At 36.1% G+C, this 57,671-nt stretch carries 45 protein-coding genes, 1 other RNA gene and 1 pseudogene (1 of these 47 running past the window's edge); 21 read left to right on the forward strand and 26 right to left on the reverse strand.

The window, feature by feature from the left end; genetic code table 11:
• Positions 1-184, forward strand: a pseudogene (locus I5M32_RS17025) (transposase); the annotation flags it as partial.
• Between the two features lie 257 nt (positions 185-441).
• Here I5M32_RS17025 and I5M32_RS12660 read toward each other — a convergent pair.
• The 13 genes from I5M32_RS12660 to I5M32_RS12725 all read right to left on the reverse strand — a co-directional run bounded on the left by I5M32_RS12660 (position 442) and on the right by I5M32_RS12725 (position 21,747).
• A complete protein-coding gene (locus I5M32_RS12660) occupies positions 442-1,323 on the reverse strand; it encodes a hypothetical protein (RefSeq protein ID WP_200586926.1) in 882 nt (293 codons plus the stop codon).
• 314 nt (positions 1,324-1,637) lie between these two features.
• A complete protein-coding gene (locus I5M32_RS12665; RefSeq protein ID WP_200586954.1) occupies positions 1,638-3,086 on the reverse strand; it encodes a sulfatase family protein in 1,449 nt (482 codons plus the stop codon).
• Complete coding sequence (locus I5M32_RS12670; protein WP_200586956.1) at positions 3,087-4,091, reverse strand: glycoside hydrolase family 88/105 protein; 1,005 nt, start codon at positions 4,089-4,091, stop codon at positions 3,087-3,089. It abuts the gene before it with no gap.
• 108 nt (positions 4,092-4,199) lie between these two features.
• Positions 4,200-6,818 carry a hypothetical protein gene (locus I5M32_RS12675; protein WP_200586958.1) on the reverse strand — a complete coding sequence of 873 codons (2,619 nt, stop codon included), beginning with the start codon at positions 6,816-6,818 and terminating at the stop codon, positions 4,200-4,202.
• 1,286 nt (positions 6,819-8,104) lie between these two features.
• Positions 8,105-8,501: a transfer-messenger RNA gene (gene ssrA / locus I5M32_RS12685) on the reverse strand.
• 225 nt (positions 8,502-8,726) lie between these two features.
• Positions 8,727-9,929 (reverse strand): pyridoxal phosphate-dependent aminotransferase, encoded by a 1,203-nt coding sequence (locus I5M32_RS12690; protein ID WP_200586962.1) that lies wholly within the window; start codon positions 9,927-9,929, stop codon positions 8,727-8,729.
• Between the two features lie 262 nt (positions 9,930-10,191).
• The gene (locus I5M32_RS12695) at positions 10,192-11,238 is read right to left on the reverse strand and encodes an acyltransferase family protein (RefSeq protein WP_200586965.1); all 1,047 of its coding nucleotides are present in this window, start codon (positions 11,236-11,238) and stop codon (positions 10,192-10,194) included.
• A 5-nt stretch (positions 11,239-11,243) separates the two neighbouring features.
• Complete coding sequence (locus I5M32_RS12700) at positions 11,244-12,422, reverse strand: AIR synthase related protein (protein ID WP_200586967.1); 1,179 nt, start codon at positions 12,420-12,422, stop codon at positions 11,244-11,246.
• Between the two features lie 186 nt (positions 12,423-12,608).
• The gene (locus I5M32_RS12705; protein WP_234461951.1) at positions 12,609-14,792 is read right to left on the reverse strand and encodes a glycoside hydrolase family 3 N-terminal domain-containing protein; all 2,184 of its coding nucleotides are present in this window, start codon (positions 14,790-14,792) and stop codon (positions 12,609-12,611) included.
• Between the two features lie 223 nt (positions 14,793-15,015).
• Entirely contained in the window at positions 15,016-15,807 is a 792-nt protein-coding gene (locus I5M32_RS12710; protein WP_200586971.1) for a glycoside hydrolase family 16 protein, read from the reverse strand.
• 20 nt (positions 15,808-15,827) lie between these two features.
• Complete coding sequence (locus tag I5M32_RS16885; RefSeq protein ID WP_200586973.1) at positions 15,828-17,096, reverse strand: PKD domain-containing protein; 1,269 nt, start codon at positions 17,094-17,096, stop codon at positions 15,828-15,830.
• A 19-nt stretch (positions 17,097-17,115) separates the two neighbouring features.
• Positions 17,116-18,642: a RagB/SusD family nutrient uptake outer membrane protein gene (locus I5M32_RS12720; RefSeq protein ID WP_200586975.1), complete on the reverse strand. Its 1,527-nt coding sequence runs from the start codon at positions 18,640-18,642 to the stop codon at positions 17,116-17,118.
• Positions 18,643-18,660: 18 nt separating this feature from the next.
• Complete coding sequence (locus I5M32_RS12725) at positions 18,661-21,747, reverse strand: SusC/RagA family TonB-linked outer membrane protein (protein WP_200586977.1); 3,087 nt, start codon at positions 21,745-21,747, stop codon at positions 18,661-18,663.
• 330 nt (positions 21,748-22,077) lie between these two features.
• Between I5M32_RS12725 and I5M32_RS12730 the strand changes: the two genes are divergently transcribed.
• Both I5M32_RS12730 and I5M32_RS12735 read left to right on the forward strand, forming a co-directional pair.
• Positions 22,078-24,978 (forward strand): helix-turn-helix and ligand-binding sensor domain-containing protein, encoded by a 2,901-nt coding sequence (locus I5M32_RS12730; protein ID WP_200586979.1) that lies wholly within the window; start codon positions 22,078-22,080, stop codon positions 24,976-24,978.
• Between the two features lie 99 nt (positions 24,979-25,077).
• Positions 25,078-25,491 (forward strand): Crp/Fnr family transcriptional regulator, encoded by a 414-nt coding sequence (locus I5M32_RS12735; protein WP_200586981.1) that lies wholly within the window; start codon positions 25,078-25,080, stop codon positions 25,489-25,491.
• 31 nt (positions 25,492-25,522) lie between these two features.
• Here I5M32_RS12735 and I5M32_RS12740 read toward each other — a convergent pair whose 3' ends face one another.
• From I5M32_RS12740 to I5M32_RS12795, 12 genes are all read right to left on the reverse strand, one after another.
• A complete protein-coding gene (locus tag I5M32_RS12740) occupies positions 25,523-25,738 on the reverse strand; it encodes a hypothetical protein (protein ID WP_200586983.1) in 216 nt (71 codons plus the stop codon).
• Between the two features lie 92 nt (positions 25,739-25,830).
• Positions 25,831-26,019, reverse strand: coding sequence for a hypothetical protein (locus tag I5M32_RS12745; protein ID WP_200586985.1), 189 nt, complete (start codon positions 26,017-26,019; stop codon positions 25,831-25,833).
• 247 nt (positions 26,020-26,266) lie between these two features.
• On the reverse strand, positions 26,267-29,122 hold the full coding sequence (gene uvrA, locus I5M32_RS12750; RefSeq protein WP_200586987.1) for an excinuclease ABC subunit UvrA: 2,856 nt from the start codon (positions 29,120-29,122) through the stop codon (positions 26,267-26,269).
• Positions 29,123-29,529: 407 nt separating this feature from the next.
• Positions 29,530-29,724, reverse strand: coding sequence for a hypothetical protein (locus tag I5M32_RS12755; RefSeq protein WP_200586989.1), 195 nt, complete (start codon positions 29,722-29,724; stop codon positions 29,530-29,532).
• Complete coding sequence (locus I5M32_RS12760) at positions 29,702-29,956, reverse strand: hypothetical protein (RefSeq protein ID WP_200586991.1); 255 nt, start codon at positions 29,954-29,956, stop codon at positions 29,702-29,704. The genes I5M32_RS12755 and I5M32_RS12760 overlap by 23 nt, the downstream gene beginning before the upstream one ends.
• An 81-nt stretch (positions 29,957-30,037) precedes the next feature.
• Positions 30,038-30,229 (reverse strand): hypothetical protein, encoded by a 192-nt coding sequence (locus I5M32_RS12765; RefSeq protein WP_200586993.1) that lies wholly within the window; start codon positions 30,227-30,229, stop codon positions 30,038-30,040.
• Between the two features lie 265 nt (positions 30,230-30,494).
• The gene (locus I5M32_RS12770; protein WP_200586995.1) at positions 30,495-30,986 is read right to left on the reverse strand and encodes a DUF6691 family protein; all 492 of its coding nucleotides are present in this window, start codon (positions 30,984-30,986) and stop codon (positions 30,495-30,497) included.
• Positions 30,986-31,555: a YeeE/YedE family protein gene (locus I5M32_RS12775; protein ID WP_200586997.1), complete on the reverse strand. Its 570-nt coding sequence runs from the start codon at positions 31,553-31,555 to the stop codon at positions 30,986-30,988. Before I5M32_RS12775 ends, I5M32_RS12770 begins: the two co-directional genes overlap by 1 nt.
• A 279-nt stretch (positions 31,556-31,834) precedes the next feature.
• Complete coding sequence (locus I5M32_RS12780) at positions 31,835-33,250, reverse strand: MBL fold metallo-hydrolase (RefSeq protein WP_200586998.1); 1,416 nt, start codon at positions 33,248-33,250, stop codon at positions 31,835-31,837.
• A 228-nt stretch (positions 33,251-33,478) separates the two neighbouring features.
• On the reverse strand, positions 33,479-34,087 hold the full coding sequence (locus I5M32_RS12785; RefSeq protein ID WP_200587000.1) for a class I SAM-dependent methyltransferase: 609 nt from the start codon (positions 34,085-34,087) through the stop codon (positions 33,479-33,481).
• A gap of 30 nt (positions 34,088-34,117) precedes the next feature.
• Positions 34,118-34,912 carry a sulfite exporter TauE/SafE family protein gene (locus I5M32_RS12790; RefSeq protein ID WP_200587002.1) on the reverse strand — a complete coding sequence of 265 codons (795 nt, stop codon included), beginning with the start codon at positions 34,910-34,912 and terminating at the stop codon, positions 34,118-34,120.
• Entirely contained in the window at positions 34,912-35,223 is a 312-nt protein-coding gene (locus I5M32_RS12795; protein ID WP_234461952.1) for an ArsR/SmtB family transcription factor, read from the reverse strand. The genes I5M32_RS12790 and I5M32_RS12795 overlap by 1 nt, the downstream gene beginning before the upstream one ends.
• Before the next feature lie 187 nt (positions 35,224-35,410).
• Between I5M32_RS12795 and I5M32_RS12800 the strand changes: the two genes are divergently transcribed.
• The 12 genes from I5M32_RS12800 to I5M32_RS12855 all read left to right on the forward strand — a co-directional run bounded on the left by I5M32_RS12800 (position 35,411) and on the right by I5M32_RS12855 (position 51,278).
• Positions 35,411-36,082, forward strand: a complete 672-nt coding sequence (locus I5M32_RS12800) for a TIGR04282 family arsenosugar biosynthesis glycosyltransferase (protein WP_200587006.1) — start codon at positions 35,411-35,413, stop codon at positions 36,080-36,082.
• Between the two features lie 85 nt (positions 36,083-36,167).
• Positions 36,168-36,500: an arsenosugar biosynthesis-associated peroxidase-like protein gene (locus tag I5M32_RS12805; RefSeq protein WP_200587008.1), complete on the forward strand. Its 333-nt coding sequence runs from the start codon at positions 36,168-36,170 to the stop codon at positions 36,498-36,500.
• Between the two features lie 2 nt (positions 36,501-36,502).
• On the forward strand, positions 36,503-37,570 hold the full coding sequence (arsS, locus tag I5M32_RS12810) for an arsenosugar biosynthesis radical SAM (seleno)protein ArsS (RefSeq protein WP_200587010.1): 1,068 nt from the start codon (positions 36,503-36,505) through the stop codon (positions 37,568-37,570).
• A 133-nt stretch (positions 37,571-37,703) separates the two neighbouring features.
• The gene (locus I5M32_RS12815; protein ID WP_200587012.1) at positions 37,704-38,387 is read left to right on the forward strand and encodes a TIGR04282 family arsenosugar biosynthesis glycosyltransferase; all 684 of its coding nucleotides are present in this window, start codon (positions 37,704-37,706) and stop codon (positions 38,385-38,387) included.
• A 213-nt stretch (positions 38,388-38,600) separates the two neighbouring features.
• Positions 38,601-41,825, forward strand: a complete 3,225-nt coding sequence (locus I5M32_RS12820) for a SusC/RagA family TonB-linked outer membrane protein (protein ID WP_200587014.1) — start codon at positions 38,601-38,603, stop codon at positions 41,823-41,825.
• A gap of 11 nt (positions 41,826-41,836) precedes the next feature.
• Positions 41,837-43,273 carry a SusD/RagB family nutrient-binding outer membrane lipoprotein gene (locus tag I5M32_RS12825; RefSeq protein ID WP_200587016.1) on the forward strand — a complete coding sequence of 479 codons (1,437 nt, stop codon included), beginning with the start codon at positions 41,837-41,839 and terminating at the stop codon, positions 43,271-43,273.
• Between the two features lie 2 nt (positions 43,274-43,275).
• Complete coding sequence (locus tag I5M32_RS12830) at positions 43,276-44,637, forward strand: SLC5/6 family protein (protein ID WP_200587017.1); 1,362 nt, start codon at positions 43,276-43,278, stop codon at positions 44,635-44,637.
• Positions 44,622-45,470, forward strand: coding sequence for a metallophosphoesterase family protein (locus I5M32_RS12835; protein ID WP_200587019.1), 849 nt, complete (start codon positions 44,622-44,624; stop codon positions 45,468-45,470). Before I5M32_RS12830 ends, I5M32_RS12835 begins: the two co-directional genes overlap by 16 nt.
• Positions 45,471-45,489: 19 nt before the next feature.
• Positions 45,490-46,182: a TIGR04282 family arsenosugar biosynthesis glycosyltransferase gene (locus I5M32_RS12840; protein WP_200587021.1), complete on the forward strand. Its 693-nt coding sequence runs from the start codon at positions 45,490-45,492 to the stop codon at positions 46,180-46,182.
• A 39-nt stretch (positions 46,183-46,221) separates the two neighbouring features.
• Positions 46,222-49,224 (forward strand): TonB-dependent receptor, encoded by a 3,003-nt coding sequence (locus I5M32_RS12845; protein ID WP_200587023.1) that lies wholly within the window; start codon positions 46,222-46,224, stop codon positions 49,222-49,224.
• Positions 49,225-49,233: 9 nt separating this feature from the next.
• Positions 49,234-50,220, forward strand: a complete 987-nt coding sequence (locus I5M32_RS12850; RefSeq protein WP_200587025.1) for a phosphotransferase — start codon at positions 49,234-49,236, stop codon at positions 50,218-50,220.
• 131 nt (positions 50,221-50,351) lie between these two features.
• Positions 50,352-51,278 carry a nucleoside hydrolase gene (locus tag I5M32_RS12855; protein ID WP_200587027.1) on the forward strand — a complete coding sequence of 309 codons (927 nt, stop codon included), beginning with the start codon at positions 50,352-50,354 and terminating at the stop codon, positions 51,276-51,278.
• 85 nt (positions 51,279-51,363) lie between these two features.
• Here I5M32_RS12855 and I5M32_RS12860 read toward each other — a convergent pair whose 3' ends face one another.
• The gene (locus I5M32_RS12860; protein ID WP_200587029.1) at positions 51,364-52,065 is read right to left on the reverse strand and encodes a DUF547 domain-containing protein; all 702 of its coding nucleotides are present in this window, start codon (positions 52,063-52,065) and stop codon (positions 51,364-51,366) included.
• Between the two features lie 56 nt (positions 52,066-52,121).
• Here I5M32_RS12860 and I5M32_RS12865 point away from each other — a divergent pair, with 56 nt between their 5' ends.
• From I5M32_RS12865 to cfa, 6 genes are all read left to right on the forward strand, one after another.
• A complete protein-coding gene (locus I5M32_RS12865) occupies positions 52,122-53,366 on the forward strand; it encodes an ABC transporter substrate-binding protein (RefSeq protein WP_200587031.1) in 1,245 nt (414 codons plus the stop codon).
• A 110-nt stretch (positions 53,367-53,476) separates the two neighbouring features.
• Positions 53,477-54,331, forward strand: a complete 855-nt coding sequence (locus tag I5M32_RS12870) for an ABC transporter permease (protein ID WP_200587033.1) — start codon at positions 53,477-53,479, stop codon at positions 54,329-54,331.
• A complete protein-coding gene (locus tag I5M32_RS12875) occupies positions 54,315-55,094 on the forward strand; it encodes an ABC transporter permease (protein ID WP_200587035.1) in 780 nt (259 codons plus the stop codon). The genes I5M32_RS12870 and I5M32_RS12875 overlap by 17 nt, the downstream gene beginning before the upstream one ends.
• Positions 55,094-55,810, forward strand: coding sequence for an ABC transporter ATP-binding protein (locus I5M32_RS12880; protein WP_200587037.1), 717 nt, complete (start codon positions 55,094-55,096; stop codon positions 55,808-55,810). The genes I5M32_RS12875 and I5M32_RS12880 overlap by 1 nt, the downstream gene beginning before the upstream one ends.
• 4 nt (positions 55,811-55,814) lie before the next feature.
• A complete protein-coding gene (locus I5M32_RS12885; RefSeq protein WP_200587039.1) occupies positions 55,815-56,822 on the forward strand; it encodes a radical SAM protein in 1,008 nt (335 codons plus the stop codon).
• A gap of 202 nt (positions 56,823-57,024) precedes the next feature.
• Positions 57,025-57,671: the 5' portion of a cyclopropane fatty acyl phospholipid synthase gene (cfa, locus tag I5M32_RS12890; protein WP_200587041.1), read on the forward strand. The gene runs 469 nt beyond the window's last position; the window shows 647 of its 1,116 coding nt (coding positions 1-647); its start codon is at positions 57,025-57,027; its stop codon lies beyond the right edge, outside the window.

Raw genomic sequence — 57,671 nt, forward strand, 5'->3', positions numbered from 1 at the left:
ATAGAAATCATTACCAATCAGATGTCTTGGACAGCAAACACCATCAGTGAGCTTTATAAAAGCAGATGGCAGATCGAAATCTTTTTTAGGGAGATAAAACAGAACCTGCATATCAAATCCTTTATCGGGACTACAGAAAATGCCGTGATGATACAGATATGGACAGCCTTGATCACCATCCTCATCCTTAAGGCACTTAAGGCAATGGCCAAGTATGGCTGGCAACTATCGAACCTCATCGCCTTTATCAGGCTTAACATATTTGTGAAGATAAACCTGCAGAACTGGCTCGATCGGCCTTTTGAAGAACCCGACGAGCTGAAAGACAAACAGGTTGTTCAGGGGGTTCTTTTCTGAAATGTCATAATTGCACCCATATAATCATCAACAACACGTATTCTTACTCTATTCCTAAACGTTTAGGACAGTATTGATTAAATATTAGTCAAAACGGGCTCCAGAAACAAATATCATAGAATTTACCACTTGTGTATGGGAAGCGTACATACCCCATCTAAATTTATTATTACCGGTCGGTCTGTTGAATGAGCCAGTCGCTACAAGAGCATCATTTATATAACATTCCCAGTCTTTACCATTATCTCTAACCTTACAATCAAAAGATTTTCCGACCATATTTCTTAATACGATTATAGTTTCGGAGGCTGGCAAAGTTCTATCATCAAGGGCAACATTCCCAGTTGAAGAAGTTGTTAGCTGAAAAGCCCAGTCATTATCAGAGTTTTTATCTTGGAAAATAACAACACCCTTAGGATCTGTTTTTACTAGCGTGTAATGAGCATAAAATGTATGCCATACGTTTGGGTTGTAAGTCCAACTTATACCACTAAAAGCTTCAATTCTTGGGTGTTCTCCACGTTTATCTATAATGGAATTTTCGCCTTCAAAAAGTCTAAAAATTTGCGTATTACCATCTACCTGCCACCATCTTTTGAATTTTGGAGCGTCGGTGGCCGAGATATAGGTATCTGTTAATGTATGTATATTAATATTTTGAGACATAGGTGTTGCACCATAACCAACTTCCACAAGCGCATTATTAACATTAATGGTAGAGCCGTCAACGGAAGCTGTTTTTGGGGTTAGTTTTAAAGTTGAATATGGTGGATTTGTTCCGGTTTCTGTATATAATGTTGTACTAGAAGTACCTGAACCTCCTGTGCCATCACCTGTACCATTACCATCTGCCTGTCCGGGGATGTATTCTGGAACTGGAAGACTTTCTTTTTTGTTACAAGAGTTGAAAACTAGTAAACTAGCCATTAACGAAAGTGCAATATTCTTTTTGATGTGGGTTTTCATCTTTTTTAAATACTTTATTATTGGTTTATAATTGAACTATAATAGTTAAGCGAAAAATTAGAGCTGAATGAAAAAGTCAAATATTAATTTTTTCAATTTTAATGCAGTCTATAACTTTCGGTCGTTCAAATGTAGTTCTTAATTAGAAAACAGAAATTTATTAAAATGATAAAATCGTCCATTTTAGATGTAATTCTGCTTATAATTGTTGTTCTAACACCAAAACTCCTAAAATATTAAATAACAAATAATCCTAATATCCCATACATCTGGATGTAGATTATTAATTGCCCTAAACAAGAAATTGACTTAGTTTAAAAAACTTTTTTACTATCCATATATTCTTTTTTTGGCACTCCATGTAGCTCCTTCAGTTCTTTATACCTATTTCTTAATTTTTGTAACTCAAGTTTATATTTTGATTCTTTTGCGAGGTTGGTGGTCTCATGCGGGTCAAATTGAATATCAAATAGTTCTTCGTAATCGTTTTCAATATAGTTCATATATTTAAATCTGGAAGTTACCACCCCTTCTTGACGAGGTAATTTCAGACCTCCTAAAAAATAGTATTGATAAAAGAAATCTTTTCTTTGGGGGATTTTGTTTTCCAACATGCTAAACAAATCTACTCCCTGCATTTGGTCTGGTGCTTTAATGCCCGCCATCGCTAAAATTGTTGGTGCAATGTCAATATTCAATGCTATTTGTTGCGCTTTGTATTGTTTAATTTTGTCTGGCGTGTTAGGATTGTAAATTAGTAGTGGCACTCTAACAGATTCCTCATATCCCCACCATTTACCTTCCATACCATGTTCGCCTAAAAACATTCCATTATCACCCATCAGAATAATTACCGTATTATCTGCAATTCCCAGCTTTTTTAGTTTTTCCCTCATCTTACCAATCGCATCATCAACACCGGTAATTAAACGGTAATAATTTTTCACATTTTCTTGATAAAGATCTGGAGTTCCAAATAAGCCTTTCCACCTAGCTCTGCCAAAGTTGGTGTCCGTTTGGAAAAAAGGAGGAAACTGCTTCCAGTATTTTGGTTCGGCAGTTACCGGTATTGGAATGGTAACATCCTTATAATAATCTTTGTATTTAGGTTGGATAACGTAAGTTGGTGGATTACCATCCTGCTCATGCGGTGCTTTAAAACTTACCGACAGGCAAAACGGTTTTTGATCTTTTCCATAAGTAGAAAGAAAATCTTGAATAGCGTTGCTTAGCGTATCTGTATCGTGAATCAGTTTTCCATTTTTTCCTTTGATTACGTAATCTGGCTGAGTTTTTTCTCCAGCTTCTGAATTTACAAAAAAATCGAACAACTGTAATGGCGGATGCGTTCCAACTCCAAATTTACCGATAAAGCCAGTATTATAACCAGCGTTTTTTAACAATACAGGATAAGAGTTAGCGAGTGCTTCAGGCGATAAGTCAGTATTAAAATCATTAATATGATGTTTAGATTCGTACTGCCCCGTTAAAATACTGGCTCTGCTTACGCAACAAATAGAAGTGGTAACATAAGCGTTTTGAAACAAAACACCATCGTTTGCTAGTTTGTCCATGTTGGGAGTTTGGATAATTGAATTACCCATTGCTCCCATTGCATCCCATCTCTGGTCATCTGTTAAAAGAAAGATAATGTTTGGCTGGTTTTTTTCTTTTTTTGCAATTGCTTGCTGCGAAAATCCTTTAAAAGGGATTAGTGAGGAAATAACCATTGATGCAAGGATGCAGAAATGTGACTTTTTCATTTAATTTAGATTTAAGATTTCGCTACCAGCCATTAAAAAAGCTCCTGTTCCAAAGTTTTGCCAGCTTTCTGAATCTGCAGGCTTGGGATCGAAGCCTATGTTTTGTACCCAACCTACTTTTCCATTTGGTTCTTGGCATTTCAATAACGCTGTCCAGGCTTTAGTAACGCATGGCTGATAATCGGTTTTGCTTAACAGGCCATTGTTCACTCCCCAAGCTAAGGCATAAGTGAAAAGTCCACTTCCACTCACTTCGCCGTGGTCAAAAGATTCAGGAGAAAGCAAACTAGTTTTCCATAAACCGCCATCTTGTTGTAAGCCTTTTATCCTTTCTGACATTTCTTTAAAAAGGTTCTCGTAGAAAGGACGGATAGGATAATCTTTAGGTAAATCGGTTAAAAGTAATGCTAAGCCCGCCAAAACCCAACCGTTTCCACGCGACCAAAATATCTTGTTCCCGTTATCTTCTTTCTTATCTGTTGATTCGCCTGTCCATAAAAAACGTCCGTCTCTTGCAAACAGATGTTCCTTTTTATCATATAAAAGATCGTAAGTTTCCATATAATATTTATCCATCTCTTTTAGATAACTATCATCTCTTTCCAACTTTGCATAGGCAGCTATAACTGGAGGAGCCATAAAAAGAGCATCGCACCACCACCATAGTATCTTTTTCTCATCGGTTTTTGACCCATTTTTCCATGAATAATCTTTATACAAATGATCATTTATTATTTTGGCAGTTGGTTCCAGGTTAGCCTGTTCGCCGATATATTTTAAATAGATATAACTGTAACAGATTGCTAAATCATCCGCATTATAAAAACGCTCCCAAGGTTGCCAGTTATTTCTTTTAGCCATTGCCTTTAAAGCGTCCAGATATTCTTTACTTCCTGTTACCTCATTTGCTTTAACCACTCCTGTGTAATAAGCTCCATTGGTCCAATCGGTAGGAGATTTTGCTTGAATGGGATTTGCTTCTTGCCATTTTAGGGCTTTTAACATTGCTGTATTAGGGCTCTCTTTACCTATCTTTTGATGAGTTTTACAAGACGGTAAAATTATAATGGTAAAAAATATTATCGTGTATCGGAATGTTAACCTTTGCATAATTTATTGTTTTGTGAATACCTGGATAATGTTATAGTTTTCTGGATTACTGATTTTTAATTTTGCATCCGATGTCAAATGAGCGACGTCGTCCGTTATCTCTAGGCTCAATGCAATTGGAGAAGTTTGTTCGGAAGTGATCTCCCATTTATTGTAAGTAAAACGACTTCCACTACCTATGTAAAGAGATTGAATTTTATTAAGTTGATTTAAAGTTAATACCGCGTACCGCCCAGTGAATTTGATAGCTAAATTTTGATCTTTAAACACTGAACTATCAGTATCTTGAGTAATAATAATTTGTTTAATTTTTTTATTTTTTATTTCACTTTCTACTATAAATCCTTTAAAAACGCCAGCTTGTTTGATACTTTTTACCGATTTCACACTCCCTTCGTTCGCTATACCAGAGTAGGGCTCATAAATTAGAGCAAAAGGTGCATCCCAGGCTTCTCCATTTTTACGGATATCTAATGTGGGTGTTGGCTTTTTAGCATAAGCGACTGGAGCTTCATCCGTTATAGGTGCGCTCACTTTGGTATATTCCCTGCCATTTTCTGCGGGAATAAAAAGTTTCATGCTTACTCCGTTTTGACCCAGAGATTTTGCCGTGAAGACTACATCTACCTGTTTATCATATGAGCCTGAAGTTTCTACGTTTTTAAAATAGTGCCATCCGGGATTTTTAAATGATTTATTATTTTTCCATGTTGCGCTGGCATTAGCCATGTATCTATTTTCATCAGATTGCAAACGGAAACTTTTATCCGCTGGTAAAAAACTTAAGAAATCCCCTATGTTGTGATAGATGTAATCATGATATTGATTTGGTATGGATGATTTTGATTTATAAACATCTACATAGTAACCAGTACTGGGCGATGTGCGAACAATGGCTAAAGTCCGCAACTGTTTTGCTTCCGCTTGGTCGCCCTTGTTGTCTACAAAACTCGTGATACTAAACGAATTGTTTGGTGAAACGGGTGATACAAAATATTGAGGCTCAATTGCTTCTTTTATAACAGTGTTGATTGCATTATTTGCCCATTCCCCTTCTCCTCTAGATGCACCATTTACAATTACTGTGTTGCTTCCTGCAAACAAGCGGTAATAATTTTCATGAATTTCTGAACGGTATTGTGACCTACCGGCTTTTGCGCCCAAAACATAGCCTCGCCCGTATAATTCAATGTTCATTCCAGAAGCATGGCCATGTACAAAAGCGCCTCCACCAACAAACAACATCAAACCGTCTTCGGGTTTACGAGTAGTGCTTAAATTTCTTTGAATGGATATACCGGCGAAAGGCAAACCATTAGTGGTAGGCTTAGGATAGTTTTTTGTATCGCCTTTAACGTCTCCGCTTGCCCATAGCAATTGTAGGGGTTCATCAAAATATGGATAAGGTTTATAAGATCTTTTACCTAATTTCGCCCTATCATAATTGTCATGCTCAATCCCAGAATTGATTAAGGATCCAAATTGAGCTAAGTTTTTCTTGTCGCCACTAAGCTTTGCTAAATAATATTCAATTTCGAAACTACCGTAATATCTTGAGAATTCTCTGTGTCCGTCCCCAAATTGGATGGTTTGTTTGCTATTTGGATAAGTTAGATAATAAGGAAGTGTGATTGCGTTTGCTATTTGCGGATATTTTTTACCTAAGGCTAAAGACGGATAGATTTTGGTTAGCATCGTCATTAAATAGGTTGTTAAACCTGTTACACCGCCTGAATAATTTAGGCTCTCAGGCCAACCGCCACTTTCCTTATAAACTTTAGCAACTTTAGCTAAAGCATCTTGGTGTGGAGTGTTTTTTTGGAGATAATATGTAAGTAAACTGTCTCTTTCTATACTACTATCTAATGCCAGTATATTCCCAACTAAACTAGGTGATTCCAGGACTGGCCAATTACAATCAATCAGCCCATGATTCAATGCTAAATCAATGTAAGTTTTAAATACCTTTTCAGCTTCTGAAATTTCAATTTTGTCCTGAGTATCGGACTCAAAATTATACGCTGTTCCTCCTTTTTTGATAAATGGTACAATAAAATCATAGAGAATTGGTAATTGAGCACCTATCTCTCTCGCCTCTCTCAAATGATTATCCTGATAAAGCCAACCACCATTGGTTTTTTCAATAGATGGCTTTATTTGTAATAAGGCTTTCATAAACGTGTAAAACACCGAAGCACTATACTTAGCATACTTTTCTTCTCCAGTCAAATAATAAACTATTCCGCAATCAATACCGGTTTTTAAATAATATTGAAATTTATCTCGTTTGCTATCAGCGTCTTTATCTGTTTCTAATATATATTGAAACGGAGGTATCTTGTTTGTTTCCGATTTGCTGAGATCAAATGGTAACCCGCTTAGATAAGATTTAGGATTTTTGATATAATTGTCAACATCAGGTTCAATCCTTTGTTTAAATTCCTTGAAATATTCACTTGCCCATTCTTTAGAGTGTATTTTATTAATGATCGCTTCTTTGTCGTTTGGCGACACCCAAATTAAAGGCCGAACAGTATTTTGTGCTAAAAGCGTATTTTGGAAACCGAAACCAATAATTATAATTAGAAAAGTGATAATTTTTACGGTTTTTTGATTAATCATTATTTATAACTGAAATTTAATATTTGCCAACGTTACAACTCAAGTTTTCCATTAGTTCAGAATTGATGCATAAATGAAAATTTTGCGTCTTTGATTTAGAGTATTTGAATTTTTACGGGGAAAAGTCGGGAACAAGAAAAATTTAGTTTAAAAAGCCACAAAATCTTAAAATTGCTTTTTGGACAATATCCGTACTAACGTAAAAAATAGAAATTCAGCATCTGATTAACTTCCTCATGCGAATAAGTTAATCTTACCTTATAACCAGATAATTGATTATCACTCGGTTCAAATTTACTTTAACGAAATCTAACAATTGTACAAATAAGTTGTAAAATTCTCCAAAATACAACTCACTTTCAAAGCTCAATATTTTATTTAAAATACTACTATTCATATTGTTATAAGTTGTTATAAAATATTATTAAGGCTTTATAGGCTTCTTCCGTTACCATTAATGGTATATTAACGACTACAAGAGTTAAAATTTTCAACTTGCGATATTTTTTTATCTACAATTGAACGCACTAAAGTTTTGCTATGTTAAATGTTTCACATTCCAGTATAAAGAAAGTTGAATTTAGATTGGGTATTTACTGTACCTCTCTTTTAAAAAAATCCGCTTTCATCGGTAAAAACGGAAAATAATGCTTTAGAATAATGAAGATGAATACAGTTTTTTTTAGATAAAAGACACCGGTCATTCTAAAATTACCTTAGCCAACTATAGAATCAAAAATATTCTATAAAATTAAATAATATTCCAAAGACTGAAAATGGTAATCCTACCCAGGCTCTATTCAAACTAGTGTCTATTGGTATTACCTGTACAGTAATATTTCTAAATAAGACGTAGTGAAAGATTTGTACGCAATGAAAAGCCAATGTATCAATCGGGCTTTTATTGGCAATATTGGTTATCCAAACACTACTACTTATTGCAAAATGATACTATTTTCAGATGAATGGTGGGAAATTTTAAATACAGCATTAAAAACAGCAACAGAGCTGAAAATTAAGATTGAGGTTTTTAATAGCGCAGGTTAGAGCTAATCCGGAGGACAGTGGGTAAAACCCGAGCAAGCAATACGGTATGTTATGTTAACAGAATTAATGGTTTTGTGTAGAAAAAATATTAACATTAAATTATCCAAGCCCAAAGGTGATTTCTAGAACATATTCAAAATTGCCTATAAAACACCCGAAAATTATAAAGTTTTTTGATAAATAAAAAAAACCTGCAATCATTTGGTTTGCAGGTTTTTAGCCGATTTTAATGTTTTGAAAAGTGGACCCGGAGGGATTCGAACCCTCGTCCAAACATGGGACCAGTTGCGCTTTCTACATGCTTACTTTATGTTTGATTTTCGAGAGCAACTTAGCCATAAACATCCTGGTTACTCCTTAGTTTCTTTGGTTTTCGAGAAAAGCCCGAAACTTACTTTTCCTTATTCCAGCATTTCTGTGCTTCCGTATCGATTGCCGCCAGACTTGGCCTTCGGGAAACATCTCGCTCATACTTCTAAAGTATGACTAAGCAATTTTAACTTGGTTAAAATTAAGCAGCAAGAGCGTAGTTATTTTCGCCTTTTGTGTTTTGAAGATCAATATTTAAGCGCTGAACCTTCATTGCGCTGCATGCTTACACACTTATCATCCATCCTGTCTATTCCGGTCGAGCCCATTTTTTTGAGTTCATTGGTTTATCAGTACCTGCAATACTTATGAAAGCCATTAGTAAAATGATTTCATAAGTTATGAACAGCTAAGAGCAATGATGTTTTGTAAAACCGATAAAACTTTCTTTCATCGGCACAACAAAAGTACCAAAATAAACTGGAGCCAAAAGAACTAATTTATTCAAACTCTTGTAAACTTTATCAACTAATGAAACAATGATTAATTCAGCTAATTAACTATTCTCCCTGGGTAAGCTTTCAAACCTTCTTCTAAACAGAGCATCGCCATCTTTAAATCTTCCCTGTTTAAAACGTAAGCCATCCTTACTTGGTTTTTGCCCGCACCATCTGTGGCATAAAACCCAGTTGCAGGCGCCATCATTACGGTTTGGTTGTTATGGGAGAATTTTTCTAACATCCATTGGCAAAATTTATCAGAATCATCAATAGGCAAACTAGCAACCACATAAAATGCACCTCCCGGGTTTGGGCAAAAAACACCTTCCATTTTATTCAAAGCTTCTACCAACGTATTCCTACGTTTGGTATAACGCTTATTAACCTCTTCAAAATAACTATCCGGAGTATCAATAGCTGCTGTTGCGGCGATCTGCTCTATCATTCCGGGGCTTAATCTGGCTTGGGCAAATTTTAAAGCGGTGGCTATAACCTCTTTGTTTTTAGTAATTAAGCATCCTAATCTTGCGCCACAGGCACTGTAACGTTTAGAAACGGTATCTATCACAATTACGTTTTCATCTAAACCCGTCAGCTGCATTGGCGATATGAAGGCTTGCCCATCGTAACAAAACTCGCGATAAGCCTCATCACAAAAAATGTACAGATCGTGTTTTAAAGCTAATTCCCTTAAGCCTTGCATTTCTTCATCGCTGTACAAATAACCTGTTGGGTTATTTGGGTTGCAAATCATTATCCCCTTGGTTTTTTCACAGATCAACTTTTCAAATTCTGCAATAGAGGGTAAGGCAAACCCATTTTCTATCACAGATAATATGGGTTTTACGGTTACCTCACATTCACACGCAAAACCATTGTAATTGGCATAAAAAGGTTCTGGTATAATTACCTCATCGCCAGGGTTTAAACAGCTCATCATGGCAAAAATAATGGCCTCAGAGCCTCCCGCGGTAACAATAATATCATCCGTACCAAGCTTATAATCTAGCTTGTTATAATATTCTGCTAATTTGGTTCTATAAGTTAATGTCCCTTCAGATGAAGTATAGGACCAAACCTTAAAATCTATATCCTTAACCGCATCCAACATCAATTCTGGTGTTTCAATATCTGGTTGGCCAATGTTTAAATGATATACGGTTTTCCCATCCACTTTTGCCTGCTCTGCATAAGGGGTTAACTTTCTTATGGGCGATGCGGGCATTACTTTTCCTTTTTCTGAAATTTTTGGCATATCACAAATGTAAAGCTTATGTTTTTAAAAAAAGGGAAGAATTAACATTTAGACTTTTGAGTGATAAGTAAAATTGATTTGGGCGTTTCCGCAAAAAGCGGTCGGGATTTACACTAAAGTTTTTCAACCGTACTCCTTTTACTCCGCTCCTCCTTCGACTCCGCTCAGGATGACGGTTGAAAAAGCTGCTGTTTTAATCACTGCCTATCCGGCAAGCAGGCTTAACGCAAAATTACTTTATTAGGAATTATATGTTTACCAATTATAAACTTGATTTTTTAGCTAAAAATCCTTTTTCTATTAAAACCCAAGATAATAGACCTAAATTAATAGAAATCAACCAAGTAAGAGGAATTAAACATTCATTTACATTTAAAATAATAAACAAGTTTATTACCAAACAATGGTAAATATAAGTGCCATAGGATATATCCGTTTTACCCAATAATCGATAGCTTAATCCATTTAAAGAAAAAACAAAAGAGAATGTTGTAAAAACTAAGATCAATAAATATAAAAAACTTAAGTTTTCGTATTGATAACGTCTTATAGTTATATCAAAAAAAATGATCATTAAAATAATTATCATTAAAATAATTGACCAATACTTAAATTTTCCAATAAAGATAATTTTAAGATTCTGGAAATTTATCCAAAATAGCATTCCAATTCCGAAGAAAGTAAAATGATAAAAAATGCTATTGAATAACAATTTAAAACTTATCGTTTCTGTATACATGTGGCTATTACTCAAAAAGTTTATTAAGCAAGAAACAATTATCAAAAATGATGTTACGATATTTTTAAATTTTATGGATCTCTTCTTCCAACCTAATAAAATTGCTGTAACAAGAAATAAAAAGTAAAATTGAAGTTCTACGCTTATTGTCCAAAGTGCCCCATTTGGATGATGACCGCTACCGAATTTTTTAAAGCTTTCTGGAACATAAAATTGGAAAATAGTGAGCTGCGATACAAAATATTTTATGGAATCTAAATTGATCTTGATAAATCTCAAAAAATATAACAGTAGAAAAGTTGCTGAAATATTAACGATTAACCCGGGATATATTCTTAAAAATCTTTTTATACTAAATGATTTGATTGAGGAATAATCAAATGATTTTGCTATTAAAAAACCACTAATACTAAAAAAAATGACAACACCGGGAAAAAGCCAAATAAACTTAAAAAATAAGGTGTCATCAATTTTATGATAGAAACTATAAGAATGATAAATTAAAACTTGAAAACATGCTAAAAGCCTAACTAGATTAAAGTTATTATTCTCTTTAGCAAGATGATTCATGAAAATCAATTATAAACAAACTCTCCTTTTTCAGAAGTGATGGTTACTTGCTTTTTATCGGCTGCTTCTACCCTGCCAACAATTTGTGCATCAATGCCAAAAGATTTTGAAATGGCAATGATCTCATCAGCGTAAGCTTGATCCAGATAGATTTCCATTCTGTGGCCCATATTAAAAACCTTGTACATTTCTTTCCAATTGGTGCCAGATTGTTCTTGTATCAATTTAAAAAGTGGGGGTATTGGGAAAAGATTGTCTTTTATAATGTGCAGGTTTTCTATAAAATGAAGAACCTTGGTTTGCGCACCTCCACTGCAATGAACCATCCCGTGTATATTTGAGCGGTGCTTGTCTAAAATTTTCTTGATAACGGGTGCGTAAGTTCTGGTAGGCGATAAAACCAATTTCCCCGCGGTAACCAATAAATCGTCATCGATCCTAATTTCATCGGTTAAACGTTTGCTGCCAGAAAAAACAAGGTCAAAAGGAACTAGTGGGTCAAAACTTTCTGGATATTTAGCGGCAATCGTTTTGTTAAAAACATCATGACGGGCAGAAGTTAATCCGTTAGAACCCATCCCCCCGTTATATTCTGTTTCGTAAGTGGCTTTACCTGAAGATGATAAACCAACAATCACATCGCCAGCTTTTATGGTATCATTCGAGATAATATCCTCTCTTTTCATTCTGCAAGTAACGGTAGAATCTACGATGATGGTTCGCAGCAAATCGCCAACATCTGCGGTTTCGCCACCGGTAGAATAGATATTGATACCCATTTCACGTAAGTCGGCTAAAATTTCTTCGGTACCGTTAATTATTTCGGCAATCACTTCCCCGGGTATCAAATTTTTGTTTCTACCTATGGTTGATGATAGCAAAATACGGTCGGTTGCGCCCACACAAAGCAGGTCATCCAAATTCATTACGATGGCATCTTGTGCAATACCTTTCCAAACAGATATATCTCCCGTTTCTTTCCAATAGATATAGGCTAATGAAGATTTTGTGCCTGCCCCATCGGCATGCATAATGTTACAAAAAGCATCATCGCCGCCTAAGATATCTGGGATAACTTTACAGAATGCTTTGGGAAAAATACCTTTATCGATACTTTTTATGGCATTGTGAACATCTTCTTTCCCGGCAGAAACGCCGCGTTGGCTGTAACGGTTATCGCTCATATTGTGGGCAAAGATATTAAAAACACTTAATTTTGGTTGATGAATTTCAAGTTTAAAATTACTTTACCCTTATATATTAAGCTACCTTTAATTTTTTAAGGCCTTTAATAAATTCAATAATGTGCGATGCCCACAAATGATAAAGTTTATAGCAAATTGCATATTAAGAGAGAATAAATTTTGATGCTATTTAATACTAAATTTTGATTTTAAGTTAGATATGCTTACTTCAAAATCACCGGGTTCTACAACAGATTTACCATCTGCGTTTACGAAAGCAAAAGATCTCTTATCCAAATTAAAGGTTAATGTTCTGCTCTCCCCGGGTTTTAGATCAATTTTTTGGAAACCTTTTAATCTTCTTACATCTGGTGTTATGCTTGCTACCAAATCTGATAAGTATAAATCTACCACTTCTTTGCCTTCTCTATCGCCCGTGTTTTTTATGTCCACACTCACTCTTAAAACATCGTTCGCATTAATATCCTTTGCGCTTAATTTTAGGTTACTATATTCAAAATTAGTATAGCTTAAACCATATCCAAACTCATATTGTGGGTTATAATCTGCATCATAATTATATACACCAACAACTTCGCTCCTACTTTCAGAAGGCTTATGGTCATAATTGATCAAAGAATTTGGATAACGAGGATAATTAAAAGGTAGTTTACCCGATGGATTTACATCGCCAAAAATAATATCTGCCAACGCATCAGCACCAAAGTTGCCGGGTAAATATATGTCAATAATCCCGGGGATAAGGTTTTCGAACTTGCTGATAATTCTTGGCCTACCTTCATTTAACACCAAAATCACTTTTTTACCAATAGCAGCAATTTTTTTGGCAAATTCAGTCTGTAGATCCGACAGATAAAGATCGCTTAAATTACCTGGTGTTTCGGTATAAGAATTTTCGCCTAAGCATAAGATTACCGCATCTGCGTCTTTGGCGGCGGCAATCGCATTATCCATTTGATCTTCATACTCCTCAAAATATTTACCGTCCATTTTATAGCTTACCCCGGGAATAAAATCAACGTTTTGAACCCCAACCTTATTCTGTAAAGCTTTATAAATGGTATTGTATTTTGATGCAAATTCTTCTACTTTCTCACCTTGCCATGAGTAAGACCAACCACCATCTAAAGTACGCATGGAATTTGCGTTTGGGCCGGTAACCAATAGTTTCATTTTTTTTGATAATGGCAAAATATTGTTATCGTTTTTTAATAGAGTAATTGATTCTGCAGCAGTTTCGTAGGCCGCATTCTCAAATTCTTTACTGCCAAATTTAGGATAATCTTTATAGTTGGTAACAGGCGTTTTAAAAAGGCCTAAATCGTATTTTAAGGTTAAGATACGTGTTACGGCCTCGTCTATTCTGCTTTGTTTTACCTTTCCTTCTTTTACAAGAGCAATTAAATCATTACAGAAAGGTTCGTATTGATAGGCGATCATAGACATATCTATGCCTGCGTTAATAGCCATCATTACCGCTTCTTTGTTGGTAGCGGCAACATGATCCCTGGTATGTAAGTTTTCTATATCGCCCCAATCTGTAACCACAACGCCCTTAAAGCCTAATTCTTTACGTAGCAACTGGGTAAGGATTTTATAACTAGAATGTACCGGGATACCATTAATTAAGCCAGAATTGATCATAATTGTGTGTGCACCGGCATCAATAGCTGCTTTAAATGCAGGCACATGATATTCGCGAAGGGCTTGGTCCGAAATATAAGCGGGCGTTCTATCCTTACCAGATGCTGCCACTTGGTAACCCAAGAAATGTTTTAAACAAGCTGCCACATGATAAGGCGAAGAAATATCGTTGTTGTCTCCTTCATATCCTTTAACCATCACTTTTCCTATTTCTGATGTAAGATATGGGTCTTCCCCATAGGTTTCCCATATTCTTGGGAAGCGTGGATCGGGACCTAAATCCAAAACGGGCGAAAAATTCCAGGGGATACCGCTTGCCCTTGTTTCATAAGCGGTAATTTGCGCTCCTCTTTTGATCAAGTCTAAATTTCTACTTGCGGCCTGCCCTATCTGCTGAGGGAAAAATGTAGCACCTGCGGTATAAGTTGTACCGTGAATGGCATCTATACCATATATAACCGGGATATTTAAACGTCCCTTGCCAACTTCTTGGATCTTGGAGATTAATGAGTACCAAACTTGAGGGGTCCTTGCCCTATTATTTGCAGTATTTAAAATAGACCCGATTTTGTATTTATTAAATACATCGTCCATTATTTTAGGATCTAATTCTACTGGCTCAAAACTGCTAAAACGATCTTTGCCTTTTGTAATTACGTCTATCGTTATCTGCGCCATTTGTCCCACTTTTTCTTCGAGGGTCATTTTTTTAACAAGCTCTTCTACCTTTTTATCTGTGTTTGAAACTTTTACTTTTGTTTGTGAAAAACAATTGTACGACCCATAAAGAACAAGAAAGGATATAATACAAATTTTGCTTAGACTTAAATTTTTAGTCATGATGATTGATAGTTTTTAAAATACTAAATAAACCGGGATGGTTATTTAAACACCCCGGTTTATTTGCTTTAGACAATTTTATTTAAAATTATTTATAAACCCTGATATAATCTACTTCCATAGTAGCATTGTTTACAGAAGCGTCAACAGGTCCGCCAAAGTTTCCGCCCATTGCTAAATTCATGATAAAAAAGAAATCGTGGTTAAATGGAACAGCGGCAGAATTGGCCACAGAATGTACTAACTGGCCGTCAACTAGGATACGTACGCTAGAGGATGTCCATTCTAAGCTATAAATATGAAACTCTGAAGTAGCGTTACTTATTTTCTTTGTCCCGCCATCAGCATTCTCGCCAGAATGTCCGGGATAATGTAACGTTCCGTAAATATTATCCAAATCGCGACCAAGGTGCTCCATTATATCTATTTCTCCGCAGCCAGGCCATGGGGTTGTATTTACATTGCTACCTAACATCCAAATTGCTGGCCAAGTACCAACTCCTGCTGGTAATTTTGCTTTAACTTCTACACGACCATAAGTGAACGCAAATTTATCTTTGCTTATCAACCTTGCTGAGGTAAAAGCACTACCGTTGTAATTTTCTCTAATCGCATTTATTTTTAGCACACCATCTTTTACCACCGCATTATCAACCCTGTTGGTATAATATTCCAACTCGGCATTTCCCCAGCCTCCTGCACCCAAATCATAACCCCATTTTAATGGATCTGGCATACCGTTGATATTAAATTCATCAGACCAAACCAGCGTATTAAAATCATTATCAACGGGTGCTGGCTTTATCGGTGCTGGGATACTTTTCTTTTGTGTGCAAGAAACTGACACTAAACCCAACATAATAATAAATAGCTTTTTCATCTTCATCCTTTTTTAAATCTTTAATTCGCTCTCACAAAATATAAATCAAATACAACACCACTCGTCCCATTTCCTGCTCTTAGAACCATATGGTTATCATCAATTTCTAATATCCTATAAACATTCTCACTTGGTCTATCGGTTACACCAATAAAATATTGAGAGCCGGATAGATTAATTTGACCAATACCTGCACCTGCTGCAACATTGGTAAAAGTGTAATTGGTGGTATAATCTCTTGGTGCCTGACAGCCAACTCCTCCAGCAACAAATGTTCCTGGCCCTGCATTGTAAACAATACTATTATCCTGTCCAAAGGTGTAAACATCATCTACTTGGCATGGGTCTAAAGGACCGCCTCCATAATAACCGGTTGGATCACTATCGTTTGGCCCTACCGTTATTGCACCAGGAACTTTATTTTTATCTAATTTCCAACTTCTTGTTGTACCACCTGTCAATAATAGTTTTACGTTATCTAAATCTGAAGGCAATTTGAATTTGAATTCTATTAAGCTATTATCTGCCAAGGTGCCTCTTAAAGTCATGGCATCTTCAGTAATATTCATTATTTGATATGCATTATCCTTTACTTCGTCTGTTGTACCAATAAATGGTTTGCCGCCACCTTGTACATTACCAAGTACGATTTTTGGTATTGTTCCAGTTTTTGCAGCCAGCTTAAAAGATGTGGCATTTGTAATGGCGGGTTGGCAAGAGTAGCCAGCTTGAACGCTGAAAGTTTCTCCGTTAGCATTATAGTTAAATGTTCCATCTGCTGAAAAACTAAACTTATCATCAATCTGGCAACTAGCCGCCGGGCCCGAAAAATTTACCTGTGAGCCATCGGGAGAAAGAACCTTTATGGCATCGGCTGCACTGCTCCAGGTCCAAGTTTGTTTGCCACAACTTGTAAGTTTGCTAAAGGTATCATTGCTACAAGCATCGGATACGGTAATACTTTTACTTAGTTGATTGCTGCCAGCAGAACCCACAGATGTTAAATTAACGGTATAAGTCCCAGCTTTTGAATAGATGTGCAAAGGATTTTTATCCGCAACCTGATCGGTACCATCCCCAAAATTCCATTTGTATAAAAAGGCATCTGTAGATGAATTTGTAAAAGTTACCTTTTGTGCAAAAGGCAAGGTATCTGGAACTGATGTTATGGCTGCGGTAAAACCGGCCATTGAAGCAGACCCGGTAATAACCGGATCTGTTTTTTTACAACCAAACCATGCCATAGTAAAAACGGACAGGATGATTAATATGATTATATTTTTTTTCATTTTATCTAAGTATTTAAGATTAATAACCTGGATTTTGAGTTAAATTTGGATTAATATCCCTTTCGCCTTGAGGAATGGGCATATATCTGTGTTTTTCTGCTATGTTAGATTTGCCAGCTGCTTTCATCACATTAATAAAATAATTTGGATCTGGGTTTCTAAGCAAATCAAACCAACGGTGCATTTCAAATGCAAACTCTATTCTTCTTTCGTGGTAAATAGCTGTTAGATAATCGGCATCATTTAATCCTGTTGCTAAAGGCGGTAAACCGGCTCTTGCCCTTACCCTATCTATATATTGTTTTCCTAAAACTGGACCTGCGGCTTCGGCATAAATCAACAAGATTTCACTATATCTCATTACTTGGATATTCTTTGCGGATGTCCAGCCACCATTATCGCCGGTAACATTGGTTACTGGCACAAACCATTTTTTGGTGTTGAAACCATTTGGAGAACCTATCAATGAAGCCGGTTGAGTGTAATTTAAAGCCCCAGAAACAAATTTATCCCCAGGTATCCACATACTAGGTAATCTTCTTTTATCTATGATGGTGCTACTATCCGCTGGGTTTGTACGCTCGTAAGCATTGAATAAACTTAAGGTAGGGATGCTAAAACCGTAGCCCGATGATTGTACCACGTTTTGGGCTCTTGGTCCCATAAATGTGTTTAAAACATTTCCGGCACCATAAAATGTAAATTGAGCGCCCCCACTTCTATATTGTACTTCAAAAACTGACTCTTTGCCGTTTTCATTTTCAAGCTTAAAGTTATCGCCATAGTTAGCCCATAGATCATAACCATATTTTGAGGCATCGTTAATTACTTCTAAAGATTTTGCGGCGGCATCGGCTTTATTGCCTAAGGTTAAATAAACACCTGCTAGAATCCCCTTAGCAGCACCGGCGGTTGCTCTTCCCTTATCATCGCCAGTATAAGTATTAGGAAGCAAGGTTTCTGCCTGTTTCAAATCCTTGATTACTTGAGCGTAAACTTCTGCTTTTGGGCTTCTGCTGATTGTTCTGGCATCATCCAAAGTAATTGAATTGGTATATAAAGGAACATCGCCAAACAACCTCACTAAGCTGTAATAGTAAAATCCTCTTAAGAAATAAGCTTCGCCTAAGCTTCTTTTTCTAATGGCATCACTAACCGCAGGTATGTTTGGTATTTTCTCTATAGCGATGTTGGCTCGCTGGATCCCTTGATAGCACTGGCCCCAATAGTTACCAATATCTGCGTTGAAGGAATTGAGCGTAAAATTATCTAGTTCTAATTCGGTAGCACCATCGCCACCTCCGCCACCGCCAGTATCCGTATCATCACTCATGATATCGCCAACTTGCCACATATAATTATACAAAGAAGTAAGAGGAGAATAGATTGAATTTACTGCTGCGATCGCATCCGCCTCGGTCTGATAAAAGTTATCTGTTGTAATTCTATCATTTGGCTGCTGGGTTAAGAAATCCTTTTTACAGCTGACCAGTGCAACTACCGCAACACAGATCATCATATATTTGCTGATTTTTAAAATTTTCATTTTTTCTTTATTTGATTATCAAAAATTTGCGTTGATTCCAAGAAGGAAAGTTCTGGCTTGAGGATAATAACCAATATCTACCCCACCTCCAACTTCAGGGTCAAAGCCCGTGTAGTTGGTTATGGTAGCCAGGTTCTGGGCACTTCCATAGATTTGTATTTTCTGGATTTTGGCAGATTTCATCCACTTTGCAGGTAGTGAATAGGATAACCTTACGTTTTTTAAACGGATGTAAGACGCATCTTCTACAAACCTATCAGAAACACGGTTGTTTTGGTTCGGATCATTTTGAATCGCCCTTGGGATTGAGTTAGATGTACCCTCTCCTGTCCATCTTCCTAAGAAATACTTAGAATAATTGCCATTAGAAACACCACTTTCAGTGTACCATCTATTAAAATTCAAAACCTTATTGCCTTGCGATCCTTGTAAGAAAACACTTAGATCAAAGTTTTTGTAGGTAAAATTATTTGTGAAGCCATAGGTAAAATTTGGGATAGAATTTCCGAGGTTTGTTCTATCTTGGTCATTAATAACCCCATCTCCATTAATGTCAACAAATTTAATATCGCCTGGGGCGGTACTTGTTGCCGGGTTGCTCCCAGCAGTTTGTGTTGCGTGTGCTGCAATTTCTGCTTGGTTTTGGAATATTCCTTCCGTTTTGAAACCGTAGAAATAATTCACGGGGTAACCTTGCTCTACCCTTCTTGCACCACCAGAAATACGGGCAAAACCGTTATTGATCGGTGAAGCCAAACCCAGGGATGTCAATTCGTTTTTATACGCCGATAAAACCAAGTTTGATGTCCATTTAAAATTAGGTTTTTCAAAGTTAACCGTGTTCAAACTAAAATCAATGCCCTTATTTATCATATCACCCGTATTAAAAGGTATTGGTTCATAGGTTCCAGAGGTTGCCGGAACCGGAACTCTAAATAAAAGATCCAGCGACTTTCTGCTATACAGGTCTATTACTGCCGTAATCCTGTTTTTTAGGAAACCTAAATCTAAACCTACATTGATCTGTTGGTTTTTTTCCCACCCTAAGTTTGGGTTAGAAAGTGCTGTTGGGGCAGCACCGGTTACTAAACCTCCATTGCCAGAGTTATCGCCAAAAGCATAGCCTATTCCACTGTTTATTCCTGCCAAGTAAGAAAAAGCAGGTATGTCTTGGTTTCCTACCGAACCATAACTTAATCTCAATTTTAAATCGCTTAACCATGTATATGGCTTTATAAAATCTTCATCAATTGCTCTCCAAGCAAATGAAAAAGCAGAGAAATCTGCATATTTGTTATCTGGCCCAAAATTAGAAGATCCGTCTCTTCTCACACTTGCCTGAAAAATATATTTGCTTTTATAATCATAACTAGCCCTGGCAACGTAAGAGAGTAAAGTTGAAGTGCCGTAACCGTTAAAGTTGTAGGTTTCAGAAATATCTTTTGGTGCATAGATATTATCATTAAGAACCGGGAAACCCAAAACAGTATAACCGCTTCTTCCGCCACCTAAAGAATTATAGTTGTTTTCTTGTGCAGTAAAACCAGCTAGTAAACTAAAATTGTGATCGTTTATTTTTTTTGTATAATTAGCCGTAAACTCTCCCAAATAATTGGGGTTAAAGTTGGTTTGATCTGTTACGCCAGTCCTAACAATAGGCCTTGCACCCGTAGAAGGTATTGCGGGGTTATAACCTCTTAAGCTTTGTGTTACAAAATCCAACCCTAGATTAGCTTTCAATTTTAGGCCGGCAAATAGTTGGTACTCGCCAAAAACCGTACCTGTTAATCGGTACTTAGTATTCACAAATTGAGGCACCTCTAGGTTATAAACTGGGTTTGGTTCATCAAAACCATCAATGCCACCATTACCACCAGCATAGGTGCCGTCAGGGTTTCTGGGTTGAACCGTAGGTGGAGCAGTTAAAGCCAAAATTATCACGCTATTGAAAGGGTCATAGGTATTCTGGGGTATTTCTTTTGTTCGCGACATGGTTAAACTATTCCCGATTTTCAACTTATCACTTGCCTTCAGGTCACCATTAAAACGTAGATTAAATCTTTCAAAATTGGTGTTTTCAATTATCCCGTCTTGATTAAAATAACCAGTTGACAAAGCATATTGAGCCTTATCGCTACCACCGCTTATGTTTAAAGCTGCGTTTGTCATTGCCGCACCCCTAAAAACTTGACCTAACCAATCTGTACCGTTACCATAAGTTTGCTCTACTGCATTTGGATCAGCCAATTTTGGAATGGGATTTAATAAACTAGCAATTCTTGCCTCATTATTAATGATGGCGTATTCTTTTGCATTTAGCAATGAAGGTAATCTCCAAGCTTGCTGATAGCCTCTATAAACATCTGCATTGATTACTGTAATACCAGCCTTACCTCTTTTTGTGGTAATCAAAACCACTCCATTAGACCCCCTAACTCCATAAATAGAGGCTGCCGCTGCATCTTTTAAAATATCTATCGATTCAATTTCGTTTGGACTAAATGAATTGAGGATATTATCCGCTCCTTGATCAGGTAATGGAAAACCGTCTAAAACAATTAAAGGATTGTTGGTACCGGTAACAGATGATATCCCCCGGATACGAATTGCTGTACCACCTGTACCACCTGGCGCACCGGAGTTTTGAACAATTGTAACACCAGCAACCTTACCCTGCAAAGCCTGTGCTGCGTCTGCTACTGGGCGAGATGAGATTTCTTTGGCCGAGACCGAAGAAATAGCACTTGATACGCTGGCTTTTTGTTGTGTACCATAACCAATAACCACTACCTCTTGCAAACTTTTATTGTCTTGAACTAGAGAAACGTTAATTATTGAATTGTTTCCAATACTGATTTCTTGGGTAATATAACCCAAATAGGAAAAAACCAGAACTGATTGTGAGTTTGAAACATTAATAGTATAGTTACCATTAACATCTGTTTGTGTACCGCCCGGAGACCCCTTGATCCCAATACTTACGCCTGGTAGGGTTAATCCGTTAGAATCAGTAACTTTTCCATTAATTTTTTTTCCTTGCGCCTTCAATAGAGGAATGCAAAAAAAAGAAAACATAAGAAAAGCGATTGTAATTTTTCTTTTCATATTAATTATATTGGTTAATAATTGGTTAAATAGATATGATAATCTTTTAGGTAAGATTATTTTATCTACAACAAAAGTAGAAACACTTTGTCGGAGTGTACTAACACTCTACCACTATAATTGCCATACAAGATCCAAAAAGAGACCGAAAAGTATAAATTTCGACACTACATTAATACTACAACTGTATAAAAATGTACTTTAGTTTTTATTAATTATAAAAAACAAAATTTTATCTTGATACTTCTATGTAATAAATATATAGAGTTGTCAATATCAGTTTTAACTACATACTTTGTACTTTAAATCTTTTTATCTTAAATCCCATTGATGAAGCGTACTGCGATAATTATTTTCATTCTATTCTTTGTTAGTAAAACACAAGCTCAGATCGGTGTTCCAGAAATAAAAAATTTTAGTTCTATTGATTATAAAGGAGGAACTCAAAACTGGGACATAGGGCAAGATAAAAACCAGATAATGTATTTTGCCAACAATGAAGGTTTAATAACCTATAACGGCAAATATTGGAACATCTATCCCCTACCGAACAAAACAATTGTTAGATCCCTAAAGATTGCCCCTGATGGAAAAATATATGTTGGGGGCCAAGACGAAATAGGTTATTTTTTCCCAGATCAAAACGGAAAATTGAAATATCACTCGTTAAAAAGTTTGATACCCGCAAAAGAAAGATTGCTACAGGATATTTGGGATATCGTAATTATAAAAAATGATATATATTTTAGAACAACCTCAAAAATATTGCTGCTAAAGAACGGGGTTTTTAGTGTTTATAAAAGCTACACCTCTTGGCAATTTTTAGGGGCCGTAAATAATCAAATATATGCCCAAGATCTAGGAACGGGTTTACTGGTTTTAAAGAAAAATACCTGGGAAACCTTGGCATCGTCCAAAAGTTTTGAAAACGACTACATTACTGCCATCTTACCCTTTAGCAACGATAGTTTATTGGTAACTACCAAAAACAATGGTATGTTTTTAATTTCTAAGGGTAAGGTTTCAAAATTGGATGCTAAAGACCAATCTTTTTTCAAAAACAATAAGATCTATGATGCGATAACGGTAAACAATGATTTATATGCTTTTGCCACTGTTTCGTCTGGTTGCGTAATTGTAAATAAAAAAGGCGAGATAGTACAAAAATTTACATCTGTAGAAGGATTACAAAAAAACAACTTGAGAAGCGTTTTTCAAGACCATAATCATAATATTTGGCTGGGTTTAGATGATGGGATCGATTTTGTAGCTTTTAACAATGCCATAAAATATATTTATCCCGATAAAAAGAAACAAACCAGTTCTTATGCAACAAAGATATTGAATAATAAATTATATGTAGGGACATCTAATGGCCTGTTTTATTCTGATCTAGATTTCAAAAATAAAGATCTATCGTATTCAAATCATTCTTTTACAGAAATCCCTAACATCCAAGGTCAGATTTGGAATTTGAATATTATCAATAATAAGTTGCTCGTTTCAAATGAAGAAAAAGCTTACGATTTAACTGGTTCAAAAATAGAAGCGCTGTATCAATCGCCAGGCACTTGGATTTTTAAGAAACTCTCCAATTTCTCTTTAAGTAAAAAAATAGTTGCAGGTACATACAACGGATTGCTTTTGATGAATTACCTAGATGGTAATTTTATAGATAAACGAGAAATCCCAGACATCAACGAATCTCTGCGTTTTATAGTTTATGATGAAACTACAAACGCGATTTGGGCTTCGCACCCTTATAGGGGCATTTATAGGTTCAAATTAAACGATAATAAAACAGATGTTTTAGAAAAGCAGCTTTTTAATACAGGTAATGGTTTGCCATCTTCTTTAGGAAATTACGTGGCCGAGGTTAAGAACAGAATAGTTATTGCCACTATTAAAGGTATTTATGAATTTAATGAAGACTCTGAAAGGTTTGAGCAGTCTAAAACATTTGCACCAATTTTTGGCGATATGCAAATCCAGTACCTAAATGAAGATCAATACGGTAACATTTGGTTTGTGAGCAACAAACACGTGGGCGTGGTAGATTTTTCTAGAAAAGAAAGAAATAGGGGTTTTAGTATTATTTATTTCCCAGAGCTAACATCAAAAGTATTGGCAGGTTTTGAAAACATCTATCCTTATGATAAACAAAATATATTTATTGGTGCAAACAAAGGTTTGATCCATATCAATTACCTAAGCTACCTTAAAAACATAAAACCTTTAAATGTGGTTTTAACACAGGTAAAAATAATAGGAGAAAAAGACAGCATTGTTTTTGGCGGTTACTTTTTAACCAATAATAAGATAAGCAAAAAGCAAGATACCAACCAGAAAAATTTATTTGCCAACCAATACAACTCTTTACATCTTGAATATTCCTCTACCTTTTACGAGCAGCAGGATAATATAGAGTTTAGCTACATGCTTTCTGGTTTTGATAATAACTGGTCTGTTTGGAGCGCAAAAAGCGAGAAAGATTATACCAATTTACCGCCGGGCAAATATGTTTTTAAAATAAAAGCGAGGAATAATTTAGGCAATGAGTCTGCTGCCGTAACCTATAAGTTCTATATTGACCCGGCATGGTACCAAACCTGGTGGTTTAAACTGTTCTGTTTAATTTTGGTGTGTGCCTTCATCTTCTTTTTGATACAACGGCAAAAGAAAAAACACTTAAAAGAACAAGAATATATTAGAAAGGCATATCAGCTTGAGCTAGAGCATAACGAAAAAGAAATAGTAAAACTAAGGAATGAGAAATTAGAGGCCGATGTAAACCATAAGAGCAAAGAGCTGGCAACGGCTACCATGCACTTAATGCAAAGGGGCAAACTGATTTCTAAAATAAAAGAAGAGTTACTGCCCATAGTTAAAACAGAAGATATTGAAGATAGCCCAGAAGAGTTTAAAAAAATACTTACCCTGATAAGGGATGCAGAAAGAACAGATAGTGATTGGGAACATTTTTCTGTTCATTTTGACCATGTTCACTCTAACTTTTTAAGTAAATTAAAAGAGAGAGTACCTGCGCTTAGTGCCAATGATTTAAAGCTTTGTGCTTATTTAAAGATGAACCTAAGCTCAAAAGAAATAGCGCAGTTAATGAGCGTGAGCAATAAAGCGGTAGAGGTAAGCAGGTATCGCCTAAGGAAAAAACTAGAGGTCTCTTCAGATACCAACCTGTTTGATTATTTAATTGAGATTACCACTCATTGAGGTTTATTTATGTTCACACGATTGTTAAAATGGCATTTTGATCCTGTTTATTTACTTTTTAAGTTTTTCTGATTAATTTAATCAAATATTTATATCCTGTTGTTTCAAATATTTAAAAATTACTTGGCAGAAAAAGCCCTATTTTCAGAACAAGAATTTGAGCTGATTAAATCTCTATCAAAAGAAATTAATTACAAAAAAGGAACTAAAGTTTTGCAAGAAGGAAAAATTTGTAAACAAACCATTTTTGTATGCAAAGGACTATTACGACTTTACAGATTAGATGCTAATGGTAAAGAATATACTTTAAAGTTTGCCCATGAAAACCGTTGGATGAGCGATAGGGAAAGTTATATAAATGCAAGCCCATCGTTTTTCAATATCGATGCGATAGAAAGCAGTAATGTGCTGATCTGGCAAAAAGAAAATTTCGCTTTTCTTTTAGGAGAAATTCCAGCTTTTAAAATGCTGATGGAAAACCTAAGTAGCAAAAGTTTAATTTGGGATAAATAAGATAATGACACAGTTTATTTTACACACCCGTCTAATCTTCTTCCTCCTCAGGTAATTTTTTTATCTTTTCCAAAGCCATTACATCTATTTGATCTTTAGGGCGATTGGCGGCTTTTTTAGCCAAGATTAACTGGTTGATGTGAAGAAATGGAACTTTAACATCTTCGATTTCTGCTATGGAGGCCATATCATAAGCCTGATTAAATGTATATTGATCTAGGCCTTTAACAGTTGTCGTAATATCCAACCTAACTCCATTATCTAAATAGAAATCTGTCTGTACAGCCAGGAATAAACTGAATGGTTAATAATGATTTGAAGTCTCCCAATCCCACACTTTTAAATACTTAATACTTGATAAAGGTTTTCCCTGTTACTAAAAGTATCTTCAATCCAAATATCAATATCTGAAGTGGTTCTATAATATCCATGAAAATTTGTTGCAACCCCACCAATCATAATGAATTTTAAACCTATTTTATTTGGACTCCTCCAAAAATTGATAAAAGTTTCATCGTAAATATCCATGAAGAATTATTTATCAGACTTGTGGTTAATTTTTGCCGACCTAAAAGAATTATTCATTTTCATTAAGTTTGTCATCATTAAAAAACGCTCATTGTAAGAATGTTTCATTGCATTTCGCAATAAATCCATTTAGGCTTTCTCAAAATTCGCATCAGGTTCAGAGACCTTAGAAATATTGATTGAATCTTTATATTCCATTTTTTAACATCCTAAAAAATTGATAATTATGAATTTAATCAAAATTTCATTAAACCTCTATCCTATTTTCCAATTCCTTTTTCAAAAATAAACCAGTAAAGCTTTCTTTCACTTTAACCAATCCTTCTGGCGTACCGGTATAAAGAATGTTTCCACCTCCAGAGCCTCCTTCGGGGCCTAGATCGATCACATGATCTGCTACTTTTATCACATCTAAATTATGCTCTATAACCAAAACGGTGTTTCCTTTATCAACAATTAAATTGATAACGCCCAAGAGCACATTTATATCCTCAAAATGTAAACCTGTTGTGGGCTCATCCAAAATATAAAATGTGTTTCCTGTATCTTTTTTAGAAAGTTCAGTGGCTAGTTTTACCCTTTGTGCCTCGCCACCAGAAAGCGTGGTAGAAGATTGGCCCAAAGTGATATAGCCCAAACCAACATCTGTTAATGTTTTTATTTTACGATAAATGGATGGGATATTTTCAAAGAACACAACGGCATCCTCAATGCTCATATCCAAAACATCAGAAATAGATTTGCCACGGAAACGGACCTCTAAAGTTTCACGATTGTAACGTTTGCCGCCACAAGCTTCGCAAGGAACTTGCACATCGGGCAAAAAGTTCATCTCGATCACCTTCATACCGCCACCTTGGCAAGTTTCGCATCTTCCGCCTTTTACGTTAAAAGAAAAACGACCAGGTTTGTAGCCCCTAATCTGCGATTCTGGTAATGCTACAAATAAATTCCTGATGTCAGAAAAAACACCCGTATAAGTTGATGGGTTAGATCTTGGGGTACGCCCAATTGGGGTTTGATCGATCTCTATTACTTTATCGATATGCTCTAGACCCTTGATCTCCTTAAAAGGCATCGGCGTTTTCTTTGCCCTAAAAAAATGTTTGTTTAAAACCGGATATAAAGTTTCGCCAATTAAAGTAGATTTTCCGCTCCCAGATACACCGGTAACACAAATCAATTTCCCCAAAGGAAAATCTACACTTACATTTTTAAGGTTGTTTCCCGATGCTTTTTTAAGCGATAACACTTTTCCGTTCCCTTCCCTCCTTTTTTTGGGGATTGCGATTTCCCTTTCTCCGTTTAGGTAAGAAGCAGTTAAGGTATGAGAAGCCAAAACTTGGGCGGCCGTACCCTGTGCAACAACCTCGCCACCATGTACACCGGCGGCAGGGCCCATATCTATCACATAATCGGCTTCCAAGATCATGTCCTTATCATGCTCTACCACCAAAACGGTATTGCTTAAATCACGTAGGTTTTTTAAAGCTTTGATCAATCTATCGTTATCCCTTTGGTGCAAACCGATAGAAGGTTCATCTAAAATGTACATCACGTTCATCAATTGGGAACCAATTTGGGTTGCCAAACGGATACGTTGTGCCTCGCCCCCAGATAACGTTCTTGCGGTCCTATCCAAAGTCAGATAAACCAAACCAACATCCACCAAAAAACCGATCCTTGATCTAATTTCTTTCAAAATTTCTTTGGCGATGATATTTTGGCGCTCACTCAATCTATCCTCTACACCTTCAAACCATTTCTGCAGATTGGTAATATCCATAGAAGCCAACTCGAAGATGTTTTTTTCATCTACCTTAAAGTGTAGCGATTCTTTTTTAAGCCTTGCCCCTTCGCATAAGGGGCATTGCTTTAAAACCCTAAAACTTTCTAGATCGTGGTTTGCATGATCGCCCTTCTTATCGTTTTGCTCTTCCAACATCTTGATGATGCCATCAAATTGTATTTGATAATTTTGGACGTTCCACTTGTTATATTCTACCGGCACCGTGATCAATTCATCAATACCGTGAAGCAAAATATCGATGGCTTTAGGGTCTAGTTTTTCTATGGGTTGGGATAAAGAAAAACCATATTTTTTACCCAAAGCTTTAATTACCTGAAATATCCATGTTTCACGATAATCTCCTAGCGGGGCCAAACCGCCGTTAATAATGCTCAGTTTTTTGTTTGGGATAACAGATTCCTCATCCACATCAAAAATATAACCTAAGCCATCGCACTCTGGGCAGGCACCATAGGGCGAATTAAAAGAGAATGAGTTTGGTTGGGGTTCGTCATAAGACACACCCGTTGTTGGGCACATCAAAAACTTAGAGAAATGATAGCTATTATTCTCTTTATCAGATACTTTAATAATCCCTTTGGCTATTTTTAAAGCAGATTGTATGGAAGTATATAAACGCTTTTTATCGCTCTCGGTTACAATTAAACGGTCAACAACGGTTTCAATATCATGGATTTTGTAGCGGTCCAACTGCATTTTTGGTATTACGTCCAAAATTTCGCCATCAACCCTTACCTTTAAATAGCCCTGTTTTCTAATTTGCTCAAAAAGTTCGCGATAATGGCCTTTTCTACCCTTTACAACGGGGGCCAAAATATTGATGGGTTTTCCATCAAATTGGGTCAATATCTGTTTCAAGATCTGGTCTTCAGACATTTTGACCATTTTTTCGCCCGTATTGTACGAGTAAGCATCGCCCACACGGGCAAAAAGCAAACGCATAAAATCGTAAATCTCGGTAATGGTGCCAACGGTAGATCTTGGGTTTTTAGAGGTTGTTTTTTGTTCTATAGCGATCACGGGGCTCAAACCAGAAACCTTATCCACATCGGGGCGTTCCATACCGCCCATAAACTGGCGAGAATAGGCCGAAAATGTCTCCATATACCTGCGTTGCCCTTCGGCGTAAATGGTATCGAACGCTAAAGAAGATTTCCCCGAACCGCTTAAACCGGTTATTACCACCAGTTTATTGCGTGGAAATGAAATATCGATGTTTTTTAAATTATGAACCCTTGCCCCGTAAACTTCAACTTCACTTTGTTCGCCAAGGTCTATTTGTTTTTTACCCATAAAAAGCTTTCTCTGCTGATAAAAATTAAAAACTGCTTTTGTTTTTAAGGATGCAAAATTAAGGAAAATTGAAGGTAAAAACGATTGATTAAACGCTTTAAAATGTCATTTAATCAGCAATTATTAAGTGGTGGATGCTGGGATTGAGTATTGAGTATTGAGTATTGAGTATTGAGTATTGCGTAGTGAGAAATGAGTATTGAGCATCAAACATTAACACTTTAGCCTTTAAGCTAGTGTCTTGTATCTTCATTCTTGTGTCTTGTATGGGTTAGCTAATTTGTGCAGAAATGGCATTTCTTGCAGAAACGTTGTCTCACCGCACTAAATTAAATAAATAACTGATGAATTAACGTGAACCACCGTCAGCCATTTTATGCAAATTTGCTGCTAGGTGTTCATACTTTTCATGAAAGCTGTTTAGCACTTTTCTTATCAACTTTTTTCGGTTCTGTTTTTGATTTCTTTAATTTGTAGTCTAAAATAAACTGGCTAATTTCGATTCTTTCTTTTTCTGTTAAAGGTTCACTTTGAATTATGAAGTCAACTCCTTTTGGTTCTCTTATAAATCCCATAATCTTAGGTTTTAAAATATTTTTCAACTAATAATTTTGATGATTCGGTCGGCAAAATCATTCTGTGTCCGCCAAAATGATATGCACCCAATGATTCTTCATAATGGTTTATCAATTTAGTTTTTGCTGTAAAAGCAACAAAACCGTCAAAACCATATTGAAATGAAAGTTTGCAAGCAAAGGCAACTAAATTTCCCGCAACGCCTTCATAGAGTTTGTTTCTTCCAATATTGAAAGGCGCATTTTCCAGAAGATTCATGAAAACATGGTCGGTTTCTTTTGTTATACTTAATAAACCTTGGACAATGTCTAAATTATTGGTGATTGTTAGTTTGTAAACTTATTTGGCGTCGTCTTTTAGTTCGGCTTTCCAATTGAAATTCCAGCCGTTTTTAACTGTAATATGTTTGCTGTCTTTCAATGTAAATCTTGCAACTTCTGTTTGGAAACTGTCCCCAGAAATAGTGTTTTGGATGGAATTGGTCAGTTTGTCAACCACAAAATCCAATTGTATTTCTTGCTCTTTTTTCATTGTGTTAATTTACAAAAATATTTCCAATGAGTAATGTCTTTTTGATCGGTAAGTATTACACCTATCTTGCATCTTAATTATAACCACTTTAATCTTTGCTCCTAAAGTATCTATTAAAAAACCATTTAATAGCATCCATATTTAGTACCAAATAAATAATGATAACTATCAAAACTCCTCTCAGCTTTCCAAATCTTAATCCCAGTAAAATTAAAAAGGTTAAAGCGATGATGTGGCGGTAGATATAAAATTTAGCGGGCTTCATTTAATGCGTTAGTTTATCCCTAAACCTCCCATAAACCCAAGTACCTGCAATTGCACTTAATAAAGTAATGATCACGGCCAAAAATCCACTTCCAATTTGCGCAAACAAGGGCCCGGGGCAAGCACCAGTTATGGCCCAGCCTAAACCAAAGATCAATCCTCCAAAAATTTGGCCTTTGTTAAAAGTTTTGGGATGGAAAATTACCCTTTCGCCGTCTATGGTTTTTATATTGAATTTTTTAATCAGGAAAACAGAGATTGCACCTACTGTTATAGCAGTTCCAATAACACCATACATGTGAAATGCCGATAGCCGAAACATTTCTTGGATGCGAAACCACGAAATAATCTCTGCCTTCACAAATATTATCCCAAATAAGATCCCTAAAATCAAATACTTAACATTAGAAAATATACTCTCTCTTTTTATTTGTTCGTTTGGTGCTTCGCAATCTGTAGTATGCTCAATCACAAATTCTTCTATTTCTTGCATTATGCGATAAGTTTAAAGATGATAGGCAATAATACCCAAGTAGAAACAAAACCACCAACCATAAAACTGATAGTAGCAATAAGCGATGGCAATTGCAGATTTGATAAACCCATAATGGCATGGCCAGATGTGCAACCACCAGCATAACGGGTTCCAAATCCTACCGCAAAGCCACCAATAACCATAAAAATCAATCCTTTTAAAGATAGAATTTGGTCAACCCCAAATAAATCCATCGGCATTAAGCCGCTAAAATCTTTTACTCCCAAAGCCGCTAATTGTGCTTTTGTACTTGCGGCAATTTGGATAGGTTCTGGGTTTGACAGCAACTGAACTGCAATAAATCCTCCCAACAAAATTCCTGCAACAAAAAAAAGGTTCCAGATTTCTTTTTTCCAATTGTAACTGAAAAACGGGATTTTTGAGGGCAAACAAGCGGCACAAATATGTCGCAATGAAGAGGATACCCCAAAAGATTTATTTCCGATTAATAATAAAGCGGGTACGGTCAATCCTATTAATATACCTGACACGTACCAGGGCCAAGGTTGTTTGATGATTTCTAACATAACTTTTAGATATGAGATTTGAGTATTGAGATATGGGTAGAATTCATATTTTTATTTAATTTTTTATTACCATGGTTTGTCTTCACAGACCATTCTTTATTTACTTTATTTCGATCTGTGATTATAAATACCGAGATTTCATTTTTTTTTGCGTTAGAGATTGAAACGGCATCTTTTTTTGTTCCTCCTTTTAATCCGCTCAGGATAACAAAAAAGATAAAGTGTAAAGCCCGCCCCGAGCGTTAGCAATCGGGGAACGCCCTAACAAAACCTATAACTTTAAACTTTCATTTTCTTACTCTTACAAACAAAATCTGTAGTTTCAAAACCCGCATCTTTCAAAGCCGAAAAACCACCATCAACGTTTATCACCTCTTCATAACCACGGGCTTTTAAAATCGATGAGGTAATCATAGAGCGATAACCACCGGCACAATGCAAATAATAAGGCTTTTCTTTATCAAATTCGTTTGTCCAATCGTTAATAAAATCCAAAGGGCGACTTAGTGTAAATTCCAAATGCTCCGCATCATATTCGCCCGGTTTTCTTACATCCAAAACTTCTAACTTTTGTTTTTCGACCAAAACTTTTAACTCATGAGCAGAAACCGCTTTTACTGAATCCACTTGTTTTCCAGCAGCTTTCCAAGCCGCCATTCCGCCTTTTAAATACCCGATGGTATAATCGTAACCTACACGAGCTAATCTTTTAACGGCTTCTTCTTCTCTGCCTTCATCAACAACTAATAAAAGAGGTTGCTTTAAATCCGTAATTAAAGCCCCAACCCAAGGCGCAAACTGTCCATCCAAACCTATAAAAATCGAGTTTGGGATAAAGGCATCGGCGAAAGCCATAATACTGCGAACATCCAAAATTAAAGCACCGGCTGCATTAGCCGCTTGCTCAAATTCATTCGGTTCCAAAGCATTTAACCCTCTCTCATAAATTTCGTCAATGGCATCAATTCCTTCCTTGTTCATTTTCGCATTTTTAGGGAAATATTGCGGTGGGGGTAAAATATTTGTGGTAAGTTCTTTAATAAAATCTGCTTTAGAAATATCGCTTAAAGCATAATTTGTTTCTTTTTGATGACCTAAAGTATCAAACGTTTCTTTGCTCATGTTTTTACCACAGGCAGAACCAGCGCCATGGGCAGGGTAAACTATTATATCATTTGGTAAAGGCATAATTTTCTCCCTCAAAGAGTCGTAAAGTTCGGCTGCCATAGTTTCTGCGGTAACATTTTCAGACTTTTGCGCCAAATCTGGCCTGCCAACATCACCTATAAAAAGCGTATCCCCGGTAAAAATGCAATAAGGTTTTCCGCCTTCGTCCGCACATAAATACGTAGTAGATTCTGGCGTATGCCCAGGTGTATGCAAGGCTTTAATGGTAATTTTACCCACCTTAAACTCTTCATTATCTTTGGCTATATGGGCATTAAAACCAGTTTTTGCGGTAGGGCCGTAAACAATTGTTGCCCCTGTTTTCTGTGCAAGATCTACATGGCCGCTCACAAAATCTGCGTGAAAATGTGTCTCGAAAACATATTTGATCTTAACACTGTTTTGTGCTGCTTTTTCAATATAGGGCAAGGTCTCGCGTAAAGGATCAACAATGGCCGCCTCGCCATCGCTTTCTATATAATACGCTCCTTGCGCCAAACAACCTGTATATATTTGCTCTATTTTCATTTTATTGAGATGTGAGTATTGAAATGTGAGATTTGAGACTCTTACATCTTTTTACTTTTATTAACTTTTACTTTAAACTTAAAACTCTTAAACTTTTATTAGGGCGTGTCCCTCGTAAAAAACTCGGGTCGGGCTTTACGCTACAATCTTTTTTGTTTTCCTTCCACTACGCTCAGGATAACAAAAAAGGATTTTCGCTGCAATCCCTCACGCAAAACCTTGCAAATTTTATAGGATAACCCGAGGGTTATCACTACAAAAAATCACAAATAATTCAGAACCTTGTCTTGGTGTTATTGAATTATAGGCTACTTCCATTATTTTTATTTCAAATTTATTCTTAAACAATTCCCTATATTCTATTTCGTTTCCACCAAATGGCGGGCCCTCTGATCCAAAATTTTTGTTAAATAACAAACCTGCTATTTTGCCATTATTATTCAGCAATTGATGACAATGATTTACATAATCTAATCTCAATTTTGGATTGATAGCACAAAAAAAAGTTTGTTCTAAAATTAAATCGTATGTTCCCCGATGATTAAAAAAATCATCATTGATTAAATGATAATGAGCTTTCTCGATATCTTTTAGCTTTAGTTTTAAATTCTGCAAAGGCAAAACAGCAAAATCTATTCCTGTAACATTTGAAAAACCTTTATCCAAAAGATAAAGTGCTTCATAAGCATTACCAGCCCCCGGAATTAAAATGCTTAAATCTTTATTTTTTAGCTGATCAATATATGTTTTAATTGGAGACGATATTTCTCCCAAATCCCAAATGGTTTGTTGGTTAATGTATCTATCGTTCCAATAATTTGAATCTAATTTTTCCATATTTAATCAATTTCAATAGAAAGATTGTTCCTATAATAATTCTTTAAAAAGGATAACAACAGCCATTATCAAAACAAAATACCCAAATACTTTTTTTAATCTTTCACTATTCAAATATTGGTTAAGGTAAATCCCAAAGAAAATCCCTAAAGAAGATATGGCCGAAAAAACAAACAAAAATTGCCAATCTATATATGGCAGGTTTAAAATATCGCCCGTAAAGCCGATCAAAGAATTTATGGCTATTATCAATAGCGATGTCCCCACTGCCTTATGAATGGGCAAACCCATAAAAAACACCAAGGCCGGAACAATCAAAAAACCTCCACCAGCGCCCACCAAACCAGATAATATACCAACCACAATTCCATTTATCAATACTAAACCATAGTTAATCTCTTTAAATTCTCTTGAATCTTTTTTTATGTTGTGCACCATTTTAAAACCAGAGATCAGCATAATCAAGGCGAAAAAGAGCATCAAGAATAAATCTTTGGTTAGCGTAAAATTACCTATGGTAAATAACTGGGCGGGCATAGCATGTATCACAAATTTACGCATTAACCAAACGGTGATAAAAGCCGGAACAGCAAAGATTATAGCCATCCTTATATTAACTATTCCTTTTTTGATATACCCAAAGGCACCAACCAAAGATGTAAACCCAACTATGAACAAAGAATAAGCAGTGGCTATAACGGGTTCTAACCTAGCGGCATAAACCAAAACGGGTACGGTTAAAATAGAACCCCCGCCACCTGTTAAGCCTAAGGAGATGCCTATAAACAAAGCCAAAAAATAAGTAAGATAAATATGAAATCCCATTACATATTGCAGTTACAGTTTTCCATACAATCTAAAAGCTTGATCAAATCCTTTTCCCTTAAAGAATAAAAAACCTGTACGCCCTGTTTATCAGCTTTTAGCAAGCCTTTGATCTTCATATTTGTTAAATGATGAGACAATAAAGATTGCTCGCACTTTAAGTACTCCCCTATCTGATTAACGCTCAATTGTTCATGGGCATCTAATAGGTTGATGATACCTAACCTAATTGGGTGTGCAACCGTTTTTAAAATATAGGCGGCTTTCTCCAATTTTTCTGGAGTGAGGTTTCTTTGCTGTATTTCTGTCATAACGACACAAATATATGAACATATTATCATATAGAAGAATATCGTTTTAATAGATCCTTTTTTCTTCAGAAACGGTTTAAATGTTTTAACATCCAATTTTTTTGATAGAAATGATTACATTCGTGATTATTTTGCAAAACCGATGTGAGATTTACATCGTAATTGTAAAAAAACTAGCAAATTTTTAATGAATAAATCAGCGATCATACTTTTTGCACATTTGCCAGATTTTGAGGCAAGGGTCAAAAGTTTATCCTATTTATCGTCTAAAAGAGCCACAAAAAGGATATCCGCCTTTTTAACGCAACACTTTTTTAAGCTTTCTAAGCAAACTACGGCAGATACCTTCTTAATTGACACTTACCACCAAAACGGAACAACTTTTGGCCAAAGGATTGCCAATGCTTTTGAGGATATTTATGCAAAAGGCTATCAAAATGTTATTTGTATAGGTAACGATTGCCCCAATTTAACGTTGGATAATCTACAAAATGCGATAAGCGAAACCGAGAATGGCAAAGTAGTTTTAGGGCCAACACAAGATGGTGGTACTTATCTGATAGGCATCCCAAGATCGCATTTTGACAAATATGCTTTTGAGAACGTTAAATGGCAAACCAACAATACTTATAAAGAATTAAAATCTAGTTTCGGTTCTGATTTTTTGCAATTGGAAATGAAAACTGAAGTTGACCATAAAAAAGTTTTTTTATTAGAATGCGAAAATTATGTAGTTAAGGTTTTGATAAATATCATTAACGAATATTGTTTTATACCTAGAATAATATATAAAAGTAACCCTCAAAGGGTTTTCTTAATTGGCAGTTCTTTTTTAAAAGCCCCACCTTTTTCTATTTAATTAATCAAAACGCTTAAATAAAATCAATTTTTATTTATTAAAAACTGAACGACATTTTAAGGTCGTTTTAAAAAAATCATACGCTATGGCAAATTATTTTGACTCAGAAGATTTGAAGAAATTTGGAAACATTACAGAGTTCCAAAAACCCTTAGGCGATAAATTCTTCGATTATTATAATGAAGTTTTTAAAGAAGGAGCTTTAACGGTAAGAGAAAAATCCCTTATCGCCTTGGCGGTTGCACATGCGGTCCAATGCCCTTATTGCATTGATGCCTATTCTTCAGATTGCCTTAAAAAAGGTGCAGATGAGGAACAGATGATGGAAGCCGTTCATGTGGCGGCTGCTATAAAAAGTGGCGCAACTTTGGTTTTTGGGGTACAAATGATGAACCATGTAAAAGATAAAACGATGTAATTATGGGCGTTAAACAAATCTCAAAATCTTTAAAAGCATCAGGAAATGCACTAAACGATACTTTTTATCAACTAAAAGTATTATCCCAAAAAGATGTACATGATGGTGCCTATGAAAGCTTTCATAAAAAAATAAAATCTTTTGGTGTTGATGCCATAAAAGTTTCTGATCTTGAAATTTTCCAAATCAACATTGGTAAACTCTGCAACCAAACTTGTTCACACTGCCATGTGGATGCAGGGCCAGATAGAAAAGAGGAAAACATGTCTTTTGAAACTTTAGAAAGATGCCTTTATCTGATTAAGACCTATAACTTTAAAAAAGTTGATATAACAGGTGGTGCACCAGAAATGAACGCCCATTTTAGATGGTTTGTGGAAGAATGTACAAAAGCCGATATTGAGGTTATGGTTAGGTGTAACCTTACCATTATTATGGCTAATAAGAAATACCATGATTTACCCGACTTTTTTAAAGCGAACAATGTACACGTAATTTCTTCTTTACCGTCTTTCTCTGCAATGCGCACAGATGCACAACGCGGAGACGGCGTTTTTGAAGATTCTATTGCAGCTTTGCAAAAGTTAAACGCCGTTGGTTATGGCCAAGAAGGAAGCGGTTTAATCATTGATCTGGTTTATAACCCTTCCGGTGCATATTTACCAGGCGACCAAGCTTCGATGGAAGCCGAATTTAAAAGACAGCTGAAACGCAAGTTTGATATCGTATTTAACAGTTTATTTGCAATTACCAATTTACCGGTAAGTCGTTTTTTGGATTATTTATTGGAAACTAATAAATATCTGGACTATATGCATGAACTGGTAAACGCATTTAACCCTTCTACTTTGGATGGATTGATGTGTAAAAACACCATAAGCATTAGCTGGGATGGCTTTATGTACGATTGTGATTTTAACCAAATGCTAGATCTAAAATTTACTGGAAAAGCCAAACACATAAATGATTTCGATTTTGAGGAAATTATGGACCGCAAAATCATTATCAATAACCATTGCTATGGCTGTACTGCTGGGGCAGGAAGTAGCTGTGGCGGGGAGATAACTTAGTTGTTTTTAACCAAAGAGATAATTGAGAAAACACACAAAGTCTAATGAAATAACTGTTTAGCTTTAATGTTCTCCGTTTAAACTCTTAATGCTTTTTGTGGTTCCTAAAAAACATCAGTTAATTATAAAAAATTTGAAACAAAACCTTCAAAAATCTAAAACCTGTGTCCTTTATTTTACAAGGGGGAAATCTGGCGTAAAGTCGTTTTCTTCCAGTAAAAAGAAATCTGCTGCGGTACAACGTCTTTTGTTTTTTAAAACCCTGTCAGAAATCAGGAAAACTAAGCTTGATTTTCAGATAAGCAACGGTAAGATATTTGGAGAAGATGTTTTAAATCGGTTAAATGGTGCTGTTGCTCAGATTTTTGCATCGGGATTTGAACAGATTATTGTTGTGGGTGATGATACCCCTGAACTTTCTATCCAACAAATCCTACAGGCTGATCAAGCTTTAAAAAACGGGAATATTTGCATTGGCCCTGCCAAAGATGGCGGAACATATTTAATGGCTTTTAGCCGGTCTGATTTCCAAAAAGGTATTTTACAAAACCTTACCTGGCACAATGCTAATTTCAGGGATGAATTGCTTGAAAACATAGCTTCTGCTCATCTTGATTATGAACTTTTAGCTCCTCTTGAAGATTTAGATACAGCTTCTGATTTATCAATCTTTCTATCTAGATCTTCCATCAATTCTTTTTTTAGGATTTTAAAAAATCTGTTTTTTATCATTCAAAAAAGATTTTCAACCTACCATAAATATTCGCAAAAATTCTTTGAGTATTCTTTGGATAGAGGTCCGCCCAAAATGATTTAATGCCTTCGGGATAAGGTACAACTTTCTCACGTCGTCATTTCGAGGTACGGGAAACGAAGTTCATCGAAGATAAATCTCATATTCAAAGTGTGTATTTGGTGTGCAATACCTATTTATGAGATGTTTGATAATCGTTCAACGTGACGAAAAGCGGAGAAAACGCCAAAAATCTCAAAACTAATTCATCAATTTTTTTAGCTAATTATTATCAGAATGAAATCAATCTATACGATTGTGATGTCCTTTTTTTTGCTGAACCTTGCAGTTGCGCAAACTGTAAAAATAAACGGGACAGTTATAGATCAAGTTACCGGTAAAAAAATCATCGGCGTAAGTATCAAAGAAAAAAACCAGCCAAACAATGGCACTGCAAGTAATGCCGATGGTGTATTCGGTTTAAATGTATCATCTGCAAATGCAGTTTTAATTTTCAGTTATATAGGTTACAACACAAGAGAAGTTGCACTAAACGGAAAAACCAACTTACAGGTAAGTTTAAACCCAGGTTTGTTATTAAACGAAACGGTAGTAACTGCTTTAGGTGTGGAAAGAGAATCTAAATCATTAGGCTACAATGTTCAGCAAATACAAGCCAAAGAAATCTCGGAAGTAAAATCTGTGAACTTTTTAGACAATATTACCGCCAAAGTTGCCGGGGTAACAATTACGCAAGGCGCTAGTGGGGTAGGCTCTACCTCAAAAATTGTAATCCGTGGCGAAAGTTCTTTCGCCAACAACAACCCGCTTTTTGTGGTTGATGGTACGCCAGTTAACAATATTGATATTGTGCCACGGTATGTAGAAGCACCATCAAGCTTTCAGGCGATAGACTTTGGAAACGGCGCAATGGACATTAACCCAGATGATATTGCTTCTGTTTCGGTTTTAAAAGGCGCAGCAGCGGCTGCACTTTACGGAAGCAGGGCGGCTAACGGTGTAATTTTAATTAACACCAAAGACGGCAGCAATTCCAAAGGTTTTGGCGTGAGTTTTAACTCCACTACTTCCATTGAAAGCCCTTTTAAACTGCCGGAATTCCAGAATACTTACGGACAAGGAAATGGCGGTCAGTTTGCGTTTAAGGATGGTTTGGGTGGCGGGGTTAATGATGTATTAACTTATTCTTATGGTCCGAAATTAGACCAAGGAACACTGATTGCCCAGTACGACAGTCCGGTTACTTTGCCTGATGGAAGGGTTGTACGTGGTGGCGATGTTGGCGTGTATAGCAATATTCCAATCACTCCTACCCCTTTCATCTCGCACCCAGATAACTTAAAAGATTTTTACGAAACCGGAAAAACCTTCATCAATAATCTGTCTTTCAGTGGCAAATACGACAAAGGGAATTACCGCTTATCATACACGGATTTGAACAGCCAATCCTTTATTCCAGGAGTTGATTATTTACGCAAAAACCTTTCGGCAAATCTTAGTTTTCAGCCTACCAGCAAACTGAGTGCAAAATCAACCATTATTTACCAGAATGCAAAAAGTAACAATCGCCCATCAAGCGGATACGGTTCTGAAAACTTACAGTATGGATTATTGGCTTGGCTGCCTCGTTCACTAGATATTGAACCACTTAAAAACTACTGGCAAACAGGTTTGGAAGGTTTAAGAAACTACTCTTACAATTATACCTATTTCGACAATCCGTATTTCATTTTAAAAGAAAACAGAAACGAATTGAACCGCGACCGCATCTTCGGGAATATTGCCTTAAAATATGATTTGGCGCCGCATTTATTTGTTCAGTTACGAAGCGGTATGGATTACAGCAATGAAGGAAGAAGATTGTTAAGGAATTACAGTACCAACCGTTTTAAAAACGGTGCTTACGCAGAGCAAAACGTATTTTACCGCGAAATAAACACAGACGCTTTAATTAATTATACCAGAAAAATCAACAATTTCGGATTTGATCTTTCATTAGGAGGCAACCAACTAACGCAGGATTTTAAAAGTAACCAAACACAAACATCAGCTTTAGCGCAACCGGCCTTATTTACTTTGGCAAATGCAGCAACACCTTTAGAGATTTTTACTTTCGCCAGTAGAAAACGCATCAACAGTACTTACGGAAGTGCAAAATTCAGTTTTAAAAACTACCTATTTGTGGATGTTACAGGCAGAAACGATTGGTCCAGCGCATTGGCAACGCCTTTAAGTACCAAAAACACGTCTTTCTTTTACCCTTCCGTTTCCGGGAGCTTTGTGCTTTCAGAAATTACAAAACTGCCAAAGGGAATATCGTTCCTGAAATTGAGAGCAAGTTATGCGCAAATTGGTAATGATACAGATCCTTACCAAACCGCAGGCGCTTTTGTACCTGCAACACCTTATAACAGCGCCCCTACATTAACCGACCAAAACATTATAGCTAACCCAAATTTGAAACCCGAGCAAACAAAATCAGCCGAATTTGGTACTGATATTCGTTTTTTTGGCGACCGATTGGGAATTGATGCCACTTATTACAACTCCTTAACAGAAAACCAAATCCTATCGTTACCGGTTTCAATTTCAACCGGATATGCACAACGTGTCACAAACGGTGGTGCTGTACGCTCAAAAGGCGTTGAACTCATTTTAACCGGTACGCCTATTTTAAGCAAAAACTTTAGGTGGAACTCAACCGTAAATTTTAGTACCAATACTTCAACCGTTGAATCTTTACCCGATGGTGCAAAGCAACTTACTTTAGCCTACGCCCGGGTGTACGACAGCCCTGCACAAACCGTTTACTACATTGCTACAGAAGGCGGTAAAATAGGCGATTTGTGGGGAACTGGTTACTTAAAAAACAGCGACGGTAAATTTATTGTTGACGCAAGTGGCAACCTCATTACCGATAATACTTTAAAAAAGCTGGGTAACTATAACCCTGATTTTATGATGGGTTTTAGTAACTCGTTTAAATACAAACAGTTTGATTTTGGCTTTTTATTTGACTGGAGAAAAGGTGGGATTTTAGTTTCCCGAACCTTGGCTTTGGCCGGAGTTGCTGGACAGTTAAAAGAAACCGAATACCGCCCTACAGACGGTTTAGCCTTTGATGGCGTAGTAAACACCGGAACAAGCACAAACCCAGTATATATAACCAATACCAAAAAAATATCTGCAGAAAGCTATTACCGCCAGTTTTACGACCGCAATAATGAGGAGAACAATACTTACGATGACTCGTATTTAAAACTGCGTCAGTTTAATTTGGGCTACACGTTTGATAAAGCGGCTTTATCAAAAACTTTCCTTAAAGATGTGCAGAGCATAAAAGTATCTTTTGTAGGCAAAAATGTATTTGCTATATCAAAAATACCTCATTTTGATCCTGAGCAGTTAGCCTTGCAGGGCAACAAGTTTTTAAACGGAACTGAAGATATGAGTTACCCAAGCGCTAGGAGTTTCGGTTTAAGTTTAGGTATTAATTTTTAAGAGACAGAACGATGAAACGATATATAATTTTACTAATTGCCACTTTAGGACTGGCATCTTGCACCAAAGATTTGAGCGAGATCAACACCAATACAAACTCACCGATAGATGCCCAGCCCTCGCTTTTATTTAGGAAAGTGCTGTTTGATTACGGCGAGCAAATGTCTTTTGAAGCTTTTGACGCAGGCAATTTATTAGGGCAGTATTTTACAATGATTGATTTTAACAATTTCGATCGCCATGCTTTATCCGAGCCATTGTACGCCGGAAATCCTTGGCCTTTTATTTACAAAAACCTCCGCGATAACGAAATTGTTTTACAGAAATCCATCAACAACCCCACCTTTGCGGTTTACAAAGGCCCGGCTTTGGTAATGAAAGCTTATATGACGGCCGCTTTAACCGATTTATACGGCGATGTGCCTTACAACGAAGCCTTAAAAGGAAAATCGCAGATTTTTACACCTAAATACGATAAGCAGGAGGATATTTACCAAGGTGCGGATGGTATTTTGAAAAACCTAGAAAATGCGATAACCGCAATGACAGCTTACACAGGCACTAACAAGTTAGATGGCGATATTGTGTACAACGGCAATCTCCAAAACTGGATTAAATTTGCCAATTCCTTACGTATCAAATATCTGATGCGGATTTCGGGAAAGGTAAATGTGGCGGCGCAGTTACAGGCCATTTATACCGCTGGCAATTACATCGGGGCAAACGCAAACAACGCAGTTTTTCAGTTTTCGGCAACTGCACCAAACAATTTTAGGATTACCACCACAAGAATTGGCGATTTTAGTTTGTACATCATGTCAAAAACGGCCGAAGAAATCCTTAAAAACTACAATGATCCCCGTCTCTCCTTATTTTATCGCCCAACTGCCGGCAACGCAAGTTTGTATACCGGTTTGATCAACGGCCCTGATGCAACCACAAACCCAGTAACTGTATCTAATTACAGCTTAACCGGAACTATTTTCAGGGAAAACGGTGCCAACTTAAAATACAACTACATGACTGCTTGGGAAACCAATTTCTTTTTAGCCGAAGCGGCACAAAAAGGCTTAATCACAGCAGTGCCAAAAACATTGTACGATTTGGCCGTAACCCAAGGTTTTGAATATTGGAACGTAACCATGCCGGCTACTTATTTAACTACTGGTCCGGCATTGTTTAATCCGCTTTCGTCCGATGCCTTAAAGTTAATCATCACACAAAAGTGGATTCCTAACAATTTAAATGGTTACGAAGCTTGGATAGAATACCGCAGAACAGGTTTTCCGCTTTTAAAACCAGTACAAGCCAGCAGAAATAATGGTTTATACCCAGTGAGGATGCCTTACCCGCAAGAAGAATCAACCTTAAACCAAGCCAACTATAAAGCGGCGGCAACAGCAACAAATAATAACAGCATCAACACCAAAGTTTGGTGGAATAATTAAAAATGGAAAACAACACCGTCACTTATCTGCAATGGGGGTTTATTTTGCTTTCGAGCATTTTAATATTTGCATTTGCGCCCGTTGCAAAAACCACCAGAGATTTTTTTTACGGCAGTAAAAACAATAAAGAACCCAATGCCATTTTGTTAACCAGTAGTTTGGTTATCAGTTGGATATTTGCAAAATCAATTACCAATGTGGCTAATTTAGGTTTGAGCTTTGGTTTGGTGGGTGTAGCGGCTTATGCCGCTTATTATTTTTCTTTTTTGGTGGCAGGTGTGGTAATTTGTAAAATGCGTTTAAAAGGCGGATTTAAAAGCATCCACCATTTTATTGGTTCTAAATACGGAAAAGGGGCATTATACCTCTTTTCCGTTTTAATTGCCTTTAGGTTGTTTAACGAGGTATGGTCCAATACGATGGTAATCGGCTCTTACTTTGGCGATGCCGGTTCTACATCTTATTTTGCGGCGATTATTGTTTTTACTTTGCTGACTTTGGCTTATGCATTAAAAGGCGGAATGAGTACTTCCATTTTAACGGATGTGATACAGATGGCACTTTTTGGCGTTTTATTAACTACCATTTTGGCCTACATTCTACCTGAGATGAAAGGCGATTTAAAACCAATCTACAACTCGGGCCAATGGACAATGGCAACCGGCGGAAACTTGATTTTGGTAGCTTTATTGCAATGTTTTAGCTATCCCTTTCACGATCCTGTTTTGACTGATAGAGGTTTTATTGCATCGCCAAAAACTACGCTCAAATCTTTTATTTGGGCAACCGTTATCGGGATTTTATGTATCGCATTTTTCGGTATTGTGGGTATTTTTGCGCAGATAAAAGGCATGACGGGGCAAGCAACCGTAGAAGTCGCCAAATATTTTGGCCCGGTAATGTTACTGATTATGAACTTTATTATGGTGACTTCGGCAGCATCAACCTTGGATTCTGCATTCTCTTCTTTCTCAAAGCTGTATAATATAGATATTTTCCATAACCGAGAATTAAAAATCAGTAAAGGACGCATAGCGATGGTTATTCTAACTATTTTAGGCACCATTCCAATTTTCTTTAAACCCGAGATTTTATCGGCAACCACCATCAGCGGAACAATGGTAATTGGCTTAGCCCCTGTGTTCCTTTTCTGGAACAGCAAAATGCCGAAATTCTCTTTTTATGCTCCTGTAATTTTTGGTTTAATAATGGGTTTAATTACGGCATTAGATTTAATTCCTGCTTTCTGGATATTTACAGAAGGTAAATACAACGATTTGCTCGGTGTAAACTTATGGGGAAGTTTGGTGTGTTTTATTTTATTCTTTCTTCCTTTGATAAATAAATCATGGCAAAAAAAGTAAAAGATATTGGTGCTTTAAAAGGTAAAATTTTAGTCTTTGGAGGGGTTTACTCTAATCTGCAAGCGCTAAAAGCAATAAAAAGTTTGGCTTCCTCTGAAAGAATTACGCCAGAAAACATCATTTGCACTGGCGATGTGGTGGCTTATTGTGCAGAACCAAAAGAATGTGTTCAGCTGGTTAATGCGTGGGGAATCCACTGTATTGCAGGGAATGTTGAGCTCAATTTGGTAAACGATCTTAATGACTGTGGCTGTAATTTTAATGAAGGTGGCAGATGCGATATTTTTTCTCGCCAATGGTACCCTTATTTAAAAAACGCATTAAGCAAAGTGGATATGGATTGGATGGCTACCCTACCCGAATTTATTTCTTTTGCTTACGCTGATAAAAAAGTTGCGGTAGTGCATGGCTCCTACTTTAATACTTCGGAGTTTATTTTTAAATCCACGGACTGGCATAGCAAACAAAAAAACTTTGAAGCTTTAAATACCGATGTGATTTTAGCTGGCCATTGTGGCTTACCTTTTTCTGATATTAATAACAATAAAATTTGGCTTAACGCCGGAGTAATCGGGATGCCAGCAAATGACGGAACACCAAGAGTTTGGTATGCCATATTAGAGGATACAAAAGGTTTCAATTTCGAGATAAAAGCTTTGGATTACGATTACAACACAGCTTCCGATTTGATGGTTGATAAACCTTTGCCCCAAACTTACAGACAAACTTTAAGAAATGGCATTTGGGATAATTGTGAAATTTTACCGCAACAGGAAGCATATTTGCAGGGAAACCAATTAAACTTTACCAAAATGAAAACCAAAACAAAATAAATTTAGTAAATTACAAAAGATGAATAAATCAGCGATCATACTTTTTGCACATTTGCCAGATTTTGAGGCAAGGGCCAAAAGTTTATCCTATTTATCGTCTAAAAGAGCCACAAAAAGGATATCCGCCTTTTTAACGCAACACTTTTTTAAGCTTTCTAAGCAAACTACGGCAGATACCTTCTTAATTGACACTTACCACCAAAACGGAACAACTTTTGGCCAAAGGATTGCCAATGCTTTTGAGGATATTTATGCAAAAGGCTATCAAAATGTTATTTGTATAGGTAACGATTGCCCCAATTTAACGTTGGATAATCTGCAAAATGCGATAAGCGAAACCGAGAATGGCAAAGTAGTTTTAGGGCCAACACAAGATGGTGGTACTTATCTGATAGGCATCCCAAGATCGCATTTTGATAAATATGCTTTTGAGAACGTTAAATGGCAAACCAACAATACTTATCAAAATTTATTTTCCCTTTTTAGTTTATCTAAAGGTTCTGTTTACAATACAAAAGTTCTATTTGATATTGATAACGGAAACGATTTTTCTTCTTATTTTAAAGAAAACATACTGGTAAAGGTTTTTATCAACATCGTTAATAACCTTAAACCAAAAAATACCCTACATCTAAAACAACCCTTTTTAAGGCTAATCCTTAGCCAAACCCTTTTATTTAGAGGCCCACCAGCTAATACTATTTCTATTTAATAATCACAATTTAATTTATTTATTTTTTTAATTCATTCAATGAAAAGAATTATACTTTCTTTTGTTGCTGTTTTTGCGACAATTTTTGCCTATGCGCAAACCACTCTAACTGTTAATGTAAAAAATGCGGAAGGAGAAGGACTTGCCAATATTGAAGTTACCATAACTTCAAAAAACCTTAATAAAAGCGCACCTACAAATGCCAGCGGTGCAGCTTTATTCCAAAATTTACCATCTGGGAATTACGTAGCCAAGGTAAAATCATCTATTAACTATAATGCCAACAACATTAATTTTTATATACCAACAGGTAAACCAGAAAAATCTGTTGATTTGGTTTTAACAAGCAAAGATAGCTATCAGCTACAAGAGGTTGCCATTACAGAAAACAAAAACAAATCTGTAACCATAAACAAAACCGATGCTGCCGTTGCGCAATATATCTCTAAATCACAAATACAAACTTTACCAATTGAAGGAAGGGATGTAACCAAGAGTTTGTATCGTTTGCCAAACATAACTATCTCATCATTAGGATATAATGAAGCACCTTCAATTGCCATTAACGGTTTAAGCGGTATTTACACCAACTATTTAATTGATGGGATGGATAATAATGAACGCTTTTTAGGAAACTCGAAATTTAATACTCCATTCGGTTTTACAGAAAGCGTTACGGTTTTGACCAATAATTACTCTGTAGAATATGGTAATACCAGCAATGGTATAGTAAATGTAGAAACCCGTTCCGGCAGTAATGATTTTACAGGGGAAGTGTTCTATTTAACACGCCCGGGTTCTATTGTTGATGCTAAATCTGCTTTCGCAAGTGTAGATCTATATGGCAACCCTGTAAAAGATGGATTCCAAAGACAACAATTGGGTGTTGGGGTTGGCGGGCCGATAGTAAAAGACAAAACTTTCTTTTACTTTAATCTTGAGCAAACCAACGATATAAAAGACAATCTATTAAATGTACCACAATTAGGCGTTAATGAAGCTGTTAGGGGGAGGAATTATTTTACCTATGCTTCTGGAAAGATAGACCAATATTGGAACAAAAACTTTCATAGCAGTTTAAGAGCAAACGTTGGTTCTTTTGATATTGATGCACAAGGTGGCGGTTTAACCGGTGGTAACAATTTTCCCTCTTCTGGATCAACCCAAAAAAACAGGACTTATTTAATTGCCTTGAAGAATGATTATAACATCAGCCCTAAATTAAAGGCCGAAACTAACGTTCAAACTTCATTTTTTAGATGGAACTACCGTGATAGGCCAAATATTGGTAAACCGGGTGTTTCTGTACAAGACCCAAGTGGTGTAACCATCGCTAACATTGGTTCTATTGATTATATTTTTGACGATGGCGAATACACCAACCAACTACAACAAAAATTTAGATATAAAGCGGGGAAACATAATTTATTGGGCGGTGCAGAATTCACTACTTCAGATTTTTCTCTTTTAGGTGCGGGTAACTCTTATGGTTATTATACTGTTAGATTAAATGCACAGCAATTGGCAGATCTAAAGGCTAAAAACATTGGCGCAGCATTAGATATTAATGATATTCCATCTGATGTGCAAGTAATTCAATATAAAGTAGATCTAGATCAAAAGGTATTTGGCGTTCGCCAGAACGTTTTTAATATATATGCGGAAGACAACTTTAAGGCAACAGATAAATTAGATATTAATTTGGGTGTACGTTATGATTACGATAATCTTTCAAAAGCTGGCGATACCAAAGGCGATAGAAACAATATAGGCCCAAGATTTAGTTTTAATTATAAGATTGATGATAAAAACGTTATTAGAGGTGGTGTAGGAAGATTTTATGATAAAATAAAATATTCTGTAACAAGCGATAATCTTCAATTTAGCGGAAATTCTCCAAACTTTAAAAAAGAATTAGCCGAGTTACAAAGATTGGGTATCTTAGATAAGAATGCCAATCTAGACAGAATAACCTACCCGGGAAATTTAAGGGCAATTTATGAGCAAGGTTCTACACCGGGATATTTACAAGGTAAATCATCAGCAGAATCTCAAGGAAACAGAGATTTTCAATCAAATTCTAATTTCAGGATTAAAAACCCCAATGGTTATCAAAACCCATATTCTGATCAGTTTACCTTGGGTTATCAAAGAAAACTAGCAGATAATATTTTATTTGATGTTGATTTGGTAGCTTCAAACACAAATGATCTGTACAGGATCACAAACTTGAATTCTCCTCCACCGTTTGATCCAAAACAAGTTGGTTCTGTTAGAACAACGGCTAATGCCAATAGCTTAAGGCCGGTTCCCATCAAAACAGTAAACGGACAATTTGTTGCAACCGTTGGCGGGCAAGATTTAAGCGGAATTGCCAGAGATGTGTACATGACCGAAACCGCAGGCAAAGCCAGATATGCTGCCGCAAACTTTTCTTTTATAAAAACAAAAGGCGAGGGAGAAAAATTTTCTTATCGTTTCTCTTATACCTTATCTAGCATTAAAGATGATACAGAAGGGATTAACGTAAGAGCGCAAGATGCAAATAATTGGGCTGCAGAATACGCTTATGGAGATAATGATCGCACCCATGTGATAAACGCTTTATTTACATATTATCCAATTAAGAATTTAACGTTAACGCCCGCAATGCTTTTCCAAAGTGGCCAACCTATTACCAGGTATGCAATTGCCAGTCAATATGGTGGTGTTACAGACTTGAATGGCAACGGAGAAAGCCAAGGTTTACCAGCCGACATCCAACCCGGCGAAACCAGGAATAATGATCGTTTACCTAGTGCAACCTCCTTTGATTTTTCTGCAAAGTACAGGCTAACCCTGAAAAACAAATCGGGAATTGAATTTTCGGCTGACATTTATAATTTGTTGAACAGCACTAATCTAACAGGTTTTGCATCTACAAGATCTGCAAGTAACCAGATCCAACCTGGCCCAAAAAGTTCTAATGTTCTAAATATAAGAGCCGCTGGCCCTCCTCGTCAGTTCCAGTTTGGGGTGCGTTATGTATTTGGAAATTTCTAAACAAAAAACATGATTTTAGATCAAAATAAACTTTCCGAAATCAGTGAATATTTACAAGCTCATGGGGTAATTAAATCCCATGAGTTTGTTTCAAAAGCAGAGAAACCTGGCGAGGGAAACATGAATTATACCTTAAGGTTATTTGTTGATGAGAAAACATTCATCATTAAACAAGCCAGGCCTTATGTAGAAAAATACCCTTCTATTGCTGCACCAGAAGAACGAATTTTGGTAGAAAGTGAGTTTTATAAAATCATCTCTAAAAATGATTTCTTGGCCCATCACACTCCAAAAATTTTGCATTCTGATGAGAAAAACCATATCCTTTTAATGGAAGATCTGGGCAACACCCAAGATTTTTCATCATTATATAAAAAAGGAAACGAGCTTATAGTAGATGATGTAAAAATGTGTGCGGTTTTTTTAAATGAACTTCACGGTGAGTTTAAAAAAGATACAGCTAATGATTTAATGGCCAACAAAAAATTAAGGAACTTAAATCATGAACATATTTTTATCTACCCTTTCTTAGAAGATAATGGTTTTGATTTAGATACGGTTACAGCCGGTTTACAAAATTTAGCTATGAATTACAAAACCAACTCGGTTTTAAAAGCCAAGGCAGAAAAATTAGGGGCCAATTACTTAGCTGATGGGGATACACTTTTACATGGCGATTATTACCCGGGCAGTTGGTTAAATACCAAAGAAGGTTTAAAGGTAATTGATCCCGAATTTGCTTTTTATGGCAAAGCCGAGTTTGATTTGGGCGTTTTGAACGCTCATTTAATGATGGCACAACAACCAGAAAACGTTTTTGAAACGCTTAAAAAATTTTATAAAAAAGACGATGATTTTGAGGAAAGTCTTTTTAAACAATTTACTGGGATAGAGATCATGCGAAGGATTATAGGCTTAGCACAATTGCCCTTAGATTTAAGCTTGGAAGAGAAAAAACAATTGTTGGAAAAAGCAATGGTTTTAATTGGGGAGTAAATTTTGTGTTAGGGATTGAAACGGTATCCTTTTTTTGCCCTTATGCGAAAAGCATTGGCAAAAAAAGATATAGTGAAAAGCCCGACCCCGATTTTTTTTCGGGGAAACACCCAAATAAATAAAGAAAAATTATGGAAAATAAACCTAAAAGAATTTGGTTCGATTGTGATATTATGATTGGTATCCCCTCGCCAAAACCACGTGAAGTTGATGATGGCATTACTTTGATGATGGCCCTACGTCAGAAAAACATAGAAATTGTTGGGATTAGCATTGTTACAAATGTAGATTACGGTTATGAGGTTACCCAAAAAATGCTAAAATGGTACCATACGGGCGCACCTATCCCTGTGTATAAAGGTTCTGATCTGGCAAACGATCTGGGAACCGAAAACGATGCCACCAGAGCTTTGGCAGATGCTTTGCGAAAAGAAAAGTTGTACATATTGGCTTTGGGACCAAATACAAATATTGCCACCGTGTTAAAAAACCACCCAGAATTGGCAAGCCAAGTAGAAGAGATTTCTTTCTGCATAGGCCGCCAACCAGATTATGAGTTTAGGCCGGGGTTGGGGCATCATCCTGTTTTGGATTATAATTTTGAAAAGGATGTTGCGTCTATGCAAGTAATCTTAGATACGAATATTCCTTTGTTATTCTCTGGCTTTGAATGTAGCTGCTCCATTTTATTGGGCGACGTAGATGTTGATCGTTTGAAAGATAACGGGCATGAAGGCGATGAATGGGTTTACCAACAATTGGTGCCCTGGATCGCTAGGGCAAAAACCGCTTTTGGGGTTAATGGTTTTATTCCTTACGATTGTACGCCTTTAGGTTATTTTACCCATCCAGAGTATTTTAAGTATTATGAGGATATTCCTGTAGAAATCAATATCAAGAAAAATGATTCTAACTTTTTTGGGATGGATACCAGAACAGAAAAGGAGTTTTTAGAGGTTTCTTATGATTTTAAATCGAGCAGGAAAGTAAAATATGCCTACAAAACTTTACCCGGTTTTGAGGAGAAGATCATTGAAAGCTTATTGAGGAGGGATTAAGTATTAAGTTTTAAATTTTAAGTATTAAGTTTTAAGCTATATGTGCTTGCAAACAACATAAGAGTTAAAGCCTAAAATTTATTACTTAAAGACCGTTTAAAGCACAATTATAAGGCAAATATTCAATTTCTGATGAAGGGTTTATTTTGGTTTTTGTGTAATTGTTCATCCAAGCTAACAAAGTAAAGTTATTATTGAACTGTTCAGAAAAATCGTCCCAATACCATTGAAAAAGACTAGAAACACCAATTGGGCTTTGATCTAGAGAGTTTTTATCCGGATCGTTAATAAAATCACTGGTTTGATCCTCCAGTTGTTCTTCTAATTTATCGGCAATAAAGGCTTCGTTTCTAAATTTAGGGCAAGAAAAAGAAGCACAAACCAAACAAAAATGGATGCGTGGTTCATTAAAATCTTTTCTCAAGATCTCATGTTCTAGCTTATCCAAGGTAAACTCCTCCTCTCCTATTTTAAAGAAAGATATTTTAAATGGAGATTGTTGATGTGCAGCACCAATATCTTTGATATTACCTAAACCGTAATTATTTGTGATTAATTTTACGGTAAACGCGTTATAAGCATTGATCCAATAGGCTAGTTTATGTTTTACGGTCCACTCGTTTTGTGGTGGATTTTTGGTCAATAAATCTAGGTAAATATCTAGCTCGGGTTCTTCGTTTTTAAATCCTTTATAATTCACAAAGCCTTTATTATCAACAAATTTACCAACTAAAACATCCCATTGTAGATGTTGATGAAACGTATCTGAATGAAACTGATTTGCCATATTTTTCAAAGCTATTTAAAATAAACGAGTTTGATTATCTAAATTAAATTATACTGATGTTAAAATTAAAAACGATTCTTTCTGGTATTGTGATCCTGAGTGTTTTTGCTTGCAATAACGATAGAAAGACTGCAAATGGTTCTAAAGACGAGAACAATGATCCCATGATGAAACAATCTTGGGAGCAAATAGAACAGAAGGCCAAAGGCTCTACGGTTACCTGGATGAAATGGACGGGCGACAAAAAAGCAAATAAATATATTGATGATATCTTGATACCTAGGATCAAAAACAGATTTGGGATTACCTTAAAGATCATCCCGGGGCAAGGCCCTTCAATTGTGAGCAGCATTATGAGCGAGCGGGAAGCAAATGTAGAAAAAGGACAAACAGACATGGTTTGGATAAACGGAGAAACTTTTTTCCAAATACAACAAATAAAAGGTTTGTATGGGCCTTTTACCTATAAATTACCAAGCTCGCAATACATCAATTACGAAGATCCCATTATCAAATATGATTTTCAGCAAGACATCAAAGGCTATGAAGCACCTTGGGGAAAGGCTTCTTTTATCGCTTTAACTGATGGCGCAAAAGTTAAAAACCCGCCTGTAAGTATGCAAGATTTTGAAACTTATTGGAAAGCTAATCCGGGGAAATTCACTTTGTCTTTAGATTTTACAGGTTATACCTTATTAAAAACCTGGCTGATTGAATTAGCAGGCGGAATTGATAACCTTAAAGGAGATTTTGACCAAAAAAAATACGATAAATACAGCGCACAACTTTGGGATTTCATCAACAGAAACAAAAAATATTTTTGGAAAAAAGGAGAAACTTTTCCAGATAATGCAGTAACAATTGCCCAGCTTTATGCCACAGGCGAGGTAAATTTTGGTTTTTCTTTCGGCTTTACCGCTGTTGATAAAGGTATAAAAGAGGGATTGTTCCCTAAAACCACCATCGGTTATGTTTTAAAACCCGGGAGCATCCACAATACCAGTTATTTGGCTATCCCTTTTAATGCAAGTAATAAAGAAGGTGCTTTGGTGGTCATTAATTATTTGTTATCACCAGAAGCGCAAATAGAAAAAAGCGATATTAATAATGGCGGAGGAACCCCAGTATTTGATGTTTCTAAATTAAGCCCAGAGCTAAAGGCCAAATATGATGCGCTTGAAAAACCAAAATACGGCATGACGGAAGAAGAAGTTTTGGCAAAAGCCATTGTAGAACCACATTCTATGTATATGATAAAAGTTGCGGAAGATTTTAGAAAGAAAGTAATTGATAAGAAATAAGTTGAAAGTTATAGGTATTAGGTTGTAAATTTTGATTAGAATTTTAAAGTGGAAAGGTTAAACTTAGATGGTATTTCAAAGCTTGGGTCTAAGTTCTCGTATTATAAAAAATGTTTAAAAAACCAATAAATATCATTTCATTTTTATTGCTCTTTGTATTTGCAATCCTTCCCTTAGTTCTGGGTTTTGGCTTTGCGGTTGCTTATAGCTTTGGTTTAATTGGTGTTTTAAATAAAGGTTTTACTTTAGAAAACTGGTTGGCGTTGTTTGAGAATAACGATGTAGTAATTTCTTTTATTTATAGCGCTTGGTTGGCTATTGCTTCCCTAACCATAAGCGTGGTAGTTTCTATGGCAATTGCTATAAATTTCAATAAAAAATTTAGTAAAGGCATATATTCATATTTGGTTTATATGCCTTTGGCTTTTCCCTCTATAGTTGCAGCATTCTTTTTTGCCCAATTTTTGGGTAACGCGGGTATATTATCGCGTATTTGCTATCAACTAGGCATTATCGATAAAATACAATCTTTCCCCAATTTAATAAACGACCAGTATAGTATTGGTATAATCATCGCTCAATTTTTCTTGAGCTTACCGTTTTTTACTTTACTTTACACAGGTTTGTACCAAACAGAAAGAATTGATGATTATACAAAATTGGCCAACTCTCTAGGAGCAAAAAACCGACAATCTATTTTCAGGATTTCTATTCCAATTTTATTTAAAAAGAGCTTTCCAAATATTGTACTGTATTTTATTTTTAAAATTGGTGCTTATGAAGTTCCTCTTTTATTAGGTCGTTCATCGCCAGAAACGGTCTCTGTTTTAGCGGTAAGGAAGCTTCAAAAATTTAACCTATATGATATTCCACAAGGTTATGCCATTGCGGTAATTTATACCATCATCATCTTAAGCCTATTAATGCTTGTACTTAAAACCAATAAAAATGAGTACGACATTTAAGAAAAGGAATATATTTTTATGGTTGCTTGCATTGGCTTTTATAACGCCAATTATTACCTTATTTTTTCTTTCATTTAGCAAAAATTGGCAGTTTCCAGCCATTTTACCAAAACAATTCACTTTAGAAAACTGGCGATATTTGTTCTTTTCTGGCGGCAATATCGCTCCCAGCTTTGTGATTTCTCTGGTAATTGCTTTATCGGTTGCAACCTTTTCTACACTATTTGGTTTTATTGCCAGTAAATATATCGCCTACCACAAATTTAGGTCTAAATTATTGATGCTCACATACTTTCCCTTTGCACTATCACCAGTAATATTTGCCCTTTGCCTTAAATTCTTTTTCATAAAAATGAGTTTAACTGGTAATGTAGAAGGAATTATATTGGCGCAGCTCATTATTGCTTTCCCATATAGTGTTATTTTTTTTACAGGTTTTTGGAGTCAAAAAATTAAACAATACGAAGATTTAGTAGCAACTTTAGGAGGTACAACATCTTACGCTTTTCGTAAAATTGTGATGCCGATAGCAAAAAGTTTAATTTTGGTTTGCTTCTTCCAATGCTTTTTAATCTCTTGGTTCGAGTTTGGTTTAACCAGCATTATTGGTTACGGCAAAGTAGAAACGCTAACCATTAAAGTTTATCAATTCATTACCGAAGCAAATATTTTTTATGCTGCTTTAAGTTGTTGCCTGCTCATTTTACCACCGGTAATTTTGCTATGGTTCAACAAAAAATTCATCATCCAACAAGCTAAATAATGTTTTTACAAGTTAATCATATCCAAAAAAAATATAAAGATAAACAGGTGATCCAAGATGTTTCCTTTGGTTTAGAGGCACATCAAACTTTAAGTATCCTAGGTAAAAGTGGTTGTGGGAAATCTACCTTGTTAAAAATTATTGCAGGGATTGAAGAGCAAGATAATGGGCATGTTCTCTTGAATGGGAAGAATATCGGCAATATAAAATCTAATGAAAGAAATATTGTTTACCTTTTTCAGGAACCGCTATTGTTCCCCAATCTTAATGTTTTCGAAAATATTGCTTTTGGTTTAAGGATAAGAAAGTTGGCTTCCGCCGATATTGAACAAAAAGTAGAAGAAATGTTGGATAGCTTAGAGCTAAAAGAGCACAGTAAAAAAATGCCCCATCAAATCTCGGGAGGCCAAAAACAGCGTGTTGCTTTTGGAAGGGCTTTGATCATTAACCCGCCATTAATTTTATTGGATGAACCTTTTAGCAGTTTAGATGTAGAAACGAGGGCAACCATGCAACAATTATATAAAACCATCGCCAAAAAATTTAAGATAACAGCACTGTTTGTTACCCACGATCTAAAAGAAGCATTATTAATGGGAAACAGAATATCTTACATGGATAATGGATTATTAGAGATTTTCGAGAGCAAGAAAGCTTTTATAGATGCTGATAAAACAGGTGTTAAATCAGAAATTAACTTTTGGAATAATTTATAATACTATGAGGAACGATTATAACGATTACGGAACTATTTATTGGGTTTTTACCCAATTGTGCAATGATGAATGCGACCATTGTTATAATGATTCTGGCCCAAAAGGAGAAAGAATGACTGATGAGGAGTGTTTACAGATCATTTCTAATTTGCCCGAGAGATTGGGAAGGATAATTTTAAGCGGCGGTGAACCTATCGCCGATAAAAAACAACTGTATCTGATCTTAGATACATTAACCGCTAAATACGGCAAAGATTTCAATATCTCTTTGCAAACCAATGGCGATTTGTTAAAACCAAAGATATTGGACGAGCTGCTAGAAAAAGGCGTAAAAAGTTTTAGCATTGCCAGTTTAGATCGTTTCCACAAACATGCTGGTGCAAAATTAGCCCCATTAAAAGAACTTTTTGATAGTCGGGGTTTGGTGGATATTATGCCTTATATTACCGTAGGCGTTTATGAAGAGGGCAAGCGCCAAAAAATTGATCCAAGCTGGAAAACCTATTCTTATTTTGGGGCAAACGAAGAAATGTGGCTAGGTGGCAATTGGGCAAGAGGAAGAGCTTATGAAAAAGACCTTTGGATGCAAGACCCGCTTCATAATTTCTGTAAGATACAATCTGGGGCAAAAAACTTTTTAGGTGGTCATACCGATGTGATAGAAGAATTGAGCATCCAACTTTGGGCAATAAACCCCTGCTGCCCCGGCACCAAAAAAGCCATGGGCGATGCCCGGAAAGAAAAAGTAATCGATGTATTATTGAAGGTAAAAGAATCGCCGATATTCCAAGCCTTAAACAATGGCGAACCCTATAAAATGGGCGAAAGCATCGGTGTAACACAAAAATATGCCTTAGAAAGAGGAAAAGCCACCCAAAACATTTGTTTATGGTGCGATGAATTTTTTGAACGCCATTATGATATCGATAATTTGAGGGCCAAAACCAAAGACGAAGTAATTGGAGAATTAGATAGTTTTATCAAACTACCAGTGATCAGCAACCATCAATAATGATCTTTGGTTTAAAAATCACGATAAAAATTCAATAAATTATTTTTATCTACAGTTTAAAGGGCATTACGATCTGTTTTCATTTTTTAATGAGATGCAACTATTATTAAGCTAAGACAATTTTTTCTTAAAGTTTAACCTTTAATTAATAATTAGATAAAATTTCTATTTTTGATGAATTGGCTTACTTAATAAACCCCAAATGATATCACTCGAAAAAATCTTTAAAAAAGCTTTTGCAACCGTTGGTGTTACTGTTAACGGAGATAAACCTTGGGACATTCAGGTACGCAATCCCAAGCTGTATAACAGAATTATAGCAGGAGGTTCTATTGGTTTTGGAGAAGCTTATATGGATGGTTGGTGGGATTGCGAAGCCGTTGACGAATTCATGCACCGGGTATTATATCATCGCTTAGATAAAAAATTACCTAGGGATATTTTTACGGCATTTTATTTTTTAAACGCAAAATTCAAAAATAGACAAACCTTAGGCAGGGCAAAAGAAGTTGCTTATAAGCATTACGATATTGGTAACGAGCTTTTTGAGAAAATGCTGGACAAGAACATGATGTATTCTTGTGGCTATTGGGAAAAAGCAACCAATTTGGAAGAAGCACAAGAAGCAAAACTTGATCTAATTTGCCGTAAGCTTAAACTCGAAAAAGGAATGACGCTTTTAGAAATAGGTTGTGGATGGGGTACTTTTGCCAAATATGTTACTCAAAAGTATGGCGTTTCAGTTGTGGGCATCACCATATCCGATCAGCAAGCTATTTTGGCCCGTAAGATCAATGAAGGTTTGCCAGTTGAAATTAGGGTTCAAGATTACCGTGATGTAGAAGGAAA

The organism is Pedobacter segetis (assembly GCF_016623585.1).
Taxonomy (GTDB): domain Bacteria; phylum Bacteroidota; class Bacteroidia; order Sphingobacteriales; family Sphingobacteriaceae; genus Pseudopedobacter; species Pseudopedobacter segetis.

Coding starts and splice junctions, on each gene's coding strand:
- I5M32_RS12660 (WP_200586926.1), bottom strand. CDS start 1,323: ATGAAAACCCACATCAAAAAGAATATTGCACTTTCGTTAATGGCTAGT.
- I5M32_RS12665 (WP_200586954.1), bottom strand. CDS start 3,086: ATGAAAAAGTCACATTTCTGCATCCTTGCATCAATGGTTATTTCCTCA.
- I5M32_RS12670 (WP_200586956.1), bottom strand. CDS start 4,091: ATGTTAAAAGCCCTAAAATGGCAAGAAGCAAATCCCATTCAAGCAAAA.
- I5M32_RS12675 (WP_200586958.1), bottom strand. CDS start 6,818: ATGATTAATCAAAAAACCGTAAAAATTATCACTTTTCTAATTATAATT.
- I5M32_RS12690 (WP_200586962.1), bottom strand. CDS start 9,929: ATGCCAAAAATTTCAGAAAAAGGAAAAGTAATGCCCGCATCGCCCATA.
- I5M32_RS12695 (WP_200586965.1), bottom strand. CDS start 11,238: ATGAATCATCTTGCTAAAGAGAATAATAACTTTAATCTAGTTAGGCTT.
- I5M32_RS12700 (WP_200586967.1), bottom strand. CDS start 12,422: ATGAGCGATAACCGTTACAGCCAACGCGGCGTTTCTGCCGGGAAAGAA.
- I5M32_RS12705 (WP_234461951.1), bottom strand. CDS start 14,792: ATGACCCTCGAAGAAAAAGTGGGACAAATGGCGCAGATAACGATAGAC.
- I5M32_RS12710 (WP_200586971.1), bottom strand. CDS start 15,807: ATGAAAAAGCTATTTATTATTATGTTGGGTTTAGTGTCAGTTTCTTGC.
- I5M32_RS16885 (WP_200586973.1), bottom strand. CDS start 17,096: ATGAAAAAAAATATAATCATATTAATCATCCTGTCCGTTTTTACTATG.
- I5M32_RS12720 (WP_200586975.1), bottom strand. CDS start 18,642: ATGAAAATTTTAAAAATCAGCAAATATATGATGATCTGTGTTGCGGTA.
- I5M32_RS12725 (WP_200586977.1), bottom strand. CDS start 21,747: ATGAAAAGAAAAATTACAATCGCTTTTCTTATGTTTTCTTTTTTTTGC.
- I5M32_RS12730 (WP_200586979.1), top strand. CDS start 22,078: ATGAAGCGTACTGCGATAATTATTTTCATTCTATTCTTTGTTAGTAAA.
- I5M32_RS12745 (WP_200586985.1), bottom strand. CDS start 26,019: ATGGATATTTACGATGAAACTTTTATCAATTTTTGGAGGAGTCCAAAT.
- uvrA (WP_200586987.1), bottom strand. CDS start 29,122: ATGGGTAAAAAACAAATAGACCTTGGCGAACAAAGTGAAGTTGAAGTT.
- I5M32_RS12760 (WP_200586991.1), bottom strand. CDS start 29,956: ATGAATCTTCTGGAAAATGCGCCTTTCAATATTGGAAGAAACAAACTC.
- I5M32_RS12765 (WP_200586993.1), bottom strand. CDS start 30,229: ATGAAAAAAGAGCAAGAAATACAATTGGATTTTGTGGTTGACAAACTG.
- I5M32_RS12770 (WP_200586995.1), bottom strand. CDS start 30,986: ATGCAAGAAATAGAAGAATTTGTGATTGAGCATACTACAGATTGCGAA.
- I5M32_RS12775 (WP_200586997.1), bottom strand. CDS start 31,555: ATGTTAGAAATCATCAAACAACCTTGGCCCTGGTACGTGTCAGGTATA.
- I5M32_RS12780 (WP_200586998.1), bottom strand. CDS start 33,250: ATGAAAATAGAGCAAATATATACAGGTTGTTTGGCGCAAGGAGCGTAT.
- I5M32_RS12785 (WP_200587000.1), bottom strand. CDS start 34,087: ATGGAAAAATTAGATTCAAATTATTGGAACGATAGATACATTAACCAA.
- I5M32_RS12790 (WP_200587002.1), bottom strand. CDS start 34,912: ATGGGATTTCATATTTATCTTACTTATTTTTTGGCTTTGTTTATAGGC.
- I5M32_RS12795 (WP_234461952.1), bottom strand. CDS start 35,223: ATGACAGAAATACAGCAAAGAAACCTCACTCCAGAAAAATTGGAGAAA.
- I5M32_RS12800 (WP_200587006.1), top strand. CDS start 35,411: ATGAATAAATCAGCGATCATACTTTTTGCACATTTGCCAGATTTTGAG.
- I5M32_RS12805 (WP_200587008.1), top strand. CDS start 36,168: ATGGCAAATTATTTTGACTCAGAAGATTTGAAGAAATTTGGAAACATT.
- arsS (WP_200587010.1), top strand. CDS start 36,503: ATGGGCGTTAAACAAATCTCAAAATCTTTAAAAGCATCAGGAAATGCA.
- I5M32_RS12820 (WP_200587014.1), top strand. CDS start 38,601: ATGAAATCAATCTATACGATTGTGATGTCCTTTTTTTTGCTGAACCTT.
- I5M32_RS12825 (WP_200587016.1), top strand. CDS start 41,837: ATGAAACGATATATAATTTTACTAATTGCCACTTTAGGACTGGCATCT.
- I5M32_RS12830 (WP_200587017.1), top strand. CDS start 43,276: ATGGAAAACAACACCGTCACTTATCTGCAATGGGGGTTTATTTTGCTT.
- I5M32_RS12835 (WP_200587019.1), top strand. CDS start 44,622: ATGGCAAAAAAAGTAAAAGATATTGGTGCTTTAAAAGGTAAAATTTTA.
- I5M32_RS12840 (WP_200587021.1), top strand. CDS start 45,490: ATGAATAAATCAGCGATCATACTTTTTGCACATTTGCCAGATTTTGAG.
- I5M32_RS12845 (WP_200587023.1), top strand. CDS start 46,222: ATGAAAAGAATTATACTTTCTTTTGTTGCTGTTTTTGCGACAATTTTT.
- I5M32_RS12850 (WP_200587025.1), top strand. CDS start 49,234: ATGATTTTAGATCAAAATAAACTTTCCGAAATCAGTGAATATTTACAA.
- I5M32_RS12855 (WP_200587027.1), top strand. CDS start 50,352: ATGGAAAATAAACCTAAAAGAATTTGGTTCGATTGTGATATTATGATT.
- I5M32_RS12860 (WP_200587029.1), bottom strand. CDS start 52,065: ATGGCAAATCAGTTTCATTCAGATACGTTTCATCAACATCTACAATGG.
- I5M32_RS12865 (WP_200587031.1), top strand. CDS start 52,122: ATGTTAAAATTAAAAACGATTCTTTCTGGTATTGTGATCCTGAGTGTT.
- I5M32_RS12870 (WP_200587033.1), top strand. CDS start 53,477: ATGTTTAAAAAACCAATAAATATCATTTCATTTTTATTGCTCTTTGTA.
- I5M32_RS12875 (WP_200587035.1), top strand. CDS start 54,315: ATGAGTACGACATTTAAGAAAAGGAATATATTTTTATGGTTGCTTGCA.
- I5M32_RS12880 (WP_200587037.1), top strand. CDS start 55,094: ATGTTTTTACAAGTTAATCATATCCAAAAAAAATATAAAGATAAACAG.
- I5M32_RS12885 (WP_200587039.1), top strand. CDS start 55,815: ATGAGGAACGATTATAACGATTACGGAACTATTTATTGGGTTTTTACC.